A 57,671-nucleotide genomic window follows, 5' to 3' on the forward strand; every position below is an offset into this window, starting at 1 on the left:
GGGAGGGGGGTCGGTGCGGCCCTGATGCGGGCCATCGAAACCACCTTCGCCGAAGCAGCCTGTTACCGACTCTTCACCGGCGAGAGGAGCGAGAGCAACATCCGCCTGTACCAAAAACTGGGGTACCGGATCTTCGAGAGGAAGCAGGTCCCCGGCAGCTTCGCCATCGTCTTCATGGAAAAACCGCCGGAGCGCCTCCCCTAGTGCTCGCTACTAAAGCCGGGTGAGGTAGGCATCCTTCGTCAGCCACAGCTCTTCGATCCGGTACATGTGCCAGTGATCGTGCATGAGTATGTGTCTGACCAGGATGTAAAGCGAATATGCATCGTATTCCGGATGGGTCCCCGTCCTGCGCCAGGTTCCCTGGTCCAGTCCTTTCAACAGCTCCAACTGCCGCAGCCGGCAGGTGGTGAACTGCTCCAAAGCCGACGCCATTTCCAACCGCGCCGGGGTGTCCGGTTCCTCTTCCCCTTTGCCGGGGAGGTACGGGATGAACTCGGGATGCTCCTCCTTCAGAAAACGGCCGATCCTCTGCAGCAGCATGGGCTGCACCTCGGCCAGATGACTGACATGTTCGGCTATGGTCCAGAAACCTTCACCACGTCTCAGATCCAGTTTCTGCTGCGGAATGGTATCCACCAACTCGGCTAAAATGTTGGGCGTCCTGCTCAGTGAATCGAGAAGATCGGGGATGTCGCGCATCGCTTCCTCCTTGCCTGCCATGGTGTGCCACCGTAGGTCCGTACTGCGGAGGCATCTGCGTAAATTGTTGACTTAGACCTTGAAAGGTACTAGATAGTGTCGGTGTGAGCAACCATGTTATGCATTGAGCCGATGGAGGATGTTGTCATGAAATGGATTTTGGTGCCCGCCGTGTTTGCAGTAGTTGCCGGCCTTGCCGGGGTTGCCTTTGCCAACGGCAAAGATGTCCTGGAGTTTCCCAACGCGAAGGGAACAGTTATCTTCTCACACGCAAAGCACGAGAAACTTGCCGACAGCGATTGCAAAGTCTGTCACGAAAACCAGGTGGGTGCCATCAGGGCCTTCGGCAAGGCCTACGCCCACCGCGTCTGCATCGGTTGTCACGAGCCTGAGGCTGGCAAGATGGAAGGGCCCATCACCTGTGAAGGATGCCACCAGACTCCCTGATCGCACCGCGACCGTCGGCGGGAGTCAAATAAGACCCGATTGATCTTTTTTGTGTTGACTTGGACAGTCCGGGCGGTGTATGAGTAGATAACTTCTATTTCGGGAAAGGAGATCATGGCAATGTGGACCTCTAAGTTTGCTATTCGCCCTGTATCACACTGCAAAGAAGGTTGCAGTATTTAGCCCGTCTCCAGCGAGGCGGGCGTCCCTTAGCCAAAAAGCCCCGGCAGCGATGCCGGGGCTTTTTGTATTTGAGGGATGCTGCCGAAGTTTCAGCAAAGCGAGAAGTAGAAGGTGGCCCCCTTGCCCTGTTCGCCTTCCGCCCAAACCCGGCCTCCGTGCCGCTTGATGATCCTCTCCACCGTCGCGAGACCGATGCCGAAGCCTCCTGACCGCTGCGCCCCGGGCAGACGCCGGAAGGGGACGAATATCTCCTTCGTCTGCGCCATGTCGAAGCCGATGCCGTTGTCACTGACATAGAAAACGGCTTCGCCTTCACGCATGGTGCTGCCGAATTCGATCAGCGTCTCGGTCCGCTCCGTCGTGTACTTCCAGGCGTTGCCGAGCAGGTTTGCCAGGACCGCCCTGAGCAGTTGGCTGTCCCCCCGGGCCGAGAGCCCCGGCGCGATGATGAACCTCGCCTGTCGCTTGGGCTCCGACCGCGCCAGTTCGGCCGCAAGCTCCTCCGCCTCGCGGCTTAGGTCGACCGTTTCCTGCTTCGGTTCCGCATGTGCCATTTCGGCGAACTCAAGCAGGGCATTCACCAGCTTGTTCATCTTCACCGTCCCCTCGAAGGCCTTTTGCAGGAACTCCCGGCAATCTTCATTGAGCATCTTCCCGCAGGTCATGCTGACGGCCTGGCAATACCCGCTGATGAGATTCAAGGGCTGGCGCAGGTCGTGCGCCACCGTGTAGTTGAAGGCCGTCAGGTCGCGGTTGGCATCCTCCAGTTCCTCCGCTCGCACCGAAAGGGCACGGTTCAGTTCTGCGATTTCCTGTTCCAGGATCTTGCGCTGCGTTATATCGTCGACGATGGCAACCATGAAGCTGTCCTTGCCGGAGCGGTCCTGCACCATGGAGACGGTCAGCGAAGCCCACAAGGTTATCTCATTGTGCACGTAACGCTTTTCCAGTGAATACGAGCGCTGTTTTCCTTCCAGCAAGAGCTCGTGGTGCGTCCGACAACCAGGGAGGTCCTCGGGGTGGGTGAAGTCGTAGATCGTGCCGGGTACGCTGCCGGTGTTGCACCCGGCGATGGCGCAGTACTTGTCGTTGATGCGCAGGAAAGAACCGTCCATGGCGACGTGTCCGATGCCGACGGCGGCCTGGTCGAAGGTTGCCTGGAGTCGCTGTTCGCTTATGCGCAGCAGCTCGTTCTGCTCGCTGAAACGGTGCTTCAACTCCCTCACCTTGATGATCCTGTTCAGGGCGGTGAGCAGTTTTGAGAAGTTGACCGGCTTGAAGACGTAGTTGCTAAAACCAAGCTCGATGGCGCGCACGAGGAAGCTGGTGTCGCTGTAGGCGCTGAGCGCGATCAGGTCGACCTCCTGGTCCATGTCCCGTATGTGTCCGGCCATGGTAAGGCCGTCCATCACCGGCATCCTGATGTCAGTGACCACGATCTGCGGACGGTGCTCCTTGAACAGGGTGAGCCCCTCGGCCCCGTCTGCCGCGATGATGATCCTGAGGTGCCGATGTTCCTCGCTCAGCAGGTTGCCGATCAACTCCCTTGCCTCGGCCTCGTCTTCCACGTAAAGGATGCTCGTTACCCGCTCTCTGGCTGTTGGCATGTCACACCTCGATTCTGAATTCGGCGCCGCCATCGGCGTTGCGTGCCGTTAACTTGCCGCCCATGCTCTTCTCTATGATCGCCTTGGACATGAACAGCCCGATCCCCGTCCCCCTGCCGGGTTCCTTGGTGGTGAAATAAGGATCGAAAATCTTCTCCAGAACGTCTGCGGCGATACCTCCCGCGTTGTCCAAGATGGTCACCACACTTTTGTCGCCTTGCCTGTTGATGCCGATGGTAACCCTTGCATCGGGGACTGATTTATCGCGCAGTGCGTCGCGTGCATTGACCAGGATGTTGATCACCACCTGTGCGTATTCGTTGCGGTAGCCCTCCGCAAAAACGGGCTCATCCGGGGTGTGCACTTTTATTTCGATGCCATGCAGGCTTTCCCTCACCATTGACACCGCATTGTTGATTACCTCGCCCACATCGAAGGAGAGCTTGGTCTTGTCCGGGTTTAGGTAGGCAGAGAAGTCTGCGATGGTCTTGGACATGTGTTCGATTAACTCCGTGCCGCGGCGGACGCTTTTTCGCACCACCTCTACCGACAGGGCACCCCGTTCGTAGCTCCTCGCAAGGTTCTGTAGTATGAGTCCGAGTACGTTCAGGGGCTGGCGCCACTGGTGCGATATGTTGACCAGCATCTCTCCCATGGCGGCAAGGCGGCTTTGCTGCATCAACATCTGTTCCCTGACCCTTAGTTCCTCGACCGCCCGTATCCGTTCCTCTGTTTCGCTTCTGAGGTGCTGCAGGGCGCGGTTTAGCTCCTCGGTGCGTTCCTGCACCCGTAACTCCAGGCTGCTCCGTGCCTGGCGCACTTCCTCCTCGGCTTTCTTGCGCTCGGTTATGTCCAGAACGAAAGCGACCCCTTCCTCCGGGGCTTCAGGGAGCGTCGCCGCGCCTATCAGGATTGGGACTCTGGTGCCGTCGCTGCGGAAAAACTCCTTTTCATAGGGGGTGTCCAAGCCCGTGGCACGCAGTTCGCCCAGGGCATACTGATCGAGAGCGTCGAATTCGGGGGGCGTAAGCTCGCTCCACTTTATCGTGCCCGCTTCAAGTTCGGCGCGGCTTCTTCCCAGCACGTTAAGGAAGGCGTCGTTGGCGTCCAGGATGTCACCGTGCATGTTCCAGTAGATCAGGCCGATCATGCCGGAGTCGAAGATCCGGCGCAGGCGGGCTTCCGCCTTCTTCGGCTCGGTGATGTCGAGGGTGGTACCGAGCACGCGTGTAGGCGCTCCGGTTGCGTCGAATAAAACCCGTCCTCTGGCCATGAGCCAACGTTCCTTGCCGTCCTCAATGCCGATGGTCCGGTATTCGGCCCGGTAGAAACCGTCGCTCCCCGGCTGCAGCGCCCTTTTGAGCGCTTCCTGGGCCTCCTCGCGGTCTTCCGGGTGCAGCGCTGAGATGAACAATTGGTAGCTTTCCGTTGCGTCAGGTGCCAGACCGAAGTTCGCCTTTGCCTGTGCGGACCAGGTGAGTTTTCCAGTTTGTGGCTCAAATTCAAAGGTGCCCATCCCCGTGGAGCTGATCGCCATCTGCAGGGTCGCCTCGTTGTAGCGCAGCCTCTCCTCGCTTCGCGCCAGTTCCTCCGAACGCTTGGCGAGTTCCTGGCTCTTTTCCTGCTCCTTGCGCGCCAGGCGGACGTAATCCGACAGCAGTCCGAACAACATGATGAGAGCTCCGATGACCACTATGTTCCTGCCGAGATAGAAGGGAAGGGTGAACCAGGCAGCACCCAGCGCGTTCATCGCTACCGATGAGGTGACGGCCAATTGAGACAGCGCGGTATAGGCAAACAGGTTGTCGCCGGAGCCAAGATAGCTCCACGTCGCCACAGCGGCGCTGACCAGCAGCAACAACGATATGCACAACAGCAAGACGATCTCGCTGCCCGTGAACCTCCCTGAGGTGATGAGCACCGGGAGCTTCGTGTCCAGCTTAACGAGGGTGAGGCCGGCCAGGAGGGCCGTTGCTACCGCCGTCAGGGTACCAAGCCACGAGCTCCACCTCTCGCGCGGGGCCCTCGTGAATGGCGCGGCTGTTACGCACGTTGCCAGTGTGGTCATCTGCACGTTGACAAGCCAGGGGGACAGGGTCGGTACCGCCTCGATGATCCCCATATTGCCGGGTAGGGTCGGGAAAACGAGGAGCCGGAAGATGGTGAAGATGGAGTAGGAAAGATAGGCCACTCCGATCCAGAAGGGGGCCGGGTATTTGAGCACCTGATGCCGCCCGATGGCCAGGAAGGCGACACAGAAGGAGCAGAGGGCTACGAAGGTATGGACGGTGGGCAGATACCACGGGACCACCCAATATTTGGTGGCAGGCGAGGCGAAGTACACCACGGTATTGACCAGACCGAGGAAGATGGCCACTGCGACAATGACTGAATAGAGGGGCCGGTCCGGCCTGTTGAAGAGACGGCTCCGAGAGGTCACAGTTACCCGCCTGTTGGTAAAGAGAGCTGCGCCGGGTGGACTGGCATACGGCACGCCCGATCGTATTTAAATTAAAACCAGTCAATTATAGCGGTGCTGGAGAGAGAGGCAATGCGTCGTCAGAACCAACTTCCAACTAATTGGGGCGGCACTGGGGAGGGGAAAGAGGGCGGCATGAAGAAGCGGGATTGCTTGCGGCAAGCATCCCGCTCATGGTTGCAGAGGGGTTCTTACTTAACCTTGACGGGCGATGTCGCCATCAATGCCGATCCCTCGGTGGGGTCGCGCTCAGCGGTGTGTTGCGCCCACCGCTCGTGCACCGGCGCCGTAAAGGCCACGTCGGCCCCTTCAGCTGGGTCTCGACCCGGGGTGAAATCCTCGGTGACGCTTTGACGCATACTTGTTACTGTTCCTGCGTTGGAAGATGATGCTCCTTCCCGGGCCAGGTGCTGGCCCCCTATCGATCCCTGGTGCTGGCGGTCCAGATCCGCCTCAGGGGTGGCGTGTCTTAGTTGCTGATGACCGTCTCTTTTCATGATCGACCTCCTCGGGCTACCTCCTGCTCACCAGTCATGTCATCTCATTCCTTGATTTTACGCCTATTTATCCGGCGGTTGGGTAATATACTGCTGCGCCTTCCCAGCTACGAAAGGAACCACGGGTTACCGCTGGGAGGGAATGCGTGCGTGCAGCATGATGATGGAAGGCACCGTCCGGGCGGGAGAGTGGAGTAGAGGGGGGGAGCTGTAGAGGAGCTCGTCGAGGAGATGAGGAAAGTGCCGGGGTAATCGTGAACGCGGCGAAGTTCCGGCTGTCCCCGCAGGGGAGAACGAAAAACGGGGTTAGGCTTTCGCCTAACCCCGTCATCTGTGATGGTGGAGCTGATCAGGATCGAACTGACGACCTCTTGAATGCCATTCAAGCGCTCTCCCAACTGAGCTACAGCCCCATCAGCTCTCGCGGTTTGAAGGAAGAAAAAAGAGGTTAGGCTAAAGCCCAACCTCTTGATCTTTTGGTGCCGAAGACTGGAATCGAACCAGCACACCCTTGCGAGTACTAGAACCTGAATCTAGCGCGTCTACCAATTCCGCCACTCCGGCTTGCGAGAGACCTACTTATAGCAAAGGAGGCTTTTCCGTGCAAGAAAAAAATGACTTGAATGATTAACTTTTTTCGCCGGAGTCATAAATATTCGAAAAATCGCCGGATGCAAAAAGGGGGCTTGGAGCCCCCCTTCGGGATGCTGCTGTCGGAGCGTTACAGGCTACTCCCTGACGTAAGTGTCCATGTCCGATTCGTCCACCATCGCCATCACTCTCGCGTATTCAGCCTCGATGGTGAGGAAATGGTTGTGGGTCTCGTTGGCGTTCCAGAGGAAGATTTCCTTGATGTCGGGGTCCGTGATCCTACCCGCCGTCTCGCGCAGGGCGTTCTCCAGGTGGGTCTCTTTCTCCATGGCGTACTCAAGCGCCTTCTGCTCGGTGAAATCAGAGCCGACCGCCTTTTGAATGGAGGTGATCCAGAGAGCCTCGTTCTGCGGCGGCGAGGTGATGAACTCCTCGAAGGAACCGAGGTCGTTGCCCTTGTAGGCCTTGAAGAACTGGGCTGCGTGTTCCTTCTCTTCACGCGCCAACTGCTCGAACAGCCGCTTGGCTTCCTTGTCCTTCATATTCTGTGCGCCGATCTGGTAGAAGTTCATTGCGTTCTTTTCAGTTTGAATCGCTTGTTTCAGGGCATCTTGCGTGTCTTTCATTCACACCTCCTGTTTCCTTGAATATCATTAAAGTCGTCGGTGTAAACATTATATGGGGTGTTGTTTGGTTGTCAACCTGACCAGTTTTACTTCTCAATGTCAGTGGGGAAGGTGACTGCCAGTGAATTAGTGAGATGAGCTAAGTGTAATACGTGGGGGGATCAAACGTGCAGGTTGGTGGCTGGTACGCGCTGTAACAGGGACTTGCTGCTTGTGACAGTTCTGAAGATGTGACGAGAAGTAGAAACAAAAAACGCCCCGGCTGGAAAGCTGGAGCGTTGTGTTTGTGTGGTGCCGAAGACGAGACTCGAACTCGTACAGGCTATCGCCCGCCACCCCCTCAAGATGGTGTGTCTACCAATTCCACCACTTCGGCAAGAAGAACTCATTTTTTAGCATCTGTTGAGGTCGAAGTCAAGCTTTAACCGATGGTAAAGGACGATTGTTACTTGACCAGAAGGGAACAACTACAAACTCGAAGAACTGGATACTGCATGTCATGCAACGCATTCACCGCTCAGCGAATGCATTTGCCGGAGGATCGAACGCATCCGCCGCTCAGCGAATGCATTTGCCGGATGACGGAACGCATCCGCCGCTCAGCGAATGCATTTGCCGGATGACGGAACGCATCCGCCGCTAAGCGAATGCATTTGCCGGATGACGGAACGTATCCGTCGCTCAGCGAATGCATTTGTCGGATGACGGAACGTATCCGCTGCTCAGTGAATGCATTTGCCGGATGACGGAACGCATCCGCCGCTCAGCGAATGCATTTGCCGGATGACGGAACGTATCCGTCGCTCAGCGAATGCATTTGTCGGATGACGGAACGTATCCGCCGCTCAGCGAATGCATTTGCCGGATGACGGAACGCATCCGCCGCTCAGCGAATGCATTTGCCGGATGACGGAATGCATCCGCCGCTCAGCGAATGCATTTGTCGGATGACGGAACGTATCCGCCGCTCAGCGAATGCATTTGCCGGAGGACGGAACGCATCCGCCGCTCAGCGAATGCATTTGTCGCGGTTGGGATGCATCTGCCGGTTAGGGCAAAATTACAAGGCTGTTATCCTGGCGAACTGCGAAAACGGACTGGGCAGGTGGAGTAGGGGAGAGGGATGGTGGCAAATCTGGAATGAAAAAAGGGTTACGGTGTTGACCGTAACCCTTGGTTTCTTTTGGTGCCGAAGACGAGACTCGAACTCGTACAGGCTATCGCCCGCCACCCCCTCAAGATGGTGTGTCTACCAATTCCACCACTTCGGCAAGAAGAGCTAAGTTTGTAACATTACTCGGCAGAGATGTCAACAGCTAATCTCTAATTAATTACTTTGCCGGAGCGGGTGCTGCAGGAGCAGCCGGTGCAGCGGGAGCAGGTGCCGCAGGTGCTACCGCGTTGCCGGGTGCCGCGGGTTTGACCGGTTGCTGCAACGGCATGCCGCCCATCGGTGCCGGCTTGACCTTGGGGGCCTTGGACATGATGGAGGAGCCGCCGCCTTTGCCCGACACGAAGGCCAGGGAGAGGGAGGTCAGCATGAAGATGACCGCTGCGTACGTGGTCAGTTTACTCATGAAGGTGTTGCCGCCGCCCGCGCCGAACACGGACTGGCTGCCGCTGGCGCCGAAGGATGCGCCCATCTCAGCCCCTTTGCCGGACTGCAGCAAGACAACAACGATGAGGGCGAAACAGACGATGACGTGCAGGGTTACCAGTAAAAAAGTCATTGAAAAACTAACCTCCAAGAGTGTTCGAGAGACTGCCAAAGAGACTGTTTAGCATATTTGCAAAAAATAACCAAGTGTTTATTCGCCAAAACGGACGATCGAGGCGAAAGAGGCTCCCTTGAGACTTGCACCTCCCACGAGGGCGCCGTCTATGTCAGTGCAGGACATGAGCCCTTTGACATTGTCAGGCTTGACCGAACCGCCATAGAGTATTCTCACCTTGTCGGCGGCAGCTTGGCCGAACATCTTGGCGACCACGCCGCGGATGAAGGCATGTGCTTCCTGCGCCTGCTCGTCGGTGGCCACCTTTCCGGTCCCGATGGCCCAGACCGGTTCGTAGGCGATGATCACCGGCGCGAACTGGGGTTCGGTGAGTCCTTCCAGGCCGCCCCGCACCTGGCGCTCAAGGACCTTGAACGTGTCGCCCGCTTCGCGCGCCTCCAGCGTCTCCCCGATGCAGAATATGGGGACCAGGGCCCCCTTGAGAGCCGCCTTGATCTTCTTGTTCACCGTCTGGTCGGTTTCGCCGAAGTACTGCCTGCGCTCGGAGTGCCCGATAATGACGTGGCTTGCGCCCGCGTCAAGCAGCATGCGCGGCGATACTTCGCCGGTGAAGGCGCCTTCCTCCTCCCAGAAGACATCCTGGGCGGCGAGGCTGATGCTGGTGCCGGCAAGCGCGGAGGGGAGGGAGGGGAGAACGGTGAACACCGGCGCCACCACCACTTCAACGTTGTCCACCCCTGCGACCAGTGGTGCCAGTTCCTCGATCAGTGCCAGCGCCTCGTCCTTTGTCTTATACAGTTTCCAGTTGCCTGCGATGACCGGCTTGCGCATTGGTTCCTCCAACAATGGTAGTGTCTGCAATGGTGGTCCGACCAGTCTGGCTGGTCGGACTCGTTGGACTGACTTGATCGGCCTACTTGTGCCCCTTGTCTTCCAGCACCTTGATGCCCGGCAGCTTCTTCCCTTCGAGCAGTTCGAGGAAGGCGCCGCCGCCTGTGGAGATATAGCTTATCTTGGCGTACTCGCCGGCACGGTGCACCGCGACGTCGGTGTCGCCGCCGCCGACGATGGTGAGCGCATAGGAGTTGGCGACCGCGGAGACCATGGCGAAGGTGCCGCGGGAGAAGGCATCCATCTCGAAAACGCCCATCGGTCCGTTCCAGACGATGGTCTTCGCGTTATGCAGCGCCTCGGTGAAGAGGGCCACGGTGGCGGGGCCGATGTCCAGCGCCATCCACCCTTCGGGGATCTCCTGGATCGGACAGACCTTGGTCTCGGCTGCGGGGTTGAACTGGTCGGCGACCACGCAGTCGACCGGGAGGTAGAACTTGACCCCCTGGGCGCGCGCCTTCTCGTAGGTCTTCATCGCGGTCTCGATGAGGTTGTCCTCGACCAGGGACTTGCCGACGTTGTACCCCATTCCTTTCAGGAAGGTGAAGGCCATGCCCCCGCCGATGATGATCTTGTCCACCTTGTCGCACAGGTTCTCGAGGACCTCGATCTTCCCGGAAACCTTGGCGCCTCCCAGGATGGAGACCAGCGGGCGGATCGGGTTCTTCATCGCCTTCTCGAAGTAGTTCATCTCGTTTTTCATCAGGAAACCGGCGGCCACGACCGGGAAGAAATCGGTGATTGCCTCGACCGAAGCGTGGGCGCGGTGCGACACGGCGAAGGCGTCGTTCACGTACACCTCGCAGCCGTTGGCCAGTGCCTTGGCGAAGTCAACGTCGTTTTTCTCCTCGCCGGCGTAGAAGCGGACGTTCTCAAGCATGATCACGTCGCCGGGCTGCATGGCGTCGATCATGGCGCGCACCTCGTCACCGATGCAGTCGGAGGCGAGCTTCACCTCTTTGCCAAGGAGCCTGGAGAGGCGCTTGGCTGCGGGCGCCATCGAGTACTTCTCCTTGCGCTCACCCTTGGGGCGTCCAAGGTGCGAGGCCAGGATGATCTTCGCCTTCTGGTCCAGCGCGTAGTTCAGGGTCGGCAGCACGGCGCGGATCCTGGTGTCCTCGGTGATGTTCTGGTTGTCGTCCAAAGGCACGTTGAAGTCGACACGCATGAACAGCTTCTTTCCGGCGAGGCTTTCGATTTCATCGATGTAACGAATTGACATGACTCCTCCTAGACACAATAAAAATAAACGGGGGAAAATCTCCCCCCGCAATTTACCTTCTGTTGACTTGTTCTACAACAGCATTTTCATCAGGCCGACCACCCTGCTGGAGAAGCCCATCTCGTTGTCGTACCAGGAGATGACCTTGACCATGTTGCCGTCGATGACCTTGGTGCAGGACGCGTCGACGATCGAGGAGAGGGTGTTGCCGTTGAAATCGCAGGAGACCAGGGGCTCTTCGCAGAAGCCGAGGATCCCTTTGAGCGGCCCTTCAGCAGCTGCCTTCAGCGCGGCGTTCACCTGCTGAGCGTCGGTCGGCTTGGAGAGGGTGGCAACCAGGTCGACCACGGAGACGTTCGGGGTCGGGACGCGGATGGCCATGCCGTCCAGTTTCCCCTTCAGGGCCGGGAGCACCAGGGATACCGCCTTGGCGGCGCCGGTGGTGGTCGGGATCATGGAGAGGGCGGCCGCACGTGCGCGGCGCAGGTCCTTGTGTGGCAGGTCCAGGATGTTCTGGTCGTTGGTGTAGGAATGAACCGTGGTGACGAGCCCCTTCTCGATGCCGAAGCTGTCCTGCAGGACCTTGGCGACCGGCGCCAGGCAGTTGGTGGTGCAGGAGGCGTTGGAGACGATGTGGTGCTTGTTCTTGTCGTACTCTTTGTCGTTGACGCCGAGAACCACCGTGAGATCAGGATCGGTGGCGGGGGCGGAGATGATGACCTTCTTTGCTCCCGCGGTGAGGTGCTGGGCCGCCTTGTCACGAGCGGTGAAGAGGCCGGTCGACTCGAGGACGATGTCAATCTTGAGGTCTTTCCAGGGGAGCTCCGCAGGGTTTCTCACGGCGAGGACCTTGATGGCCTTTCCGTTGACGATGAGCTGGTCCCCGTCTACGGATACTTCACCGGGAAATTTCCCATGAACGGAGTCATACTTTAACAGGTGCGCCAGCGTTTTAGCATCGGTGAGGTCATTGATTGCAACAAATTCGAAATCTTGCGACTGTGCAGCAGCTCTGAGTACACAACGTCCTATACGGCCGAATCCATTAACAGCTACTCTTAAAGCCATGTCCCCCTCCTGTTAATTAAGTATTCCTTCACAATTGGGATACTAACAGCCGAACCAGTGCCCGTCAAGATTTTATTCAAGCTTTTTCCCGTATGGTCGATAGCGACAATGGGGACGAGCGGCGACGCTTTCGACGCTGGTTCGCGTGGTTGGGCCGGAAATTTTATCGGTGAATAAATCCACATAATAATTGACTTTTTGTCGGCGTATAAATTATGCTGGCGTGGCCCATGATGCGCATTTCTTTCATCCACGCCGTTGCTGGAATAGACCATAGATGAAAATGACACTGGAAAAACGCATCTTACTGTTCTCCTTCCTGATCCTCTTCCTCACCATCTTCATTGGTTCCGGTATGGACATAATGGCGTTGCGCAAGGACCAGGTGAACGCGCTGAACCTGCGTTCCAAGGGACTTGCCGTCGCTCTCAAATCCAACATCGAGAAGGTCATCAACCTCGGTCTGGAATTGAAGGACATGACCGGTGTGTCCGAGAAGTGCCGCGAGATCATCGAGGGGAACCCCGACATCGCCTACTGCGTGGTCACTGAACTAAACGGCAGGGTGCTCTTCGCCAGCGACCCGCGCTTCATGTCGCTTCCCGTCCAGCAGTCCCAGAAGGAAGAGGCGCGGGTAGGGGAGGAGCCGGTCTACAAGCGCCGTATCGCCATGACCGTGGACGGCTCCAGTAACTCCTACTACGACAGCGCCGTCATGGTCATGAGCCCCTACGGCAAGCCGGTCGCCCAGGCGCACGTCGGCTTCAGCGAGCAGGTCGTCTTCGACAAGATGAAGGGAATGGTGCTGAAGACCCTGTTCCTCCTGGCGTTCTCCCTGGTCACCTCCTTCACGCTCATCATGCTCTTCATGAAGCGCTACGTGATGCAGCCCATCTCCCTGCTGCTCAAGGGGGTGAAGCAGATATCCGAGGGTGCCTTCGACACCCATATCGGGGAGGTGCAGGTCTACGAGTTCAACGAGCTCGCCCGCAACGTCAACATCATGTCCCAGTTCCTGAAGAACAGGGACGCCGAGATCAAGAAGAACTACCAGGACATGGAGCGGACCTTCGACGAGCTGCAGGCCTCCTACCGCAAGCTGGAAAAACTCTCCACCGACCTGGAGCGCTCCGAGGAGCTTTACAAATCGCTGATGGAGGACGCAAGCGACGCCATCGTGGTGATCGGGGCCGACGAGTCCATCCGCATGGTCAACAAGATGGCCGAGGAGTTCTTCGGTTACGACGCGAAGGAGCTGGTGGGGCTGCCGCTCACCAAGATGCTCCTGCTCCTCAACATCAGCAACATCCCGAAGGTGCACCGGATCTTCCGGGAGGCCGCCGAAGGGGCGCACATCGCCGAGGAGATGCAGCTTTGCCGCAAGGAAGGGGGCGCCATGGTCGCCATGCTGCACGCCTCCAATATAAAGAGCGGCGCGGAGACGCTGGTGCAGGCGATCTTCCGTGACGTGACCCGCGAGCGCGAGATCATCCTCAACCTGGAGAAGAGCTCCGCGGACCTGGCGCGCCTGAACCGGATGAAGGATTCCTTCCTCGGGCTCGCCTCCCATGAGCTGAAGACACCGCTCACCGTGATCATGGGGTACTCCGAGCTGATCACCACCGACCTTGCCGACAAGGTGGACAAGACGGTCCTGGAGATGGTGGTCAACATCGCCAACGCCGCTTCGCGCCTGGACAACATCATCAAGGACATGGTCGACGTCTCCATGATCGACGAGAAGCGGCTGCAGCTGAAAGTCGAGGACATCCAGCTGAACCGCCTCATCGAGGCGAGCGTAAACGAACTGCGCTTCTTCTTCTCCATGAGAAAGCAGGACGTGGTGCTCAACCTGGACGAGTCGCTTCCCACCATCCGCGGCGACGCGCTCCGTCTCATGCAGCTTCTCTCCAACATCTTGGGCAACGCCATCAAGTTCACCCCGGACGGCGGCCGCATCACGGTCAGCAGTTCCGCCAAGTATCTCCTGCGCGGCCCCTCGGGGAGCGGGGAAGGGCGGGAACACCACCTGTTCCTGGAGATCACCGTGACCGACACCGGGATCGGCATCGACCGCGAGGACCAGCTGCGTGTCTTCGACAAGTTCTACGAGGTGGGGAATATCCAGGAACATTCCAGCGGCAAGGTCGCCTTCAAGGCCAAGGGGGCGGGCCTCGGCCTCTCCATCGCCAAGGGGATCGTCGACATGCACGGCGGCGAGATCTGGGTCGAATCCACCGGCTACAACGCGGAGCGCTTCCCCGGCTCCACCTTCCACATCCTGCTCCCCGTGTCCCCCGGCCTGAACGAGGGAAGCACCGACTACAGCAGGCTTTTGCGTTAACCAAATCTCAGCAACTTCATCTTGAATCTACCAGCCAGTTCCTGTATAAAAATAAGGTTTTTCTGCCGTTCATGAGCTCCCGCTTCGGGGCCGGATTGCGCTAGTTTGGAGGGGAAAATGAGGCTCAGCCTCTTGGCAAGTGGCAGCAAGGGGAATTCCCTGTTTCTGGAAACCGATTCCTGCCGTTTGCTGATCGATGCCGGCCTCTCCGGTCGGGAGACCACCAACCGGCTTGCCTCCATCGGCGTCGATGCCGCCACGCTGGACGGCATCCTGGTCACCCACGAGCACACCGACCACATCCGCAGCGTTGGCACGCTGGCCCGGCGCCTGAAGATCCCGGTACTTGGTTCCAGCCGGATGCTGCAGGCGGCGCACCACGTGATCGGCAAGGCTGAGACGGTCGAGTTCGAAGCCGGCGCCTCCTTCGTTTTCAAGGGGGTTTCGATCGATCCCTTCCCGGTGACGCACGATGCCTGCGACCCGGTCGGCTTCCGGATCGAAAGCGGCGAGGGATGCATCGGTTTCGCCACCGACCTCGGGATCGCCACCCGGCTCACGCAGGAAAAGCTCAAGGGGTGCCGCGCGCTGGTGCTGGAATTCAACCATGACGAGCAGATGCTGCAGGACGGACCGTACCCCTGGCACCTCAAGCAGCGCATCCGCTCCCGCCACGGGCACCTCTCCAACGCGGAGGGGGCGAATCTTCTGGAGGAGCTTCTGCATGGCGATCTTCAGGGGGTCTTTCTCTCCCATCTCTCCGAGGTGAACAACGATCCGGCGCTGGCGCTTGCCGCCGCGCGCGGACTTTTGAGCCGTCAGAACCAGTGCGGTCCCGATCTCTTTCTCGGGTGCCAGCACCAGGTAAGCGGCGTATTCTCTGCGTGACACTCGCACCCCCTGGTAAAGGGGACAGGCTACTTTTCGGTGCTCCGTTTATAAAAGGGGACAGGCTACTTTTCGTGGCCTCCCTGGTAAAGGGACAGGCACCTGGCGGAGCCAGTCCTCTTTAGAGGGGATGCACCTGTTTTTGCCATAAAAAAATCAGACAATTCAGCAAGGGGGAAGAATTCGTGATCGAACGTTACAGCCGTCCTGAAATGACCCGCATCTGGGAGCCCGAAAACCGCTATGCCAAGTGGCTCGAGATAGAGATCTACGCCTGCGAGGCCCACGCCGAGATGGGGCGTATCCCGAAAGAGGCGGTCTCCCGCATCAGGGCCAAGGCGAGCTTCGACGTGGCGCGCATCGACGAGATCGAGCGCACCGTAAAGCACGACGTCATCGCATTCCTCACCTCCGTTGCCGACTACATCGGTGACGATTCCCGCTTTGTCCACCTGGGCCTTACTTCCTCCGACATCCTCGACACCTCCTTCGCCATGCTCCTCAAGGAAGCGGGCGAACTGATCCTCTCCGACATCAAGCGCCTCATGGCCGTGATCAAGACCCGCGCCTTCGAGCACAAGATGACCCCGCAGATGGGGCGTTCGCACGGCATCCACGCCGAGCCGGTCACCTTCGGCCTCAAGATGGCGCTCTGGTACGACGAGATGGCCCGGAACCTTAAACGGATGGAGTCGGCCCTGGAGACCATCTCCTACGGCAAGATCTCCGGCGCCGTCGGCACCTTCGCCAACATCGACCCGCAGGTCGAGGAGTACGTCTGCAAGAAGGCGGGGCTGAAGCCCGCTCCCTGCTCCACCCAGGTGCTGCAGCGCGACCGCCACGCCGAGTACTTCACCACCCTTGCCATCATCGCCTCCTCCATCGAGAAGTTCGCAGTGGAAATCAGGCACCTGCAGAGGACCGAGGTGCTCGAGGCCGAGGAATTCTTCAGCAAGGGGCAGAAGGGCTCTTCCGCCATGCCGCACAAGAGGAACCCGGTCCTTTCCGAGAACCTGACCGGCCTCGCCCGCCTTATGCGCGGCTACGCCCTTTCCGCGATCGAGAACGTGCCGCTGTGGCACGAGCGTGACATCTCCCACTCCTCCGTTGAGCGCATCATCGGGCCGGACGCGACCGTCACCCTGGACTTCATGCTGAACCGCGCCATCGGCCTCATCGAGAACCTGGTGGTCTACCCGGAAAACATGATGCGCAACCTGAACCAGATGCGCGGCCTGATCTTCTCCCAGCGCGTGCTCCTGAAGCTCGCCGAGGCGGGCGCTTCCCGCGAGAAGGCCTACGCCCTGGTGCAGAGAAACGCCATGAAGGTATGGGAAGAAGGGAAGGATTTCCAGACCGAGCTCCTGAACGACGAAGAAGTGGCCTCCTTCCTCCCCGCCGAGGAAATCAAGGAAGCCTTCGATCTGGGTTACCATCTGAAGCACGTCGACACTATTTTCACGAGGGTCTTTGGTGGATAACCTCCTGTACTACCTGAAACCGGACGAGATGGACCCGTTCTATCTGTTCTGGGCCAAGCAGGCGCTGATTTCCGTCTGCATCATCGCCGTTTTCTACCTCCTCTCCAGGCTCTTGCAGGTGCTGATCGCCAAGATCGGCACCCGTCTGTGCGCCGCCACGGAGACGGATCTCGACGACAGGATCCTTGAGCGGGTCTCCGGGCCCGCCATGCTCCTGGTCAACTGCGCGGGCCTGTACCTGGCCATCAAGCGCCTGCCGCTGCACGACAAGGTCGGCATCGCCGCCGCCGGGCTTCTGTTCGTGGTGAACATCACCATCCTCACCGTGATCGCCTACCGGGCGCTGGACGAGCTCCTCAGGGCGTACGGTGCGCGGGTGGCCGGGGCCGAGGTGAGCCGCCAGATCATGCCGCTGGTGGAGAAGCTGTGCACCATCTTCCTGGTGGTCACCGCACTCATCATCACCCTCAAGCATTTCAACTACGACATTCTGTCGCTGGTCACCGCCCTGGGCGTCGGATCTCTGGCCATCGGTCTTGCCGCCAAGGACACCCTGGCCAACATGGTGTCGGGCTTCACGCTCATGATCGACCGTCCCTTCCGGATCGGCGATCGCATCCAGCTCGGCACCCAGGTCGGGGACGTCATCGATATCGGTCTCAGGAGCACCAAGATCAAGGGGGCGGACAATACCTTCCTGATCATCCCGAACTCCGAGCTGTGCAACTCGACCCTGGTCAACATGGCCTTCCCGGACGTGCGGGTGAAGGGGCGGGTCAACATCGGCATCGGCTACGAGTGCGACGTGGCGCGCGCCAAGGACCTGATGGTGCAGACCGCCCTCTCGGTGCCGGACGTGCTCAACGAGCCCAAGCCCGAGGCCTTCTTCATGAACTTCGGCGACAGCTCGCTGAACCTCTCGCTCTTCTTCTGGGTCGCCGACTACACCCACACGGTGGCGGCCACCGACCAGATCAACGGCGCCCTGCTGCAGTGCTTCCAGGACAACGGCATCACCATCCCGTACCCGACGCGTACGGTTATCCATGAAAAGGACACCAACAATGCCCCACAGGATTGAGATCACCCTAAAGGATGAGGTTCGCGACCCGCGCGGCGAGCGCATCAAGCGCGAGATCGCGCACTTCCTCCACCTCGAAGTGGCCGACGTGCGCACCATCGACGTCTACACGGTCGACGCGGCACTCTCCGCCGAGGAATTGACCCAGGTTGCCGCCGGCCCCTTCAGCGACCCGGTCATCCAGAACTACTCGATCGACAAGCCCGCTGCCGCCGGTTTCGACTACCTGGTTGAGGTAGGCTTCCGTGCCGGCGTCACCGACAACGTCGGCCGCACCGCTGGCGAGGCGATCAGCTACCTCCTGGGCCGCCCGCTGGCCGCCGGGGAGGGGGTGTACACCTCCGTTCAGTACCTGATCTCCGGGAAGCTGGCCCAGGCCGACGCCGAGAAGATCGCCACCGGCCTTTTGTGCAACACGCTGATCCAGCGCTACCAGATCCTCGACGCGGCGACCTTCAAGGCCCAGGGGGGCGTCGCCCCCTTCGTCCCCAAGGTGCAGGTCGAGGCGAAGGTCGAGGTGAACACTATCAACCTCGAGGTCTCCGACGAGGAACTGATGCGCATCAGCCGCGACGGCGTGCTGGCGCTGACCCTGGACGAGATGAAGATCATCCAGGCGCACTACCGTGACCCGCAGGTGGTCGAGAAGCGCAAGAGCCTCGGCCTTGGCGCCGCGCCCACCGACGTCGAACTGGAAGCCCTGGCCCAGACCTGGTCCGAGCACTGTAAGCACAAGATCTTCTCCGCCGACGTGACCTACGACGACGGCACCGGCAAGACCGAGAAAATCAACTCCCTGTTCAAGAGCTACATCCAGAAGACCACCGCCGACGTGCGCGCTGCGCAAGGGGACAAGGACTACTGCCTCTCCGTCTTCAAGGACAACGCCGGCGTCATCAAGTTTAACGACGACTGGTCCCTGGTGTTCAAGGTCGAGACCCACAACTCCCCGTCCGCCCTCGACCCCTACGGCGGGGCGCTGACCGGCATCGTCGGCGTGAACCGCGATCCGTTCGGCACCGGCAAGGGGGCCAAGCTCATCTTCAACACCGACGTCTTCTGCTTCGCCGACCCGTTCTACGAGAAGGAGCTCCCCAAGCGCCTGCTGCACCCGCGCCGCATCTACGAAGGCGTGGTCGAGGGGGTCGAGCACGGCGGCAACAAGAGCGGCATTCCGACCGTGAACGGCTCGCTGGTGTTTGACGAGCGCTTTGCCGGCAAGCCGCTGGTCTTCTGCGGCACCGCGGGGCTCATGCCCGCCACCATCAAGGGTGAGCCCTCCCACCAGAAGAAGATCGTACCGGGCGACCTGATCGTGATGACCGGCGGCCGCATCGGCAAGGACGGCATCCACGGCGCCACCTTCTCCTCCGAGGAGCTGAACGAGAACTCGCCGGTCTCCGCGGTGCAGATCGGCGACCCGATCACCCAGAAGCGGATGTTCGACTTCCTGATCCGCGCCCGCGACAAGGCGCTCTACCGCTTCATAACCGACAACGGGGCAGGGGGGCTTTCCTCCTCCATTGGTGAGATGTCCGAGGAGTGCGGCGGCTGCCAGCTCGACCTCTCCAAGGCGCCGCTCAAGTACCCGGGGCTGGCTCCCTGGGAGATCCTGATCTCCGAGGCGCAGGAGAGGATGAGCCTCGCCGTGCCCCCCGAGAAGATCGATGAGTTCATGGAGATGGCCAAGCGCTACGGCGTAGAGGCGACCGTGCTCGGCACCTTCACCGATTCCGGCATCTTCCACATGCTCTACGGCGACAAGACCGTGGCTTACCTGCCGCTTTCCTTCATGCACGCGGGGCTGCCGCCGATGCAGATCCCGGCACGCTGGGAAAAGCCGGTGCACGAGGAGCCGAAGCTGGCCCCGGCCGCTGATTACACCACCGACGTCAAGGCGCTTCTCTCCTCCTTGAACATCTGCTCTAAGGAGAGCGTGGTGCGCCGTTACGACCACGAGGTCCAGGGGGGCTCCGTGGTGAAGCCGTTCACCGGCGTCGACAACGACGGCCCGTCGGACGCAGCGGTGGTCCGCCCCATCCTCGATTCCTTCGAGGGGGTCGTGGTCGGCCACGGCATCTGCCCGCGCTACAGCGACATCGACGCCTATGACATGGCGGCCAACGCCATCGACGAAGGCTTGAGGAACTACGTCGCCGTCGGCGGCTCGCTCGACCTCGTCGCCGGTCTGGACAACTTCTGCTGGTGCGACCCGGTCCTCTCCGAAAGGACCCCGGACGGCCCGTACAAGATGGCTCAGCTCGTGCGCGCCAACAAGGCGCTCTACGACTACTGCACCGTCTTCTCCATGCCGCTCATCTCCGGCAAGGACTCGATGAAGAACGACTTCTACGACGGCACCACCAAGATCTCCATCCCGCCGACCCTGCTCTTCTCGGTCATCGGCAAGATGGAGGATGCGCGTCTCGCCGTCACCATGGACGTGAAGCGCGCCGGAGACCAGGTGTATCTCCTGGGCGCCACCGCCAACGAGCTGGGCGCTTCCGAGTACCTGGCGCAGAAGGGCTTCGTGGGCAACAACGTACCGAAGGTCGACGCGCAGGCGGCACTGGCCACCTACCGTGCCTACGGCGCGGCGCTCAAAGCAGGCCTCGTCGCTTCCTGCCACGACCTCTCCGACGGCGGCCTCGCGGTTGCCGCGGCCGAGTCTGCCTTTGCCGGCGGCTTCGGCATGGACCTGGATCTCTCCCAGGTGGCCTACAAGGGTGACGCCGCAGAGAAGAGCGACATCGTACTTCTCTTCTCCGAGTCCGCGTCCCGTCTGCTGGTCACGGTGGGCGCCGGGAAGGAGGCGGAGTTCGAGAAGGCCATGGCGGGGACGAGCTTCGCCAGGATCGGCGCGGTGACCGCCGAGCCGGTTCTGAAGGTGAAGGGGCTTTCCGGGAGTGTGGTGGTAAACGCGCAGAACGCCGAGCTGAAGGCCGCCTGGCAGGAGCCGCTGAAGGATCTGTAACCGGCCCAATTCCCTCTCCACCCCATACCTCGTCCGGAAGCGTACCCTCGCCCTCCGGGAGAGGGTGGCCGAAGGCCGGGTGAGGGAGATGGCACGAAGTGAGGACAACGCAGCTGTCGATGCCCTCACCCCGGCCCTTTCCCAGGGGGAGAGGGAGGATGTGGACAGGCGGCAGCTTGTATCGCGAATCTTTTATATGCAGAAAAAGAGCGGGTTGTGCAATAATGAGAACCGCTGTGCCCGCTACTAACCATCCGATAGAGGACTTTATTGATGACCAAGGCTAAAGCGCTTGTCATAACAGGCAACGGCACCAACTGCGAAACCGAGGCGGCCCACGCCTGCAAGCTGGGCGGCTTCGACGAGGCGCGCATCGCCCATATAGCTGAACTTCTGACCGGTGAGGTGACCCTGGACGACTACCACTTCCTGAACCTTACCGGCGGCTTCCTGGACGGCGACGACCTGGGGAGCGCCAAGGCACAGGCGAACCGCCTGCGTTACGCCGCGGTGGAAGGTAAAGAGGAGCGCCTGGTGGACCAGATCACCCGTTTCATCGCCGACGGCAAGTTGATCCTCGGCGTCTGCAACGGCTTCCAGCTCCTGGTGAAGATGGGAATGCTCCCCGCCCTTGGCGGAAACTACCTGAATCAGACGGTTACGCTGACCTACAATGAAGGCGGCCGTTTCCAGGACCGCTGGTGCTATCTCAAGGTCGACGCCGCTTCCCCGTCCTTGTACACCCGCGGCATCGAGGGGGGCGTCTACCTCCCGGTGCGCCACGGTGAAGGGAAGTTCCTGGTCGATGACGCCGCGACCCTGGAGGCGATCGAGGGGAAGCACCTCTCCTGCCTCAAGTACTCCGACAAGAACTACACGGCACCGACCATGGAGTTCCCCGAGAACCCCAACGGCTCCGTGAACGCCATTGCCGGCATCTGCGACGAGACCGGCAGGATCATGGGGCTCATGCCGCACCCGGAGGCCTTCGTGCACCGCACCCAGCACCCGCGCTGGACCCGCGAGGAACTGCCGGAAGAGGGCGAAGGGCTCATCTTCTTCAAGAACGCGGCGAAGTACGTGAAAGAGAACTTCTAACCGAACTCTCCCCCTCCCGCAAGGGGAGGGGGGATTCATAAAGGATAAGGAGCAGTCGTGGAAGAAATGATGATGCGCAGGCCCGAAGAAGAGTGCGGCATTTTCGGTGTATTCAACCACCCGGAGGCGTCGAACCTCACTTACCTCGGGCTCTACGCCTTGCAGCACAGGGGACAGGAAAGTTGCGGTATCGTCTCCTCCGACGGAAGCAACCTGCACGCGCATAAAAGCATGGGACTCGTGGCCGACGTCTTCGGCAACCCCGACATCTTCAAGACACTGCCCGGCCGTTCCGCCATCGGCCACGTACGTTACTCGACCACCGGTTCCTCGGTGATCAAGAACGTCCAGCCCATCAATGTGGACTACTCCCGCGGCTCCATCGCGGTCGCCCACAACGGCAACATCGTCAACGCCCAGATCATCAAGGACGAGCTGGAGGCGTACGGTTCCATCTTCCAGACCACCATGGACACCGAGATCATCGTCCATCTGCTCGCCACTTCCAAGGCCAACTCGCTGCTCGACCGCCTCACCGACGCGCTGAACCGGATCCAGGGCGCATACTGCCTCCTTTTCCTGACCGAGAGCCGCATGGTGGCGGCGCGCGACCCCAATGGCTTCCGCCCGCTCTGCCTTGGGCGCCAGGGGAGCGCCTACGTGGTCGCCTCCGAGAGCTGCGCACTTGACCTGATCGATGCCGAATTCATCCGCGAGATCGAGCCCGGCGAGGTGATCGTCATAGACAAGAACGGCCTGACCTCCTTCTTTCCGCTCAAGAAGGCCGAGCCGACCCCCTGCATCTTCGAGTTCGTCTACTTCGCCCGTCCCGACTCGCACATCTTCGGCAAGAACGTGTACCAGGTGCGCAAGGAGCAGGGGCGCCAGTTGGCCCGCGAGCACAAGGTCGATGCCGATATCGTCATTCCGATCCCGGACTCCGGCGTCCCGGCGGCGCTCGGCTACGCCGAGGAATCCGGCATCCCGTTCGAGCTCGGTCTGATCCGCAACCACTACGTCGGGCGCACCTTCATCGAGCCGCAGCAGGCCATCCGTCACTTCGGCGTCAAGATCAAACTGAACCCGGTGCGGGAGGTGCTGAAAGGGAAGCGCGTTGTCGTCATCGACGACTCCATCGTGCGCGGCACCACCTCCAGAAAGATCGTGAAGATGATCCGTAACGCCGGAGCCGCCGAGGTGCACGTGCGCATCTCGTCGCCCCCCACAAGCTATCCCTGCTACTACGGCATCGATACCCCCAACCGCAAGGAGCTGATCTCCTCGTCCCATTCCATCGACGAGATCCGCCGCTACATAACCGCTGACTCGCTCGGCTACCTTTCCGAAGAAGGTCTCATGTCTACCGTCGGCGCCGAGAACGCCGGCTTCTGCACCGCCTGCTTTACCGGGGGATACCCGGTTAAATTCCCGCGTCTGATGGATCAGCAAGAGCCCCAGATGGGACTATTTGAAAAGGAGACTGCCGAGAAATGACCGAAAAGGAAAGACTGAAGAAGATCATCATTGAGCTGTCCTACGAGAAGAGGAACGTGACCTTGGCTTCCGGTCGTCAGAGTGATTTCTACTTTGACGGGAAGCAGACCACGCTGCACCCCGAGGGCGGCTACCTGACCGGCAAGCTCTTCTTCGAGGCCATCAAGGACGTGGAAGGGGTCGAAGGGGTAGGGGGGCTCACCCTGGGCGCCGACCCGATCGCCACCGCGACCTCCGTGGTCAGCTTCCTGGAAGGAAAGCCCGTTCCCGGCTTCATCATCCGCAAGGAGCCCAAGGGGCACGGCACCGGCGCCTGGCTGGAAGGGCGCAAGAACCTGAAGCCCGGCGCCAAGGTGGTCATCGTCGAGGACGTGGTAACGAGCGGCGGGTCCTCCCTGAAGGCCATCAAGCGCGCCGAAGAGGAAGGGCTGGTGGTGCTCGGTGTGGTCACCCTGGTTGACCGCGAGGAAGGCGGCCGCGAGAACATCGAGGCAGAAGGGTACTGGCTGAAGTCCATCTTCACGAAAGCCGAGATCCTCGCCTAGTATTTGACCGATACTGTGCGTACCGAAGGCGGCAATGAATCCTATTGCCGCCTTTGTTTTTGAATGGGGCATTACACTCCTCCCCCGGAGGGGGGAGGTCGGGAGTCGGGCTGGTGGTAAAGATCATCTCCCTCCCTGACCCTCCCCCTCCAGGGGAGGGGAGTATGGACTGAGTGGTTTTCATGGAAGAGATTTTGAAACGGAACCGCGAGCTGCTGGCGCGGGTGGACGACTGGTTCGCTCGCTGCATGGCAGCCTACCCGGAGCACATCGCCTGCCGGAGCGGCTGCTCTGGCTGCTGCCGGAGCACCTTCGACATCACCCTCCTGGACGCCTATTACCTGAAACTCGGCTTCGATAGGCTGCCTGAAGCGGTCAGGGTGCCGGTGCTGGCGAAGTGCCGGGAACGGCTTGCGCTGATGCGGCAGGAGTGGCCGGAGTTCGACCACCCCTTCGTGCTGAATTACCGCCCCGAGGAGGAGTGGGAACTGCTCATGCCGGACCTGGACGAGACCCCGTGCGTGCTCTTGGGCGACGACGGCCGCTGCCTGGTCTACGACCACCGCCCCATGACCTGCCGGCTGCACGGCATCCCGCTGGTCGACACGGAAGGTGAGGTGATGCACGACGAGTGGTGCACCATGAACTTCACCGAGGCGGACCCGCTCACCCTTCCCGGGCTGACCGCTCCCTTTGACTCCATACTCCGGGCGGAGGTGGCGCTCTTTCGGGATTTCACCGAGAGGTTCCTGGGGCGCAGGATGAGCGAACTGGACACCTTGATCCCTACGGCTCTGATGATCGACTTCGATGGGTTCGACTGGAAGCGCTGGGCACGGGAGGAGGGCTGAAGCGTCTTTTCCTGCTGTAGGGGCAAATAACCATTTGCCCGTCACAGGTGCGCGGACCGACGCCGATGGTTCGAGAGACAATGGCCGCGATGGAAGGGGCTGAAGCGTCTTTTCCTGCTGTAGGGGCAAATAACCATTTGCCCGTCACAGGTGCGCGGGCCGACGCCGATGCCGCGAGAGACAATGGCCGCGACTGAGGGGGGCGAATGATTATTCGCCCCTACAGTGGACGAAGGTACCGACATATTTTGAAAAGGAATGACTAATGGCTCTGCCTTCCATGATTTACCGCGCGTCGGTGCAACTGTCGGATCTGGACCGCCAGATCTACGCCGACATCCAGACCACCATCGCCCAGCATCCCTCCGAAACCGCGGAGCGGCTGCTGACAAGGCTTTTGGCCTATGCACTGTGCTACGAGGAGGATCTCGCCTTCAGCAAGGGGGTTGGCTCGGGCGATGAGCCTGATCTCTGGAGCAAGGGGCCTGATGGGCGGGTCAAGCTCTGGGTCGAGGTGGGGCAACCGGATCCGGAACGGCTCGCCAAGTCCTGCCGCCACGTCGAGCGCGCCTTCCTGTTCACCTTCGGTGCCAACGTCAGCCGCTGGCTCACCCAGCATCAGCAGAAGCTGGCAGGGGTTAAGAACCTGACGGTCATCGGCATTGATTTCAAATTGCTGGGGCAGCTTTGTGGTAAGCTGGAGCGGGTGATCAACTGGTCCATAACTGTCACAGAGGGGAACATTTACTTGACCTTTGACGGCCAGACCATTGAGACAAGCCTCGATCACATCTGTGGCCCTCCTCGCTAGTCCTTTGGTGAGGAGATGGGAGGATGACACTATGGCTACTTCCAGGCACCTTCTTGTTGCACTGTTCCTGCTGCTCCTCATCCTCTCCGCATCAATTTGCGCCTTTGCCCGGTCCTGCCCGCCGACACCCTGGGACGAGATCGGCCCCTTCTACCGCCCCAATGCGCCAGTGCGCGACAGTATTGGCCAAGGTTACATCCTGAGCGGTACGGTCCGTTCCTCCGCCGATTGCTCCCCCATCCCCAACGCCCGCATCGAATTCTGGCAGGCTGGTCCCGACGGCCGCTACGACGATGCCTATCGCGCCACCGTTTACTCCGACAGGAAAGGGCACTACCGCCTGCAGACCATTGCGGCCGTGCCCTATGCAAACCGTCCGCCGCACATCCACATTCTGGTGGACGTGAAGAATTTCGAGGGGCTGGTTACGCAGCACTATCCCAAACGCCGGGCTAAAGGGGCGCAACTCGACCTGGTGCTGATTCCAGAAAGGGACGATACGGGGAAATCAGGCGGCCGGACCGATGATCTGATGCGGCCCGGCAAGGGGAGTCGGTGAGTCACTCTTTATCGAGCGGTTCCTTGAGCATGGCGGCCAGTTCTCTTGCGTTTCGCGGCGCGGCGCCTCCCATGTCATTGTTGAAGTAGATGTAGACATCCAGACCGCGGCTTAAGTATTTCCTGATCCGCACCGCATCCTTCTCCAACTGCTCGTAATCATAGAACCCGTTGTAACTCCCTTCCATCCCATGCCGCCTGATGTAGACGAAGTCCGCTGTAATCGGCAGCGACTCGATGAAGGTCGGGCGGTCCGCCATGCAGAGCGAGACGTTGCGGCTCTTGCATAGGCTGACCACCTCGTCGGTGAGCCAACTCTCGTTTCTGAACTCCAGCGTGTGCCTGCCGTGGTACGGTGCGACCTGTTCCAGAAAGCGCTCCAGCCTGCGCAGATCCACCTTGAATTGAGGCGGAAACTGCCAAAGCATCACCTGCAGCTTCTCCTGCAACTCGTGCGCAGGTCTGAAGAACCTGACGAGAGAGGTCTCGACGTCGTGCAACCTCTTGATGTGGGTGATATAGCGGCTTCCTTTAACCGCGAACGAAAAGTCCTGCTCACTCTCGTCATGCCAGTGCTTGAAGATTTCCGCCGAGGGGGTCCGGTAGAAGGTGACGTTGAGTTCGACCGTGTTGAAGACTGAGCGGTAATATTCGAACCACCGCTTGGCTGGGAGTTCTGCCGGGTAGAAGTTGCCGCGCCAATGGTTGTAACTGAAACCGCTGCAGCCTAAGTAGAGATCTGCCATGACATCCCTCCTCTTTACCAGGAACGCTGCCAGCGCATGCCAGGGACGATCGCGGCATTGACATCTGTGGCCTCCCTTGGGTGACACCCCGTGTGCGGCACACAGGGTGTGGGCAATGTGACCTGTTGGTGACTGTAAGGTTAAAATTCACAAACTCGCCAAGTATACCCGATGCTGCCGCAGGGGCCACTTTTACCTGCCCTTACCCCATCCGCGAGGGGAGGTGAGCACCGGCAGCGCCCACTAAATCCCATCATAACCATAAAAAAAGGCGGGACCTTTCGGTCCCGCCTTTGGTGTTTCACATGGTGCTGCTTGTTACATCTTGTGGCACTTGTCGCATTCACCGTTGGAGGTGAAGGCGTCCTTGCCGTTGTGGCAGGCACCGCAGGACATACCTTTTTCCATGTCGCCCATGGTGTGGTGCTTCGCGCCGGCCCGCATCGGGAAGATCTTGTTATGGCAGTCAGCGCACTTGTAAGCTTCCAGGTGGAACTCGTGGCTGAACTTCACTTCGCCGCCTTCGTTCTTGAAGATCACGGCACCCGGCTTGTAGCCTTTGTGGCACTTGTTGCAGTCGCCGGCGACGGAGAATGCCTCTTTGCCGTTGTGGCAACCGCCGCAGGACTTACCTTTCTGCATGTCAGTCATGCTGAAGTGCTTGGCGCCGGCCTTGAAGGCGAAGAGCTTGGTGTGGCAGTCTTTGCAGCTGAACGCTTCGAGGTGGAAGTCGTGGCTGAACTTGGCGTCGGTCACCCCTTTGGCCTTCCAGGTGATCTCGCGGGGCTTCATCCCGGCGTGGCACTTGCCGCAGTTGCCGGCAACGGTGAAGGCCCTCTTGCCGTTGTGGCAGGCGCCGCAGGTCTTGCCTTTCTCCATCTGGGCCATTGTGACGCGCCCTTCCTTGCCGGTGATGACCGTGCCGTTGTGGCAGGCTTTGCAGCCGTCGCTGATCTTGGCGAGGTGCGCGGAGTGGCTGAAGGTGGTCTGGCCGAGCCCCTTGATCTTGAATTCGACGTTGCGCGGCTTGCCCTTATGACATTTGACGCAGCTCTTTTCATCGGCTACGCTAAAAGCCTTGATGCCACTGTGGCAGGCGCCACAGGACTTGGTCTTTTCCATCTCAGCCATGGTGTAGTGACGCTTCGCCTTCAGATCGAAGATGGCGTTGTGACAGATCCTGCAATTGTTGTTATATTTCAACAGGTGCACATCGTGACTGAAGACAACGGCTTCTCCGTTCTTAAGAGGGAACTTGACGTCCTTGGTCTCCTTGGCGAAAAGCGCAACAGGGAACGCGCAGACGATAAGAACCATAAGCAAGGCGAGACGAAACTGCATGGTACACTCCTTCTGGTTGTTTATTTGCTATCCTTCCTGGCATTAGCCGGGATAATATACACACCGCAAAGGGCATCGTCAATTCAAAACTATTGATTGTTTTTTATGTTTGGCCGTTTAGGCCATGTTACAGGAGGGAAGATGAAAACGATTTTGCTCTCCCTTTTGATGCTGATTCTCCTCACCCCGACCGTCGCCCGCGCCGCCTTCTACCAGTGGACCGACGCCGACGGGGTGGTCCATTTCACCGACAATCGCAGCCACATCCCGAAGCAGTACCGCGAGAAGGCGCACCGGGTGGATGTCTCCGATACCGCGCCTGCTGTCGTGACTCCCGGCAATGAAGTTGTAACCCGGCCGGCCCCACCAACGACCGTCGAACCTGGCGGGCATGGCGAGAGCTGGTGGCGCGAACGCTACAAGTCGCTGCGAACCGAGCTCAAGGCCCTCCAGGACGAGCGGGCCGGCAAGGAGCAGCAACTGGTTGAACTGCGTCGCAAGCGGACCATCTTCCAGCGCGCCCGCGACCGTGCGGCGATCAACACCATGGAGGCCCAGGTCTCTACCCTCGATGCCAGGATAAGCGAGATGCTGAACCGGATCGCCGCGCTCGAGCTTGCCGCCGCCCAGGCCGGGGTACCCGTAGAGTGGCGTCAGTAGCTTGCTGGCGAATTTTATTAGCGGTTGCGGGGCTAGTTAAGCTGTGCTATAAAAAACTGCCGCTTAACTCAGGGAGAGCCCGGATAACATGAACCAAATCGATAACATAATAGATAACGCCCTCGCCGAGGATATACACACCGGCGATATCACCACGCTCTCTGTCGTAGCCACCCCGCGCCGCATGCGCGCGCGGCTTGTCGCCAAGGAGGAGATGGTCCTATCAGGTATCGACGTGGCCCGTCGTGTCTTCGCCAGGCTCGACGCCGGCATCGTCTTCACCGCGCACTACCAGGATGGCGCCCGCCTGCAAAAGGGTGACATCATCGCCGTGATGGAGGGTAACGCCGCGACTCTTTTGCAGGGAGAAAGGGTATCCCTGAACCTGCTGCAGAGGATGTCCGGCATCGCCACCCAGACCGCCGCCTACGTGAAGGAACTGGAAGGGACCGGCGCCCGCGTCGTCGACACCAGGAAGACCACCCCGGGGCTGCGCGTGCTGGAGAAATACTCTGTGAGGGTAGGGGGGGGCACCAACCACCGTACCGGCCTTTACGACGGGGTCCTCATCAAGGAAAACCATATCGCTGCCGCTGGCGGCATCGCCGAGGCGGTGCGCGCAGCCCGTGCCTACATCCCGCACACCTTGAAGATCGAGGTGGAGACCGAGACGCTGGACGAGGTGCAGCAGGCGCTTGAGGCCGGTGCCGACATCATCATGCTGGACAACATGTCCCTTGAGCAGATGACCGAGGCAGTGGGAATAATAAATAAGAGGGCGCTGGTCGAGGCGTCCGGGGGGGTGAACCTGAAAACGATCAGGTCCATAGCCCTGACCGGTGTGGATATCATATCGGTTGGAGCGCTCACCCACTCGGTACGCGCGACCGACATTTCAATGCTGATGGAGGGCGTTTGAAAGACTCCGGGGTAGACGGCAGGATCATCGAGCTGTTCCGCTCCGGCGACGGGGTGGTTTCCGGCGCCGCGCTGAGCCGCCTCCTGGGGGTGTCGCGAACCGCAGTCTGGAAGCACGTCAAGGGGCTCCGCGCCAGCGGGTACCTGATCGAAGCCGTTCCCTCCAAGGGTTACCGGTTGCTCTCTTCACCCAAAGTTCTCACCCAGTTGGATCTCTCAGCAGGCCTCGCCACCACGAGAATCGGCACCAGCATCATCTGCCTCAAGGAAACCGAGTCCACCAACCAGGTCGCTTTCAGGATGGCCGAAGAAGGTGCTGCCGAAGGGACTGTGGTCATCGCCGATGCCCAGAGCGCCGGTAAGGGGAGGCTCGGTCGCATCTGGCTTTCGCCCCCCGGCGTAAATCTCTACTGTTCCGTGGTTCTGCGTCCCGCCATCGCACCGATGGCCGCCTGCCAGCTCACCTTCTTGTCCGTGGTCGCCGTGGCCCGCACCATCGAGAGTTGCACCGCGTTAACGCCGCAGATCAAGTGGCCTAACGACATCCTGATCAACGGCAAGAAGGTCGCCGGGCTTTTGAACGAGATGAACGCGGAGACCGAGAAGGTCAACTTCGTGGTGCTCGGCATCGGGGTGAACCTCAACCTGGACATGTCGTCGATATCGGAGTCGCTACTGCGCCACCCGGCAACATCCCTTCTGGAGCAGGGGGGCGCCGAGGTGGACCGGCTCGCTTTCACCCGGGCGCTCCTGGTGGAACTGGACCGGCTTTACGACGTGTTCCTGCGCGAGGGGGAGGGTCCGGTGCGGGCCGAATGGCTGGAGCGTTCCGCCATCAAGGGGCGCAACGTCAAGGTGAGCCAGGGGGAGCGGGAATTCGTGGGGATGGTGCAGGGGGTGGACTCCTTCGGTGCCTTACTGGTGCAGTTGTCCGACGGAAAGGTGGAGACCGTCCTCTCCGGCGACGTCGCGCTCATCTAAGACCTGCTCACGCAAAGCCGCAAAGGCGCAGAGAAAAGCAGAGCCTTTTGCGCGTGAGTGATGTTTGATATTTGTTACAGGTATTTGCTTTGCGTCTTTGCGGCTTTGCGTGAGGCGCAGTTTGGAGGTTGGCTTGCTTTTGGTGATCGACGTCGGGAACAGCAACATCGTTCTCGGGATTTACGATGAGGAACGATTGGTTCAAGACTGGCGGGTTTCCACCGACAAGTCCAAGACCATCGACGAGTACGGCATCCTGTTCCACGACCTGTTCCGCCTGTCCGGCATCGTGTTCTCGGACGTGAAGGACATCATTGTCTCCTCGGTGGTGCCGACCCTGACCGGCGTGCTGGAGAAACTGGCCCGCCAGTACTTCAAGATCAACCCCTACGTGGTGGGACCCGGCATCAAAACCGGCATGCCGATCCACTACGACAACCCCAAAGAGGTTGGTGCGGACCGGATCGTCAACGCCATCGCGGGGTTTGAAAAGTACCGCTCGCCGCTCATCATCGTGGACTTCGGCACCGCCACCACCTTCGACTACGTCAACAAGAAGGGGGAGTACTGCGGCGGCGCCATCGCCCCCGGGCTCGCCATCTCCATGGAGGCCCTGTTCCAGAAAGCGAGCAAGCTGCCGCGTGTGGATATCGCCCGCCCCCCCAGCATCATCGCCAAGAACACGGTGAACTCGATGCAGGCCGGGATCTTCTTCGGCTACGTGGGGCTCGTTGACGGCATCGTGCAGCGCATGAAGGCCGAGGGGAAGGAGAACCTCAAGGTGATCGCCACCGGCGGGCTCGCCTCGCTGATTGCGCCGGAATCGAGCACCATCGAGGCGGTGGATGAGTTCCTCACCCTGGAAGGTCTGCGCATCATCTACAAGAGGAACAAGCCCTAAGGGCAGGTGCACCGGGCTCTTCCCAATAATTCCGTTTGTGGAATAGTCCGTTTTAAATCAGGAGTCGGTTCACACGCGCAGATAGCGGGTGAGGGAGGTACGCCAAAATCCATTGAGAGTTCAGCCAGGTAGTTGGTAGTTGTTTGTTTCGTCAGCTTCGCTCAAGTCGGTTTCTCGTTGAAGCGTAGGTCATTCATGATCTTCATTCTAAAGGGAGGGCACTATGGGAAGGTATGAAACGGCAAAACTGCGTAACCTCGGTATTGTAGCTCACGGCGGTGCCGGTAAGACCTCGCTGGCCGAGGCGATCCTGTTCGATACGGGCATGATCGACCGGCTGGGGAGGGTGGACGACGGCAGCTCCACCATGGATTTCGAGCCCGAAGAGATCAAGCGCCGGATCTCGATCACCTCCTCCCTGGACCACTGCGAGTGGAAAGGGCACTCCCTCCACATAGTGGACACCCCGGGATACGGCAACTTCATCGCCGATACCCGCGCCTGCATGAGGACGCTCGACTGCGCCGTTGTGATCCTCTCCGCCATCTCCGGCGTGAAGGTTCAGACCGAGGAGGTCTGGCAGTGGGCCAACGAGTTCGAGGTCCCGCGCATCGCCTTCGTGAACAAGATGGACCGGGAGCGTGCCAGCTTCCTGCGCGCCATCGACGACATGGAGAAGGCCCTGGGGGCGAGGGGGGTCGCGGTGCAGATGCCGCTGGGCGCCGAGGAGAACTTCGAAGGGGTCATCGACCTGGTGCGTATGAAGGCCTACCGCTACCAGAAGGACCTCTCCGGGAAGTTCACCGAGGGGGAGATCCCGGCCGAGTACCTCGACGATGCCAAGCGTCTCAGGGAGATGATGGTCGAGACCGTGGCCGAGGCGTACGACGCGCTGACCGAGAAGTTTCTCGATACCGGTGAACTTTCCGAGGAGGAGATCCTCGACGGCCTCAGGGTCGGCACCATGCGCAGCACCTTCACCGCGGTCTTCTGCGGCTCGGCCGCGATGAACATCGGCGTCGCGCAGCTGTTGGATGGCATCTGCGACTTCCTGCCGTCGCCCCTTGATCGCACCAAGGCGGTCGGGATCGATCCGAAAACCGAGCAGGTCATCGAGCGCGCTCCGTCCGAGAGCGAGCCGTTCTCGGCTCTGGTCTTCAAGACCACCTCCGACCCCTACACCGGCAAGATCACTATCTTCCGGGTGTACTCCGGGGTCCTGAACTCCGACTCGCTGGTCTACAACTCGACCAAGGGGGTCCAGGAGCGCATCGGCCAGATCTTCGAGCTGGAAGGGAAGAAGCAGCACCCGATCAAGCAGGCCGTCGCGGGCGACATCGTGGCCGTAGCGAAACTTAAGGAAACGGTGACCGGCGACACGCTCTGCGACGAGGCGAAACCGATCGTGTACGAACCGGCCCAGCCGCTGCAGCCGGTGATCTCCTACGCCATCGAGCCCAAGACCAAGAATGACGAGGACAAGATCCACAGCGCCCTGCAGCGCATGATCGAAGAGGACCCGACCATCGAGAGCCACCGCGACCCGCAGACCCGCGAGTTCATCATCTCCGGGATGGGGCAGGTGCACCTTGAAGTCGTGGTCGAGAAGTTGAAGCGCAAGTTCGGCGTCGACGTCATCCTGAAGACCCCGAAGGTCCCATATCTCGAGACCATCCGCGGCACCGCCAAGGTGCAGGGGAAATACAAGAAGCAGTCCGGCGGGCGCGGCCAGTACGGCGACTGCTGGATCGAGCTGTCGCCGCTGCCGCGCGGCGAAGGGTACAAGTTCGAGGACAAGATCGTGGGGGGCGTCATCCCGCGCCAGTACATCCCCGCAGTAGACAAGGGGATCCAGGAGGCGGCCAAGGAAGGGTTCCTCGCGGGGAACCCGGTGGTGGACTTCAAGGTGGCGCTCTTCGACGGCTCCTTCCACACCGTCGACTCCTCCGAGATGGCCTTCAAGGTCGCCGGCTCCATGGCGTTCAAGAAGGCGATGGAACAATGCAAGCCGGTACTGCTTGAGCCGATCGTCAACATGAAGATCACCGTCCCGGATGAAAACATGGGCGACGTGATCGGCGATCTCAACTCCAGGCGCGGCAAGGTGGTGGGGGTGGAGCCGAAGGCGAACTCGCAGATCATCAGGAGCGTGGTGCCGATGTCGGAAGTTCTGACCTACTCCAACGACCTGCGCTCCATGACCAGCGACCGCGGCATGTTCACCTCCGAGTTCTCGCACTACGAAGAGGTCCCCAGCCACCTGGCGCAGAAGATCATCGCCGAGGCCCAGGACCCGAAGAACAATAACCACAAAAGCGCCTAACTGAAGCTTTCAGCTTGGCTGCTGCCCGGTCTCCCTTAACGTAGCCTTGGCGAAGGTGGGCGATGTCCACCGTAGCCTCGGCGAAGGTGGGAGCCCGGGCAGGCTTAATTTCGAATGTCATGACCAGGGAGGATGAGCCAGATGGCGAAGCAATTTACACCGGAAGAAGATGAAACCGTGGAACAAAAGAAGAGCTCGCAACAGCGGCTCCTTTTGCTTCTGCTACTGCTCATCGCCCTTTTTGCCTACCTTTACTTTTTCACCGGACTGATCAAGCCGCGTAATGAGGCCTCCGCGCCTCCGCCGCCCGCGCCCGCCCCGGCCGTCGTGAAAAAGCCGCTGCCGCCGCGCCCCCAGGATGCCGCATCTTCCGCCCAGGGCACGGCCGGCAAGCCGGGTGAGGCCAAGCCTGGCGAGGCAAATACCGCCCCTGCCGGCAAGCCGGGGGAAGCGAAACCCGCTCCGGCCGCCAAGCCCGGGGTGCCCGCCGCCGCGGCGGCGAAACCAGGCGCACCGGCACCGGCCGCTCCGGCCGCCAAACCGGCGCCTGCCCCACACCCCGGCAAGCCTGCAGCCGCTGCACCTGCCGCGGCAGCCAAGGAGGCCAAACCGTCCGCCGCGGCGAAGGAAGCCAAACCCGCCCCGGGTAAGGAGACCAAGCCGGCCGCGAAGGAGGCGAAACTCGCGGCAAAGGAAGCCAAACCCGCTGCAGCGGCCAAGGAGACCAAACCCGCCGCTGGCAAGGAAGCAAAATCTGCCGCCGCCAAGGAATCCAAGCCTGCCGCCAAGGAGGTCAAAGAGACCAAGCCCGCCAAGGTAACCAAGGCAACCAAGGCCGCTGCCAAGGCGAAACCGGGCGCGTTCGCCCTGGAACTCGATACCGAGGTTGCCGAAAGCGAAGTCGCCTCCGTGACCGCCAAGCTCAAAAAGGCCGGTGTCGCACCTGTGGTCACCACCAAGACCCACAAGGGTGAGCCGATGCACCGTCTGTTCCTGGCCGATTTCGCAAGCCGCGACGAGGCCGCCGAGGAACTCGGGCGCCTGAAAGGGGTGGCGCCCAACGCCTTCATGCTGAAGGAGGGGGGGCGTTACGCTGTCTACGCCGGCTCCTTCATGAGGGAAGGTAAGGCTGCCGTGGAGCAGGACCGTCTCTACGACAAGGGGGTTCGCCTGGTGCTTAAAAACGCCAACATCCCGGTGACGGTGGTGAAGGTTCGCGGAGGCAGCTTCGCGGATCCGACCAGCGCCGAGAAGGCGGCGGCCAACCTCAAGAAAACCGGACTTTCGGCGAAGGTCGTCAAGGCAGGGAAATAGCCGGGTGTCTACGAAAGTAACCTTCAGGATTTCTGCGGCTGCGGCCCCGTACATCGGGGCCGGCAAGCCCAGGGAGAACCGGCTTCGTGCCGCGTCCGGCGGCGTCGAACTCCCGCCGGGGGACCTGGTGGTGCTTCTGTACTACCTCTGCCACGACTCCGACCAGCAGGTGAAACAGCAGGCGATGGCAACGCTGCGTTCGCTTGACCGGCCGCTGCTGGAGCAGGTCCTGTCCGACCGCGAGCTCCATCCTCAGATCCTGGAGGCCCTGGTGCAACTGCACTGGAAGAGACCCGACGTCGCGCCGCTCCTCTTGGGCCACCCCAACCTGAGCGAGAAGGCCTCGGCCTTTCTCCGGGCGCAGGGCGTTGCCGCCGCCGCGAACGCTCCCCAGCCGGTGGCGCAACACGCTGCGCCCCACAAGGAGCACGACCTGGAAGAGGTGGATGAGGGGGATGAGGCTCCCGGTCCGGACGACGACGAGCCTATCGACGAGGAGGAGTACCAGTCCAAGTACCAGATGTCGCAATCGATGGGGGTTAGCGACAAGATCAAGATGGCTATGACCGGGGACAAGGAGTGGCGCACCATCCTGATCAAGGACAACAACAAGCTCGTCTCGGGTGCCGCGATCAAGAATCCGCGTATGACCGAATCCGAGGTGCTCACCATCGCCAAGTCGCAGATACAAAATGACGAGGTGATCCGGGTCATCTGCGCCAACAAGGAGTGGATCAAGAACGGGCAGATCAGGAAGGCCCTGGTGGAAAACCACAAGACGCCTTTGCCCAACGCGCTCCGCTTCCTGGGGACCCTTGGGGAGAAGGATCTTGCCAACCTCGCCAAAAGCAAGAACATCAGCACGGTTATTGCGACGCAGGCGCGCAAGATTCTGTTGAGCAGGAAGGAAAAAGCGTAATTCAGGGGGATCTCGCATGGCTCTTGTGAACCAGGCAAAACGCGAAATAAACGCGAAGATAGTATTTTTCGGGCCCGGGCAGGCGGGGAAGGGTACCAGCCTCCGGCACGTGTTCAACAAGCTGAAACCGGAATTCCGCGGTGCGTTGAAGGTCATGAGCGTGCAGGGCGCGCGCATGCTGTTCTTCGATTTCACCCCGCCCGGCGACGGCAACGTCGACGGCTTCCGGGTCCGGTTCCACCTCTACACCGTCTCGGGGCCGCAGGTCGATCCCGCCGCGTGGAAGATGGTCCTCAAGGGCGCCGACGGTGTCGTGTTCGTCGCGGACTCAGCGCCGCAGCGGCTAGCCGACAATGAAGCCTCGCTTAAACAGCTCGGGGAGTACTTGAGCGGGTACGGCCAGTCCTTGGGGGGCATCCCTGCGATCCTGCAGTACAACAAGAGCGATCTCCCCGACGCGGCTCCCCTGGACCAGCTGGAACGGCAGCTGAACCCGTCGCGCCTGGTGAGCTTCAAGACCAGCAGCCATACCGGCGATGGGGTCCTGCAGGGGCTCATGGCGCTGGTGAAGAGCGTTTTGACCGGGCTGCGTGCCAAAGGTACCGAGGCCATATCAAGCGGCGAAGGGCTGCAGCACATGGTGGAAAGTCCCGCTCCGGCGGCTCCGGCTCACCGTGCCCCGGACGCTCCCCCGGCTGCGCCCGCTCCCGCGCAGGCCCCTGCCGTGCAGGCAACGGCTGCCCCGGCCATGGCGGCACCCGCGCAAGATGCGCTTTCCCTGGAGATAGCTGGCGACCCGGTGACCGCCGGTGATCTGATCCGCGTTCCGCTCACCATCCGTAGCGGCGACCGGGAGAAGACCGTGGTGCTGACCCTGTCGCTCGGGCTTTCCGAGGAGTAGCCGTTGGGGCCCGAATTCGATGTCCACATGTTGTGCCGCCTGATGCTCGCCTCGTTCCTGGGGGGGCTGATCGGCCTTGAGCGTGAGATCCACGGCCGTCCCGCCGGGTTCCGGACTCACCTGCTGGTCTCTCTCGGGTCGTGCCTTTTCAGCATCACCTCGCTGGAGATCTACCGCATCTTCGGCAATTTCAGCGGTAGCGGCCCGGTCGGCGTCGATCCCGGAAGGGTGGCCGCCCAGGTCGTCACCGGCATCGGTTTTCTTGGCGCCGGCGCCATCATCCGCGAGCGTGCCTCGATTCGCGGCCTTACCACCGCTGCCTGCCTCTGGGTCGCGGCGGCCCTTGGCGTCGCCTGCGGCATCGGCCTGTTCTGGCTGGCCGTTTCTGTGACCCTGGTGGCGCTTGCGAACCTGCTGCTGCTGAAGGAAGTGGAGAAGCGGCTGTCGCGCGACACCTACGTGCTGGTCAAGGTCTGGGGGGAGGACCGCGGCGATTTCATCTCGCGGGTCTACGAGACCATGGGGGCAAGCGGCATCGAACGAATGGACGCCAAGCTGCAAAGGGACATGGAACATGGCGTCATGTTCCTGGAGTTCCAGGTGAAACAACCCAAGACGGCGACCTCGGCAGACCTCCTGGCGCGGCTGAGCTCCATCGAGGGGGTGAAGAGGGTGGGAATCGACTGACCCCGGACCTGTCTTGGTAAAAGGGGAAGGACTACTTTGAAAGGAGAACAGAGCATGGCGGAACTAAAAGGAAGCAAGACCGAGAAGAACCTGCAGGATGCATTCGCCGGCGAGTCGATGGCGCGTAACAAGTACACCTACTATGCGGCGGTTGCCAAGAAGGAAGGTTACGAGCAGATCGCTGCACTGTTCCTCGAAACCGCGGAGAACGAGAAGGAGCATGCCAAGCTGCATTTCAAGGCGCTCTCCGGGCTCGGCGACACCATCACCAACCTCAAGGCCGCTGCGGCTGGCGAGTATGCGGAGTGGATCGACATGTACCCCCGCATGGCCAAGGAGGCCCGTGAAGAAGGCTTTACCGCCATCGCCGCCATGTTCGACGGCATCGCCGCCATCGAGAAGGCTCACCAGGAGCGCTACAAGGCGCTGCTGGCTTCGATAGAAGAGGGGACTGTCTTCAAAGAGGAGCTCCCCACCAGCTGGAAATGCCGCAACTGCGGCCATATCCACGAAGCGACCGACGCGCCGGACATCTGCCCGGTCTGTCACCACCCGAAGGGATACTTCGAGCGCGTGGCCGAAAACTACTAGCTCCATCGCGCGTGGGGGAGGGCTCCTCTCCCACGCGCATCCACGCTTGTCCCACATCTGGCCTGCCTCTACCCCGCGTGCGGTTTCTTGAAATCATCAAAATTCCTTGTATACGGACGAGTTTACATGCTATGATGCGGCGGTTTCTCATTAGCAAAGGAGGCTTGCATGGCAATCATCACAATATCCAGGGAGATGGGTACCGGCGCCTATGCCATTGCCAAGGAACTGGCGAAAAAGCTCAAGTACACCCTCGTTGACCGTGTGAAGATCGAGGAACTGGCCCCCGCATACGGCCTCACCCCCGAGATCCTGGAACGGGTGGACGAGAAGCCCCCGTCATACCGGACCGCCGAGGACCGCCTCCAAGCCGCGCACCTTGCCACCATGGAACTCATCCTGCTGGACTGCGCCAAGAAGGGTAACGTGATCCTTTACGGAAGGGGCGCGCAGGATCTCATCAAAGTATTGACCAACGTGCTGAGGGTCCGCTTCATTGCGCCCTTTGAAGACAGGGTGGAAAAGTTCGCCGAAAGGGAATGGATCGACCCGGATCTGGCCCGCGAGCTGATCAGGAGAAGCGACCACCAGTTGGGCGGCTTCATCCATTTCTACTTCGACCGCGACTGGAACGATCCGCTGGCCTATGACCTCATCTTCAACACCAAGGCTTCCAGTCAGCATGCCATGATAGAAGCAGTCATCGCCGCGTCCAAGGATGCCCGTCTCAAGGAAGGCGAGGAGGAGTCCATGGCGCTGCTCGAAGACCTGATCGTGGCCAAGAGGGTCGAGGCCGAGCTGCTCAAGTCTTCGCTGGCCCGGGCCCTTAAGTTCTGCATCAGCTGTGAGGACGGGGTGGTCACCTTGGCCGGCCACGTGCAGAGCGAGGAGGAGATCGAGGAGGCCATCGAGCTGGCCAAATCTGTCGAAGGTGTGAACGATGTCGAGAGTGAGCTGGATGTGCTCAGCTATAAGCCTGTCAAAGACTAGGGACTAGGGACTAGGGACGGGCAGCGAAAAAAGAGGGGCTGGGCGCTAGGTGCGCGGGGAGAAACCATTTCGGTTTTCCATCCCGAGCCCCCAGCTACCAGCCCCTTTGTTTTGTCAGCCCTTAGCCTCTTTCCCTTTGCACCCGCTTCAAGGCCTCCACGCAGCTATAGGGGATGGCCATGGAGCCCTTGCCGGTGCCCATGCAGATCCCTTCCTCGATGCCGTGGTAATCGGAACCGCCGGTCCAGATAAGCCCTTTTTTCCCGGCAATGGAGACCAGGAAGGCGCTTTCCTGGTCATTGCAGACGTTGTTGAAGGCCTCGACACCGGATAGCCCCATGGCGCAGAGCTGATCGATGATCGTGTTGAGCGTCTCGCGGTCGTTGGTGATGGTGGTGGGGTGGGCCAGTACCGCTACCCCTCCGAGCCTCTGTATGGTTGCCAGGGCGTCTTCCATCGGGAAGTAGCGCTTGGGCACGTCGCACGGGAGCAGGTAGCGCACGAAGGCGTCCTGCATGTCGCGGGCGTACCCCTTGCCCATCAGAACCTGGGCGATGTGCGGGCGTCCCAGCGCACCTCCCGCCAGGGCTGCCGCCTCGGCACTGGATATGGGCGCTCTCCCCTCTGTGGCGAGCTTTTCGTTGATCCGTTCCACGATGGCGTCGCCGCGGGCCTCCCTCCTGTCCCGGAACTCCTTGAGAATCAGATGCAGTTGCGGATCCCTGTGATCGAGCAGGTATCCGAGCAGGTGTACGTCGCGGAAGGAGCCGTAGGCCACTGAAAATTCCACGGCGGGAAGCACCTCCACGCCGGCGGTCGCGCCCGCGGCGAGCGCCTCATCGATGCCGTCCACGGCGTCATGATCGGCCAGCGCGATCGCCTTGAGGCCCAGTCCCTTCGCCATGGCCACCAGTTCGGTCGGGGTGCGCACCCCATCCGAAAACGTGGAGTGCATATGCAGGTCTACCAGTTCTTTCATGTGTCTCCCCAGAATTTGAATCCCGCCATTATAGGGCTTTCTCACGTTTGTGCAACCGTTAAGGGCGCACTTATCAGTTGCCTTGACCGGTACCATCTAGTATAAGGAAGCATTACTTTTCAAAATGAAGCAGAGGTGTGTGTGGCGAAAACAAAGGGTATGGCAGGTGCGGTGTTCGCTCTGTCAACGTTCATCATAGGTGGAATTCTCACCTTTACCGGTCTTGGCCTGATAGCTTTTATGAAGAACCAGGATCTGCTCGGTTGGGGCGAAGGGCGCAGCATCGGCATTCTGCTGGTTTGCGTAGGCCTGCTTGCTTCAATCATGGGGGTGCTGGTGATGCGCGTCATCACCAACAGGCTCTAGATGAAGGATGACCAGATCCACCGGGCCGTTGCGATCCTGACCGAGGCGGTGAAGTCCTGGGTGAGTCCCGCGGTGACCATCGTCGCCACGCAGGACGGGGATCCTTTCAAGGTGCTGGTTTCCTGCATCCTGTCGCTCAGGACCCGCGACCAGACTACGGCTGAGGCATCCGCCCGCCTCTTCGCCCTGGCCGATAATCCCGGGAAAATGGCCTTGCTCGATCTGCAGCGTATCGAGAGCGCCATTTACCCCGTCGGTTTCTACAGGGTCAAGGCGGAACAGATCCTGGATATCTCGCGGATACTGTGTGAGCAGTATCACGGCGCCGTTCCCGACGACCTGGAGACGCTGCTCACCTTCAGGGGAGTGGGGAGAAAAACGGCCAACCTGGTGCTGACACTGGGGTTCGGCAAGCCCGGCATCTGCGTCGACATCCACGTGCACCGGATCTGCAACCGCTGGGGGTACGTTACGACAAAGACCCCTGAGCAGACAGAATTCGCCCTGAGAAAGAAGCTTCCGGCGCAGTACTGGATTATAATCAACGATCTTTTAGTTACTTTCGGGCAGAACCAGTGTACGCCGGTTTCTCCGCGTTGCTCAACATGTCCGCTGTATCTGCTTTGTGACAGGGTGTCAGTTGCCAAATCAAGATAAAACAGTGTTGCACAAACTTGCTCTTTGAGTATAATGGGGCCTTGAGCTTGAACAGCTGAATAAAGATGATATCCGCTGGTGCGTTGCATCAGCCACTCTTGGGGGGATCATGCTTAAAAAGATAGGTTTTGTGGGACTGGGCACCGTCGGTGTTCACATGGCAGCCAACCTTGCCAAGTCGGACTATCAATTAACGGTGTTTGACCAGGACGCAAGTGCGATGGCCGAACTTTCCAAACTCGGCGTGAAGGTCGGCGAATCGCCGATGGCGACTGCCAAGGGGCAGGACCTGGTCATCGTCATCGTGCCGGAGAGCAAGTACCTGGTTTTTGGCGAGAACGGAGTCCTGGAAGGGATCGATCCCGGCACCATTCTGGTCGACATGGGCACACACTGCCTGGAAACCATCGAGCGCATGGCCGAGGAGGCCAAGCAGCGCCGGGTCATGTTCCTGGAGGCGCCGGTCTGGGGGAGCAAGGAGCATGCGGCCAACGGTCTGCTCACCATCCTGGCCGGAGGCGACGAGGCCCTTTTGGGACGCTGCCGTGAACCTTTCTCCTACTTCGGGCTCAATATCATCCACATCGGCAAGATCGGTGATGCGACCCGCATGAAGCTGATCGTGAACCTGCTTCAGGCCGAGATGATGCAGTCGCTTTCCGAAGGGCTCGTGTTCGGCGAGAAGATGGGCTTCAAGCCCGACAAGATCCTCGAGGTGCTCGATTCCGGCGGGGTCGCCTCGCCGCTGTTCCACTCCAAGGGGCGTTCCATTGCGCGTGGCGATTTCAGCCGCAATCTGGCGCTCAAGTATGTCGACTCGCAGATGCGCCGCGTACTGGAGATGGCCGAGAAACTCGGGCTTGATCTCCCTGCGGCCAAGACCGTGGCCGAAATTTACGACCAGGCCGTCAAGGACGGCAGAGGCGAGGAGGATTTCTCCGCCATCGTGAAACTGCTGCGCAAATAAGTTCGCTTCCGGCACTGCTGCCCAAAGAGGCACCCCAAAAGGGTGCCTCTTTTTTGTTTCTCCTCCCTTTTTCTATCTCCCCGCATTCATTACTTCTTCCACGCCTTTTAAAAATGAAAAAAAATTGTGTGTACAAAAATCTTCCTGCTGAAGTAAAAATAGATATTCAATTTTTTAGAGGTCGTCTGATTTCGATTTAGCAAGTGCTAATTGTTGTTTCTACGCTTAAAAAACAATAAGCACATTTCACTGTTACGGTTAACATAGCTAAAGTTTGTATTGTATAAGCCGTGACGTTATTACTACTACAGTAGTAATTGGAGAACTATGGGGAACACGAGAAACAAGAAGCTTATGTTGTTGGGGCTGTCATTGAGCTTTTTGGCCGTGGCCGGATATGGCCTCTATTCCTGGCAACAATCACATGCTGACCATAGCAGGCAAATCAGCTACACCACCTTCATCCAGAAAGTTTCAGCCGGCAACATAGCCAAAGTGAGGATCGTCGGCGACGAGATCACCGCTCATGCCACAAACGGCGAGAAATTCAGCCTCTTTCTCCCGGCGGGCGCCTACCTGGGCGACCTGCTCATCGCCAAAAAGGTCGACTTTTCGTCCACACCTCCTTCCAGCGGACCCAACTGGTTCGAAATCGGTTTCCTGGTCGCCATAGCCGTCTTCCTGTTTGCGGTGCTCAGGCGTTTCACCGGCATTGGTAAAAGCCGGGCCAGGATGGTCGACTACTCGCAATCGGCCGTACGCTTCGGCGACGTCGCCGGCGCCGAAGAAGCCAAGACGGAACTTCTCGATACGGTTGAGTTTCTGAAGGATCCCGAGAAGTTTTCCACCTTGGGCGGCAAGATGCCCACCGGGGTGCTCCTGGTAGGCCCTCCGGGAACCGGCAAAACCCTCATCGCACGGGCGGTCGCGGGTGAGGCCGACGTTCCTTTCTTCTCGATATCCGGGTCCGAATTCGTCGAGATGTACGTCGGCGTGGGCGCCTCCCGGGTGAGAGACCTGTTCGCACAGGCCAAGAAGGCGGCGCCCTGCATCGTTTTCATCGACGAGATCGACGCGGTCGGGCGCAAGCGCGACGCTGCCGCCGGTGGCGGCGCGAGCGACGAGCGCGACCAGACCCTGAACCAGCTGCTGGTCGAGATGGACGGCTTCGAGGTCAACGCGGGGATCGTCCTCCTCGCCGCAACCAATCGTCCCGAAATCCTCGATGCAGCTCTCTTGCGGTCCGGGCGTTTCGACCGCCAGGTCACCGTGGGCTCCCCCGACATCAGGGGGCGTGAAGCGATCCTCAAGGTGCACGCGAAGAACGTCCCGCTGCACGAGGAGGTCGACCTGATGGTGATCGCCCGGGGCACCCCCGGCTTCTCCGGCGCCGACCTGGCCAACGTGGTGAACGAAGCCGCCATCCTCGCTGCGCGCTCCAACAAGGGCTCCGTCGAGATGATAGATTTCGACCTCGCCAAGGACAAGGTGTTGATGGGGGCCGAGAAGAAATCGATGGTCCTGTCGGACAAATTGAAGCTCTCCACCGCATACCACGAGGCCGGGCACGTGCTGGTGGCAAAGCTGACCCCGGGGTGCGACCCGGTTCACAAGGTAACCATCATCCCGAGAGGGCGGGCGATGGGGGTGACGATTCAGATCCCCGAAGAGGACATCTACTGCTACACCAAGGAGATGCTGGTCGCCCACTTGAAGGTGCTCATGGGGGGGCGCGCTGCCGAGGAACTCATCTACAGCACCACCACCACGGGGGCAGGGAACGACCTGGCACGTGCCACCGACACAGCGCGCAAGATGGTCGGCGAGTGGGGTATGTCCCGCGCCTTCGGTCCCGTCGCTTTCGGGCACAACGAGAGCACCGACAACGGCGGGAACGCGAAGAAAGGCTTCAGCGACGTTACTGCCCGGGAGATTGACAATGAAATCCGTTCCATCGTCACTGGTTGCTATTCCGATGTGGTCGCCTTGTTGCGGAACAACATGGATGCCCTGGAAAGGCTGACCCAGGAACTCGTTGCCAAGGAAACCCTCGACGCCGCAGAGATTGATGCCATTCTCGGATTGCCGCTGCCCGTTGAGGAGGCAGGGATGCAGGCTGCCGTCGCCGCATAATCTGGTCCCCGGCAATCCACGACATGACAAGGCCCCTCTGCGCATGGCAGAGGGGCCTTGTCATGTATGTGGCACGGATGCGAGAGGTCTTGCCACATGCGCGAAGGGTCCTGCAACGCCTGTTCGGAGGATGCTCCCGACAAACGCGAAAGGATCCCCGGCAAACGCGAGGGGGATGCCGGCTGGTGTGTGAGGTGTCCCGACCATCTCGGAGGGGGGGGGCTGACAGTTGCGGACGGTTTCCCGACTGTTGCGAGAGGTGTCCCGGCAACTGCGCGAGGCCTTGCAAATCGAAAGCGCGCCTCAATAACTTAACTTGCAGACCGCATAGGTTAAATGCTATGTAGTAACCGGGCTGCGGCCCGCATGAACAGACAGGAGCACCCGATGACCAATAACGACGTCTTCCGCAGATTGCGCTACGCGCTGAACCTCAACAACCAGGCTGTTGTGGAGGCCTTCCGGCTTTCGGACATGAAGATGGGGCAGGCGGACATCACCAGCTTGGTCAAGAAGGATGATGAGGAAGGTTTCCGCGAGTGCAGCGATGAGGTACTGCAGGCGTTCCTGGACGGCCTGATCGCCTTGAAGCGGGGCAAGCGGGAAGGGGGGGATGGCACTACGCCCCCCTCATCCGCTCAACTGACCAACAACGACACCCTCAAGAAGATCCGCATCGCCCTGAGCCTGAAAGAGGACGAGATGCTGGCGATCTTCAAGCTCGCCAAGTTTCCGGTCTCCAAGTCCGAGCTGAGTGCGGTGTTCCGCGCCAAGGGGCAAGATAATTACAAGCCCTGCGGCGACCAGATGCTGCGCAATTTTCTCAAGGGGCTCACCATGAAATATCGGGAAGGTGCCCAGAACTAAAGGCTGAAGGGAGGTTCACCTGGACCGTCACGAAGTCGAAGAGGCCGCCGTCGCGGCCGAAACTGCCAATGCTGAAGCTGCCCCCGGAACCGCCAAGGCTGAAGCTGCCGAAGTCATCGAGCCGGCTGTCATCGCCAGCGGCTTGGCCGCGGTGCGCAAACGCCGCTGGTGTCTCTGGATCGTCCTCATCGTTTACCTTCCCACCATGTACGTGACCCAGAGGATCACCCATTCCTTCAGCGGTTCCATGCCCGTGTTTTTCGCCTGGTTCGCTGTGCTGCTTTGCGTCATGTTCTATTCCGCCACCGCTCGTTGCCCGCGCTGCCGCAATTACTATCACATGCAGGGCATGGCGCTGCTTTACCTGCGCAAGTGCCTGCACTGCCAGCTTCCCCTCAACGCTGACAAGGGTGATTCCTTCTAGGGAGTACCTGCTCCGGTACCCCGGGGCGATTCGTCGTATGCCTTCCGGGCCCTGTCTACCGCTGCAAGCTCCGCTTCGAGTTCGTACAAGAGGTTGTCCGCATCCACTTCGCTCTTGCGCATGAATATTTCCATGTCTCTCACACCCTGCTCGCTCAACTCCCGGGACAGGTGCTCCTCGATGGCCCCGATGTCGAATTCGAAGGCGCGGTAGGCCCGCTGTACCGCTTGCCCCTGTTCCGCGATGGGCTCGAACGCATCTCCCAGCTCCATGCGCGGCAGCCGTGCATTTCGTGACAGCCTCGGGTAGCGACATTCCCCTGCCGAACTTTCAGCCTCCACCAGGTACGAGTTCCCCTGGTAATGCATCCCGTCGGCGTGCTGCACCAGCTTCTCCCCAGCGCCGGTCATGAAGTTCACCTCGTCCCTGAAGGCGCGGTAGGCCCGCGGCAGGTCGGCTTCGTCGGCGAACTTCACGTCATCAAGCGCCTTGCGCGTTTCTCGTGTCTTTAGCTGCGCGTACTGCAGGTCGTCCTGCACCGTCTGCAGCGAGGTGCTGGCCCCCTGCCGCGATCCGCCCCACCACGACGTGCACCCCGTCAATGAAATCCCAATGAGGACCAACGCCAGCCAACCGGGAGAATGAGGCGAATTCAGTTGTCTCATGACAGGCTCCTGTTATGCTAATGCGATTAGCTAATCGTACTTAATGTGCAACCGGTGTCAACGCGACAGGCTGAACAATATCCGCGCCAGTCGTCCGCGCCGCGATTAAAGCAACGTGGCAAAGAGGGCGCTGCAGCAAACTGCGCCTTTTTGGTAAAATGACCGTAGTTGGCGTCTTCGCTAATGAGACGATCGGAGATTCAATTAGAGCTGCGTTTGCCGTCTTCATTGGTGATCAGCAGCGTGGAGGAAATCATGAAAAAGTACCTTCTGGCTTTGATGATGACCTTGGTGGCGCAAGGAGCCGGCGCCGCCGTGGTGGGACACAACGTCGAGTATCACCAGGGCGACACGGTCCTCGAGGGATACCTGGCGTACGACGATTCCATCAAGGAAAAGCGCCCCGGCGTGCTCATTATCCATGAGTGGACCGGAGTGAGCCCATACGAGAAGATGCGCGCTGAGCAACTTGCCAAGCTCGGCTATGTTGCCTTTGCCGCCGACATCTACGGCAAGGGGGTGCGCCCGGCCGGGCCCGAGCAGGCGGCTAAGGAAGCGGCCAAGTACAGGGGTAACGACCGCAGCCTCATCCGCGCGCGTGCCGCGGCAGGACTGCAGAAGCTGGCGGGGTTGCCCCAGGTTGATCCCAAGCGGCTGGCTGTCATGGGGTATTGCTTCGGCGGCACGGCAGCGCTGGAGCTGGCGCGAAGCGGCGCCGACCTCCTGGGTACGGTCAGTTTCCATGGCGGGCTCAGCACTCCCAACCCGGCGGACGCAAGGAACATACGCGGCAAGGTGCTCGCGCTGCACGGCGCGGATGACCCTTACGTGAAACCGGATGAGGTGGCCGCCTTCCAGAAGGAGATGCGTGACGCCAAGGTGGACTGGCAGATGAATTTCTACGGGAACGCGGTGCACAGCTTCAGCAATCCCAAGTCCGGCAATGACAACAGCAAAGGGGCCGCTTACAACGAGAAGGCCGACCGGCGCTCCTTCGAGGCCATGAAGCTCTTCTTCAACGAGATCTTCGCTGCCCGCTGACGGGCACGGCATCGACGTCCACCGCTCCTCCCCCCGGAGGGGGAGGTCGGGAGGGGGAGGTCGGGAGGGGGGAGGTCGGGAGGCTGGACCGCCGGAGGCCCAACAGCGCCTTGTCCACCCGGCGCTGTTGGGGCAGATAATCATTTGCCCCCACCGGCGCCCCTGCCACCGCTGATGACAAGAGCGGCTTTGGTGCGGCAAGAGGGGCGAATGATGATTCGCCCCTACGGTTAGAAGGCGTGCGGACATGGCGGATCCCACCGTAAATCGTCCCACCAACACGGCTTGCAGCGCTACCGGGAGATGCGGGATTTCAGCCGCACCGCGAGCCCTCCGGTTCACAGTCGCCTCCCGGCGGTATCTTCGTGGTGCAAAAGCACGCCGCTTCCCCCACCCCCAACCCCCTCCCGTCAAGGGAGGGGGGCACGATGTTCACCACGTCCCCGACGAAAACGACGTCCTCGATGCCGGCGAACAAGCCGAAGCACCGCCCTCACCCCCGCCCCTCTCCCGGAGGGAGAGGGGAGAGGGGAGAGGGGAGAGGGGCACGCGGCCAAGGGCGAACCGGGGCATCCGGGGAGGGTAGCAGTGCCGCGCCCGCCCAAGGCGGCCCCGTGTTCCCACACGAGCGCATCACCCGGGACGACATCGAACCCTACTGCGAGCTGGTGGCGCCGCGTACGCTCCCTTACCTGGCCGACCGGCCGCTGACCCTGATCACCTGCCGTACCAACATCTACGCCTGCAAGTTCACCAAGCACGCCACCAACCTCCCATCGCCTTGCCGCGCTGAAGCAGGACCCCTGGCCGGAACTTCGAGCTGCGGCAAAAGTTGCCAGGTTAGAGAGCTTGACTTGCCCCCGCGGGCGGCGTTATACCTGTGCAATTCACTTTTCCCGGAGCATCCATGCCCGTTCGCTTCATCCACACCTCCGACGTACATCTCGGCAAGACCTACCGCGGCTCCGGCTGCGACGCCAAGCGCTACCAGGACTTCTTCTCCACCTTCGACGCCATCGTCGCCGATGCCGTGCGCGAACGGGTCGATTTCGTCCTGATCGGCGGCGACCTGTTCCATACCGGCCAGATCCTCCCTAAGACCTTCGCCAAGACCATCGAGATCCTGCAGCCCTTGAAGGACGCCGGCATCCCCTGTCTCGCCGTCGAGGGAAACCACGACTGGATCCACCGCCGCGACAGCGTCTCCTGGATGGAAGCGCTCTCGCAATTGGGCTACATCTCTTTGCTGCGCCCCGCCAGGAGTGCGGACGGCGGCTACCTCTTCGACCCCTTCGATCCCGAACAGGGGAGCGGCGGGCACATCGAGGTCAAGGGAGTCAACATCTACGGTCTCGGCTACATCGGCTCGCAGGCGGGGAACCACGTGCCGCGCATCTGCGACGCCATCGGCACCAGGCGCAACATTTTGCTCTTCCACGTCGGGGTCTGGACCTATTCGCCGGTCGAGATCGGCAACATAAAGCCCGAGGAGGCGCAGCCCCTGGCCGCATGTTTCGATTACGTCGCGCTCGGCCATGGCCATAAGCCCTACATCGTCAATGATGCCGACGGCCGCCCGTACGCGTTCAACCCCGGCTCGCCCGATTGCGTCAATTTCGGGGAAGAGCGCTACGACAAGGGGTATTACCTGGTGACGTTGGCGCCGGACGGCGCGGTCGCTCATGAATTCCGGCGCACCTCGCCGCGCCCGATGCTGGTTGTCACCGCGAACCTTGATGGCGCGGGCAATGCCGCGGATGCCCTGGAGCGGTTCAAAAGCCAGATGGCGGAGAAACTTGCCGCGTGCGGAGATGAGCGGGCCCCGCTCGTGGAGGTGCGTCTGGCGGGGAAGGTCGGCTTCCACCCATTCGAGTTGAGCCGTGACCGTTTGCGCGCGTCCTTGTGCGAGGTCTGCGAGCCGCTGCACCTTGAGATCAAGAACCACCTCTCCCTGGTTTCCGGAGGGGGAGGGGAGGAGAAGGTCAAGAAGAGCCTCGCGGAGATCGAGCGGGACGTGCTGGGCGAGTTGATCGGCGCCAACAGCCACTACCAGGGGCGGGTGGAGGAGCTGACGCGCCTGAGCCTGGCGCTGCGGGACCTGGTGCTCAAGGGAGACGTGGAAGGCGAAGAGCTGCTGAGCCTGCTTTCCTCGGGAGGTGACCAGTGCGCATAGTCTCGGTCCACCTCAAAAACATCAAGTCGCACCGCGACAAGGAACTCGTCTTCTCACCCGGAATCAACGTCCTCTCCGGCGCAAACGGCTCGGGGAAGAGCACCATCTTCGAGGCCATCGGCTATGCCCTGTTCGGCGTCGACGCCAAGGATTTCGTCTCCAACGCCGAACGCTTCCTCACCATCGGGACCAAGCGCGGCGAAATAGCTGTGGTGTTCGAGCCGGCGCCGGGCGAGCTGTACCGGGTGACCCGTACCGTGGGCACCGCAGGCAAATGGCTTCTGGCCAAGGAAATCGGTGGCGACTTCGAGGTCGAGGAGCACGCCAACATGGAGGAGACCGGGGCACGCATCGCGCAGCTGCTCGGGCTCTCCGCCGCTCGTCCGCTGTCGGAGCAGTTCAAGCTGGTGATCGGCCCCTTCCAGAACGACTTCCTCGGCCCCTTCGTGATCAAGCAGCCTGCCAAGCGCCAGGACGCCTTCGACGAGATCCTGGGGATCGACGCTTGGCGGAAGACTCAAGATAAAACGAAGGCTTTGACCAGCACCATTAAGGCAAAGCTTGACGTGCTGCAGGCGGAAGTGGATAGCAAGTCCGAACAGATCGCCGTCCTTCCCGCCAAGGAAGAGGAACTGGCCGTCTTGCGGGCGCAGGGCGAGACCAAGCAGGCCGAACTGGCGACCAAGACCACGGAGCTTGAACACGCAACGGCCCTGCTGACGACGCTGGAGTCGAAAAAGGTGGCGATCCAGTCGGTTCAACAGGACGTGCAGGGGCTGGAGGAGCGTGTCGAGTCCGGCAAGAACTACGTCTCGACCCAGCAACTCCTGGTCGAGCAGTCGCGGCAGGCGGCGGCTGTGGTCGCGGCCTCGACTGCAGGAAAGCAGGGGTACGACGCGGCGGAGGCAAGGCTCAAGGCCCTGCGCGAGCAGCAACAGCAGAAGCACCAGCTGGAAAAGAAACTTGCCGACCTCGAAAAGGAGCAGGGGAGCGTTCAGGCGATGCTGGATGCGGAGAGCCGGGAACTCGAACTCGCCAGGTCTTCGATGGACGAGGAGCGCAAGCGCCTGAAGCGCGACCAGGACGCACTGGCGGCGGCCTTGGCGGAGCAGAAAAGGCTGGAAGCCGATGCGGCCCAGGGGCTGGCCGCGGCGGAGCAGAGTCGCCTTCTTTTCCGCAAACTCCCCATGCACACCATGGAGACTACGCTCCCTTACCTCAACGTCGCACTCAGCCGGATCGAGGACATCGACCGGCAGATCCGGGAACGCGAGAGCGTCCTGGCCGGTTCAGAGCCGCTCAAGACGGAGGCAGGGCAGTTGGCGGCGCGCCAGGTCCGGCTGGAGCAGATCCAGACGCGGCGGTCCGAACTGGCCGGGCGCAGGCATTCCCTGGTCGAGGGGCGCGACAAGATCGGGGCGGGCGCCTGCCCCTTCTTCCAGGAACCCTGTCAGAACCTGCAGGGGGCTGATCCGGCCGGCCTCTTCGAAGCGCGTATCGCCTCCCTCGATGACGAGATAGCCGGACTTGACCGTGAGGCGGCCGACCTGGCGTCCCAGGTGAGTGCCGCGCAACAGGCCGCTCGCGAACTGGCAGGCCTCGAGCAGGTGGCCGTGGAACTGGCCAAGGCGGGGGGGGAGCGGAGTAAACAGGAAGAAGAATTCAGCGCCAACTACGCCCGGATCGCCACGCCCGCACTTCGGGCTCCGCTTGAAGAGTGGCTGGCAACTGCCGGTGTTGCCGATGTTTCCGTGGCTCAATTGCCGTGCGTTGAGCTCGACCTGTCGGCTGCCCCACAGCAGCGTCGCGACGCGCTGGCTCAGGCAACCGATGCCTGGCAGGGCATCATCGCCAAGCTGGAAACGACACTGGAAGAACGCGTGAAACAGGCGGCCGGGCCGGTTCAGGAATCCGCCCGAAAGCTTGCCGAGCTATCCGCACGGGGGGAGGCGCTGGCACAAAAGGAGCGTGAACTTGCCGGCGCACAGGAACGTGCCGCCCGGCGCGAGCAGTCCGTGGCGCGGCACAACGCTCGGTTGGCCGCGTTGCTGACCGAGGTCGGTGCCCGAAAAACCGAGATCGCCGCTTTCGCAGATGTGGAGCGGAGCGTGAAGGACGCGGAGGAAGAACTGGTCCGCTTCCAGCCGGCACGCGACAGCTACATAGCCAACCTGAAATCGGCTGAAGAACTCGGTAAGCACCAGGAGACACTGGAGAAATACCAAAGGGGATTGCAGACACTCGCGTCGACTCTGGCCGCCAGGCAGGCGGAAATGGCAAAGCTTGTGGCCGATTACCGCCCTGAGCAGCATGAAGCCGCGAAGCACGACCGGGAACTGCTGGTGATGGCGGCCACACGGCTTACATCCGAGATCGGCGCCATTGCCGAAGGGGTGTTGCGGCTGGAGGGGGAGACCGCCGCCTTGCGCACGGTTGCCGCCGAGATCGAGCAGAAGCTGGCTGCCATCGAGAAGCTGAAGGAGCAGGCCGAACTGGTCAAGTTTTTGCGTAACCAGGTGTTCAAGAACGTCTCGGCCCAGCTTTCCGAGCGTTTCCGGGAAGAGATCAGCTTCCGCGCCGACCGGATCTACCGCAGCATCTGCGAGTCCGACGAGGAACTCTTCTGGGGCGACAACTACCAGATCGTCCTGAAGGACATGGTGGACGGTACCATCAGGGAGCGCAGCGACGACCAGCTCTCAGGCGGGCAGATGATGAGTGCCGTCGTGGCGCTGCGCCTGGCGCTGCTGCAGACCATCGGTGCCCGCATCGCTTTCTTCGACGAGCCCACCTCCAATCTCGACGCCGAGCGGCGCGAGAACCTGGCCAAGGCCTTCCGTGCCATCGATGTCGGCCAGGAGGAAGTCACCGAACACTGGTACGACCAGCTCTTCCTGGTGAGCCACGACGTGAGCTTCACCGAGATCACCGACCAGACCATCCAGTTAGATTAAGCATCTTCTCCCACTCCCTCGACGGGAGGGGGCAGGGGGCAGGGGGGTGGGTGAACTGGCCACTGGCGCCAAACCTGCCTCGGGCACCTTACCCCACCCCCTTTCCCCCTCCCGCAAGGGGAGGGGGAATAAGGACTTTTGTTCATGAATAACAAGCACCTGGGAGCCTGGTATATCGTCGCGTCGGCGGCGGGATTCGCCACGCTCGGCATCCTCATAAAAAGCGCCTTCGCCGGCGGCGCCAACATCAGCACGGTCCTGGCGGGTCGTTTCCTCCTGGCCGGCATCTTCCTTTACGGCATCCTGCGCGCCCGCGGCGTCAACTGCGGCCTGGACCGCAGGACTGCGCTGCAGCTCATCCTCATGGGTGCGGTCGGCTACGGCGGCATGTCCGGCCTTTACGCCAACGCCATCCACTACCTCCCCGCGTCGCTCACCGGGATGCTCCTTTACACCTATCCCGCCCTGGTTACCGTTCTCGCCCTGGTCGTTGGGGACGAGCGTTTCAACGCACCGAAGGGGATCGCGCTCGTGGTCTGCTCGGTAGGGCTCGTGCTGCTGCTGGGTGCGTCGTTCGAAGGGGCGCGACTGGCTGGCGTCCTTTCCGTCCTTGGAGCCGCGGTCATCTACAGCTGCTACATCATCATCGGCAACCGCATCCTCAAGAACATCGACCCCATGGTTACCTCGCTCTGGGTCTGCACCGCCGCCGGACTTGCCTTTCTCTGCTACGGCGCCGCCAGAGGCGAATTGATCCTTGAGCTTACCCCGCGCGGATGGCTTTCCATCGCCGGTATCGCCGTCTTCCCGACCCTGTTCGGCGTCATGGGCTTCTTCGCCGGCCTGCGCCTGATCGGCGCCACCAACGCCTCCATCATCAGCATGTTGGAACCGCTGATCACCGTGCTCCTGTCCGTCATCCTGCTCGGCGAGAGGATCACCCCTTTGCAGGGCTTCGGCGGCGCCGTGCTCCTGTTCGGCGGCCTCATCCTCCAGCTTTGGGGGCACGAGGCGCGGCACGAGACGGTGACCGAGGTTTAGTGGCGGATTGTTGACCCCGCCCATTGATGATTGCCAATCGGCGGCGCCCTCACCCGGCCTCCGGCCACCCTCTCCCAGAGGGGAGAGGGGGACATGCTGAGGCATCCCATCCCTCTCAATCGCCCGCCATCGTTGACTTTCCGGCACCGATCTGCTAGAGACATAGGGCTTGTAGCTAACCCGGCTTAAAGGACGTCATGGAACAGTTCTTCATCAAGTTGTCCATCATGCTGGTCCCCGCGCTGATGGCAATTACCTGTCACGAGGTATCCCACGGCTACATCGCTGACAAGTTCGGTGATAACACAGCCAGATACCTTGGGCGCCTGACCCTCAACCCGCTCAAACATCTCGATATCGTTGGCACCCTGCTGATCTTCGTGGTTGGTATTGGCTGGGCGAAACCGGTGCCGGTCAATTTCGGCAACCTGCGCCACCCGAAGAGGGACATGATCTGGGTGGCTGCCGCCGGCCCCATCACCAACTTCTGCCTGGCGACCGTTTCGGCCCTGGCCATGCGCGCCTTGATAGCCGGCACCCAGGGCGCCCCCGAAGGGTCCATGCTGGCTGCGTTCGCGGACCCCGTTACCCTGATGCTGGCGTTTTCGGTCTACATCAACCTGCTGCTCGGCGTGTTCAACCTGATCCCCGTTCCTCCCCTGGACGGCGGGCGGGTCGCCGTGGGGCTGCTGCCGTACGGTCCTTCCATGGCCCTCGCCAGGGTGGAGCCCTTCGGCATGATCATCATCGTGGCCCTGGTGTTTTTCACCAATGCCTTCAGCTATATAATTGCGCCCGCCCTCAACTTCGGAGTGCACCTTCTGGCCGGTCCCTACGCGAACCTGGTCTTCGGTGTCACCAAGCTCATGATGAAGGGGTAGGGGAGCAGAATCCAAAAAGGAGTCCGATTCTATGAGCAACAACCGTATCGTTAGCGGCATGAGACCGACCGGAAAGCTGCACCTGGGGCACTACCACGGGGTTCTGTCCAACTGGATGGAACTGCAGCGTAACTTCGAGTGCTTCTTCTTCGCCGCCGACTGGCACTCGCTGACCACCGAGTATGCCAGCACGGACGGTATCCAGGACAGCATCGACGAGATGGTGCTCGACTGGCTCGCTTTCGGTATCGACCCCGAGCAGAGCGTGATCTTCAAGCAGAGCCGGGTGCCGCAGCACGCCGAGCTCAACCTGATCCTCTCCATGATCACCCCGGTCTCCTGGCTGGAGCGCAACCCGACCTACAAGGAGATGCAGGAGAACCTGACCACCAAGGACCTCTCCACGTTCGGCTTCCTCGGGTACCCGGTGCTGATGGCCTCCGACATCATCGTGTACAAGGCTGCACGCGTGCCGGTCGGGCAGGACCAGATCCCGCACCTCGAGATCACCCGCGAGATCGCCCGCCGTTTCAACTACCTCTACGGCGAGGTGTTCCCGGAGCCGGCTGCGCTTCTTACCGAGACCCCGAAGGTGCTGGGGATCGACGGCCGCAAGATGAGCAAGAGCTACGGCAACGCCATCTTCCTCTCCGATGACGCCGAGGAGACCAGGAAGAAGGTCATGTCCATGGTCACCGACACGCTGCGCCCCTTCAAGCGGGACCCGGGCGAGCCCGATCGCTGCGTCGCCTTCACCCTGCATTCCCTCTATGTCGACGCCGACAAGCGCGCCGAGATCGTCGAAGGGTGCCGCAGCGCCCAGCTTGGCTGTGTGGACTGCAAGAAGATCCTCGCGCAGGCCATGGTGGACACCCTGGCGCCGTTCCGCGAGAAGCGCGTGGAATTGGCCGGAAAGCCTGGCCTGGTTGAAGAGGTGCTCGCCGAGGGGAGCCGCAAGGCCGAAGTCGTCGCCAGGCAGACCATGGACGAAGCCAGGGCAGCACTCAAGGTCTAGATCCTTCCCTCACCCCGTCTTCGGCCACCCTCTCTCCCAAGGGGCGAGGGTGGTCCATCCCTTCTCCCTTTGGGAGAAGACGCCCCGAAGGGGCGGATGAGGGCGTTGCCACTACGACACCTGATCCGGTTTAGGAGTTTTTTTGTCGCTCGAAGAAATGCAAAGCAACCTTTTCTCCGAAGCCCTGGAGCAGTCCTACCGGGTGCAGATCGAGGAGTTCGAGGGACCGTTGGACCTCCTGCTCCACCTCATCAAGAAGAACGAGGTGGACATCTACAACATCCCCATCGCGGCCATCACCAGGCAGTACCTCGACTACATGGAGATCATGAAGGAGCTGAACCTGGACATCGCAGGGGAGTTCCTCGTGATGGCGGCGACGCTCTTGCAGATCAAGTCGCGCATGTTGCTTCCGGCGACACCGGAGGAGGACGGGGAGGCCGAGGTGGAGGACCCGCGCGCAGAGCTGGTGCGGCGCCTTCTGGAATACCAGCGCTACCGCGACGCCTCGCAGCTGCTCAACTGCCGCAACCTGCTGGGGCGCGAGGTGTTCGCACGCAAGTTCGATTCCCCCGAACTGGACGAACTGGCGCCGGTTGAGGAACCCGCCGATGTCGAGCTCTTCGAGCTCATCGAGGCTTTCCAGAAGGTGCTGGCCCGCGTATCGGTGGATACGTTCCATGATGTGGTCGCGGACGGCATCTCCATCGCAGACCGCATCGGCGAGGTGCTCTCGGTCCTGCATGCGGAAAAGACCGTCTGCTTCGACTCCCTTTTCAACACCGGCATGACCCGCGACCTCCTCATTGTCACATTTCTCTCCGTGCTGGAGCTGTGCAAGCTGAAGCTGATCAAGGTCGTGCAGACGGACAGCATGGGCTCCATCTGGCTGCACCTCGCGGCCAAAGATGAAGGGGAGGGCGGCGAAGAGGGCGATGAAACGGGGCAGGAGCCAACTGACGAGGACGCAGAGGGAACCCTCCCCCTCTCATGACCGGAGGGGACCGCGGGGGGACGCCGCAAACAGCGGAAATGATGGCATCTTCCCCCACCCCCTGCCCCCTCCCGCAAGGGGAGTGGGAAATTGTAGGGGCGAATAAATATTCGCCCGCTTTCGTTTTTAGATTTACGGAGGGATCTGTTGTCGGGTAAGTCGCTGAAATCAATAGTTGAAAGCATCCTCTTCGTCCACGACCAGCCGCTCACGCTGGACCGGTTGGCCGGCATCCTGGAGGAGTACGAGCGTACCGACCTGCGCGCCGCCCTGGACGAGCTGATCGAGGAGTACGAGACCGCCGGGCGCGGGATCGTACTGATCCAGGTCGCCGGTGGCTACCAGCTCAGAAGCCGCCCCGAGCACGGCGATTACATCCGCAGGCTCAACAAGACCAAGGGGGTCAAGTTCAGCCAGTCCGCCCTGGAAACCCTTGCCATCGTGGCCTATCGCCAGCCCATAACCCGGGCAGAAGTGGAATACCTGCGCGGTGTCGATTCCGGCGGGGTCATGAAAAGCCTCCTGGAAAAGAAGCTGCTGCGCATCATGGGGAAGAAGGACGTTCCCGGCAAGCCGCTCATCTACGGCACCAGCCGCGAGTTCCTGGAACTCTTCGGCCTGAAGGACCTGAACCAGCTCCCCACCCTCAAGGAGATCCACGAACTGGTGCCGCCCGATCCCTTCGCCGACCAGCCGGCGCTCCCGCTGGGGGGCGCTGTTGCCGCTGACTCCTCGGCTGCCGCTGATTCTGTCGAATCCGTTGTTTCCGATGACTCCCTGGACTCCGTTGAAGGGTAGTCGCTGCTGAGTTAGAATATTGCCTGGTGCGCTGTTCATTAGCATTTCCGCAAAAGGAGGCTGGTATGGTACGGCAACCCGCAGTAGCTGGTAAGTTCTACACCGGTGATCCCGACCGGCTCCGCCAGGAGCTCGCAGAGATGATGCCGCAGGGTGAAACGCAGAAGGCGATGGGCGTCATCGCCCCGCACGCCGGGTACGTCTATTCCGGCAAGGCAGCAGGCAAGGTGTACGCCGCGGTCCAGGTGCCAGACACCGTGCTGATCCTGGGAC

The 57,671-nt window shown here is 60.8% G+C and carries 52 protein-coding genes and 4 tRNA genes (2 of these 56 cut by a window edge); 39 read left to right on the top strand and 17 right to left on the bottom strand.

The features are described 5' to 3' along the window. Positions 1-204, top strand: partial view of a GNAT family N-acetyltransferase gene (locus KP001_RS04500; protein ID WP_217288382.1) — the end only. It extends 261 nt beyond the left edge of the window; only the last 204 of its 465 coding nucleotides appear in the window; the start codon falls outside the window, past its left edge; it ends in the stop codon at positions 202-204. A gap of 9 nt (positions 205-213) precedes the next feature. On the opposite strand, the gene KP001_RS04505 is transcribed toward KP001_RS04500, so the two are convergent. Then, a complete protein-coding gene (locus KP001_RS04505; RefSeq protein WP_239027892.1) occupies positions 214-723 on the bottom strand; it encodes a DinB family protein in 510 nt (169 codons plus the stop codon). Positions 724-849: 126 nt separating this feature from the next. Here KP001_RS04505 and KP001_RS04510 point away from each other — a divergent pair, with 126 nt between their 5' ends. Beyond that, positions 850-1,149: a cytochrome c3 family protein gene (locus KP001_RS04510; protein ID WP_217288383.1), complete on the top strand. Its 300-nt coding sequence runs from the start codon at positions 850-852 to the stop codon at positions 1,147-1,149. 272 nt (positions 1,150-1,421) lie between these two features. Here the strand turns inward: KP001_RS04510 and KP001_RS04515 are convergent, their stop codons facing one another. The 12 genes from KP001_RS04515 to gap all read right to left on the bottom strand — a co-directional run bounded on the left by KP001_RS04515 (position 1,422) and on the right by gap (position 12,046). Beyond that, entirely contained in the window at positions 1,422-2,939 is a 1,518-nt protein-coding gene (locus KP001_RS04515) for a sensor histidine kinase (RefSeq protein WP_217288384.1), read from the bottom strand. A 1-nt stretch (position 2,940) separates the two neighbouring features. Next, positions 2,941-5,379 (bottom strand): PAS domain-containing sensor histidine kinase, encoded by a 2,439-nt coding sequence (locus KP001_RS04520; protein ID WP_217288385.1) that lies wholly within the window; start codon positions 5,377-5,379, stop codon positions 2,941-2,943. A 230-nt stretch (positions 5,380-5,609) separates the two neighbouring features. Continuing rightward, positions 5,610-5,915: a hypothetical protein gene (locus KP001_RS04525; RefSeq protein WP_217288386.1), complete on the bottom strand. Its 306-nt coding sequence runs from the start codon at positions 5,913-5,915 to the stop codon at positions 5,610-5,612. Positions 5,916-6,252: 337 nt separating this feature from the next. Beyond that, a tRNA-Ala gene (locus tag KP001_RS04530) sits at positions 6,253-6,328 on the bottom strand. Between the two features lie 64 nt (positions 6,329-6,392). After that, a tRNA-Leu gene (locus KP001_RS04535) sits at positions 6,393-6,479 on the bottom strand. A gap of 164 nt (positions 6,480-6,643) precedes the next feature. After that, positions 6,644-7,132, bottom strand: coding sequence for a ferritin-like domain-containing protein (locus KP001_RS04540; RefSeq protein ID WP_217288387.1), 489 nt, complete (start codon positions 7,130-7,132; stop codon positions 6,644-6,646). Positions 7,133-7,421: 289 nt separating this feature from the next. Further along, positions 7,422-7,508, bottom strand: a tRNA-Leu gene (locus tag KP001_RS04545). A gap of 808 nt (positions 7,509-8,316) precedes the next feature. After that, positions 8,317-8,403 (bottom strand) — tRNA-Leu (locus tag KP001_RS04550). A gap of 60 nt (positions 8,404-8,463) precedes the next feature. Next, positions 8,464-8,862 carry a preprotein translocase subunit SecG gene (secG, locus tag KP001_RS04555; RefSeq protein ID WP_217288388.1) on the bottom strand — a complete coding sequence of 133 codons (399 nt, stop codon included), beginning with the start codon at positions 8,860-8,862 and terminating at the stop codon, positions 8,464-8,466. A 78-nt stretch (positions 8,863-8,940) separates the two neighbouring features. After that, entirely contained in the window at positions 8,941-9,696 is a 756-nt protein-coding gene (gene tpiA / locus KP001_RS04560) for a triose-phosphate isomerase (RefSeq protein WP_217288389.1), read from the bottom strand. An 82-nt stretch (positions 9,697-9,778) separates the two neighbouring features. Beyond that, a complete protein-coding gene (locus tag KP001_RS04565; RefSeq protein WP_217288390.1) occupies positions 9,779-10,978 on the bottom strand; it encodes a phosphoglycerate kinase in 1,200 nt (399 codons plus the stop codon). A 72-nt stretch (positions 10,979-11,050) separates the two neighbouring features. Continuing rightward, positions 11,051-12,046, bottom strand: a complete 996-nt coding sequence (gene gap, locus KP001_RS04570) for a type I glyceraldehyde-3-phosphate dehydrogenase (RefSeq protein ID WP_217288391.1) — start codon at positions 12,044-12,046, stop codon at positions 11,051-11,053. A 277-nt stretch (positions 12,047-12,323) separates the two neighbouring features. Here gap and KP001_RS04575 point away from each other — a divergent pair, with 277 nt between their 5' ends. The 11 genes from KP001_RS04575 to KP001_RS04625 all read left to right on the top strand — a co-directional run bounded on the left by KP001_RS04575 (position 12,324) and on the right by KP001_RS04625 (position 26,172). Continuing rightward, complete coding sequence (locus tag KP001_RS04575; RefSeq protein ID WP_217288392.1) at positions 12,324-14,390, top strand: ATP-binding protein; 2,067 nt, start codon at positions 12,324-12,326, stop codon at positions 14,388-14,390. Between the two features lie 117 nt (positions 14,391-14,507). Then, entirely contained in the window at positions 14,508-15,278 is a 771-nt protein-coding gene (locus tag KP001_RS04580; protein ID WP_217288393.1) for an MBL fold metallo-hydrolase, read from the top strand. Positions 15,279-15,463: 185 nt separating this feature from the next. After that, positions 15,464-16,759 carry an adenylosuccinate lyase gene (gene purB / locus KP001_RS04585; protein WP_217288394.1) on the top strand — a complete coding sequence of 432 codons (1,296 nt, stop codon included), beginning with the start codon at positions 15,464-15,466 and terminating at the stop codon, positions 16,757-16,759. Then, positions 16,752-17,840: a mechanosensitive ion channel family protein gene (locus tag KP001_RS04590; protein WP_217288395.1), complete on the top strand. Its 1,089-nt coding sequence runs from the start codon at positions 16,752-16,754 to the stop codon at positions 17,838-17,840. Before purB ends, KP001_RS04590 begins: the two co-directional genes overlap by 8 nt. Further along, the gene (locus KP001_RS04595; protein ID WP_217288396.1) at positions 17,824-20,814 is read left to right on the top strand and encodes a phosphoribosylformylglycinamidine synthase subunit PurS; all 2,991 of its coding nucleotides are present in this window, start codon (positions 17,824-17,826) and stop codon (positions 20,812-20,814) included. The genes KP001_RS04590 and KP001_RS04595 overlap by 17 nt, the downstream gene beginning before the upstream one ends. 273 nt (positions 20,815-21,087) lie before the next feature. Then, positions 21,088-21,912 (top strand): phosphoribosylformylglycinamidine synthase subunit PurQ, encoded by an 825-nt coding sequence (locus KP001_RS04600; RefSeq protein WP_217288397.1) that lies wholly within the window; start codon positions 21,088-21,090, stop codon positions 21,910-21,912. A 66-nt stretch (positions 21,913-21,978) separates the two neighbouring features. After that, positions 21,979-23,406, top strand: a complete 1,428-nt coding sequence (purF, locus tag KP001_RS04605; RefSeq protein ID WP_217289548.1) for an amidophosphoribosyltransferase — start codon at positions 21,979-21,981, stop codon at positions 23,404-23,406. Beyond that, entirely contained in the window at positions 23,403-23,951 is a 549-nt protein-coding gene (gene pyrE, locus KP001_RS04610) for an orotate phosphoribosyltransferase (protein ID WP_216510725.1), read from the top strand. Before purF ends, pyrE begins: the two co-directional genes overlap by 4 nt. Positions 23,952-24,133: 182 nt before the next feature. Continuing rightward, entirely contained in the window at positions 24,134-24,802 is a 669-nt protein-coding gene (locus KP001_RS04615; protein ID WP_217288398.1) for a YkgJ family cysteine cluster protein, read from the top strand. A 265-nt stretch (positions 24,803-25,067) separates the two neighbouring features. Further along, positions 25,068-25,613, top strand: a complete 546-nt coding sequence (locus tag KP001_RS04620) for a YaeQ family protein (RefSeq protein WP_217288399.1) — start codon at positions 25,068-25,070, stop codon at positions 25,611-25,613. Between the two features lie 31 nt (positions 25,614-25,644). Then, positions 25,645-26,172 carry a dioxygenase family protein gene (locus KP001_RS04625; protein ID WP_217288400.1) on the top strand — a complete coding sequence of 176 codons (528 nt, stop codon included), beginning with the start codon at positions 25,645-25,647 and terminating at the stop codon, positions 26,170-26,172. 1 nt (position 26,173) lies between these two features. Here KP001_RS04625 and KP001_RS04630 read toward each other — a convergent pair whose 3' ends face one another. Together KP001_RS04630 and KP001_RS04635 are read right to left on the bottom strand one after the other, a co-directional pair. Beyond that, positions 26,174-26,917 (bottom strand): DUF72 domain-containing protein, encoded by a 744-nt coding sequence (locus tag KP001_RS04630; RefSeq protein WP_217288401.1) that lies wholly within the window; start codon positions 26,915-26,917, stop codon positions 26,174-26,176. Between the two features lie 318 nt (positions 26,918-27,235). Beyond that, positions 27,236-28,258 (bottom strand): cytochrome c3 family protein, encoded by a 1,023-nt coding sequence (locus tag KP001_RS04635; protein WP_217288402.1) that lies wholly within the window; start codon positions 28,256-28,258, stop codon positions 27,236-27,238. Between the two features lie 141 nt (positions 28,259-28,399). Between KP001_RS04635 and KP001_RS04640 the strand changes: the two genes are divergently transcribed. From KP001_RS04640 to KP001_RS04690, 11 genes are all read left to right on the top strand, one after another. Beyond that, a complete protein-coding gene (locus KP001_RS04640; RefSeq protein WP_217288403.1) occupies positions 28,400-28,918 on the top strand; it encodes a DUF4124 domain-containing protein in 519 nt (172 codons plus the stop codon). Between the two features lie 88 nt (positions 28,919-29,006). Then, positions 29,007-29,837, top strand: a complete 831-nt coding sequence (nadC, locus tag KP001_RS04645; protein WP_217288404.1) for a carboxylating nicotinate-nucleotide diphosphorylase — start codon at positions 29,007-29,009, stop codon at positions 29,835-29,837. Then, complete coding sequence (locus tag KP001_RS04650) at positions 29,834-30,817, top strand: biotin--[acetyl-CoA-carboxylase] ligase (RefSeq protein ID WP_217288405.1); 984 nt, start codon at positions 29,834-29,836, stop codon at positions 30,815-30,817. The genes nadC and KP001_RS04650 overlap by 4 nt, the downstream gene beginning before the upstream one ends. Before the next feature lie 133 nt (positions 30,818-30,950). Then, positions 30,951-31,718 (top strand): type III pantothenate kinase, encoded by a 768-nt coding sequence (locus KP001_RS04655; protein WP_217288406.1) that lies wholly within the window; start codon positions 30,951-30,953, stop codon positions 31,716-31,718. Positions 31,719-31,941: 223 nt separating this feature from the next. Further along, positions 31,942-34,041 carry an elongation factor G gene (gene fusA / locus KP001_RS04660; RefSeq protein ID WP_217288407.1) on the top strand — a complete coding sequence of 700 codons (2,100 nt, stop codon included), beginning with the start codon at positions 31,942-31,944 and terminating at the stop codon, positions 34,039-34,041. Positions 34,042-34,182: 141 nt separating this feature from the next. Next, positions 34,183-35,355: an SPOR domain-containing protein gene (locus tag KP001_RS04665; RefSeq protein ID WP_217288408.1), complete on the top strand. Its 1,173-nt coding sequence runs from the start codon at positions 34,183-34,185 to the stop codon at positions 35,353-35,355. A gap of 4 nt (positions 35,356-35,359) precedes the next feature. Next, a complete protein-coding gene (locus tag KP001_RS04670) occupies positions 35,360-36,274 on the top strand; it encodes a hypothetical protein (RefSeq protein ID WP_217288409.1) in 915 nt (304 codons plus the stop codon). A gap of 16 nt (positions 36,275-36,290) precedes the next feature. Continuing rightward, positions 36,291-37,175, top strand: a complete 885-nt coding sequence (locus KP001_RS04675; RefSeq protein WP_217288410.1) for a GTP-binding protein — start codon at positions 36,291-36,293, stop codon at positions 37,173-37,175. A gap of 3 nt (positions 37,176-37,178) precedes the next feature. Further along, on the top strand, positions 37,179-37,862 hold the full coding sequence (locus KP001_RS04680) for an MgtC/SapB family protein (protein WP_224956712.1): 684 nt from the start codon (positions 37,179-37,181) through the stop codon (positions 37,860-37,862). Positions 37,863-37,916: 54 nt separating this feature from the next. Next, on the top strand, positions 37,917-38,453 hold the full coding sequence (rbr, locus tag KP001_RS04685) for a rubrerythrin (RefSeq protein ID WP_217288411.1): 537 nt from the start codon (positions 37,917-37,919) through the stop codon (positions 38,451-38,453). Positions 38,454-38,621: 168 nt separating this feature from the next. After that, complete coding sequence (locus tag KP001_RS04690; RefSeq protein WP_217288412.1) at positions 38,622-39,443, top strand: cytidylate kinase family protein; 822 nt, start codon at positions 38,622-38,624, stop codon at positions 39,441-39,443. Between the two features lie 121 nt (positions 39,444-39,564). Here the strand turns inward: KP001_RS04690 and KP001_RS04695 are convergent, their stop codons facing one another. Then, positions 39,565-40,422, bottom strand: coding sequence for a PHP domain-containing protein (locus KP001_RS04695; RefSeq protein WP_217288413.1), 858 nt, complete (start codon positions 40,420-40,422; stop codon positions 39,565-39,567). Positions 40,423-40,563: 141 nt separating this feature from the next. Here KP001_RS04695 and KP001_RS04700 point away from each other — a divergent pair, with 141 nt between their 5' ends. The 6 genes from KP001_RS04700 to KP001_RS04725 all read left to right on the top strand — a co-directional run bounded on the left by KP001_RS04700 (position 40,564) and on the right by KP001_RS04725 (position 45,836). Next, complete coding sequence (locus tag KP001_RS04700) at positions 40,564-40,788, top strand: hypothetical protein (protein ID WP_217288414.1); 225 nt, start codon at positions 40,564-40,566, stop codon at positions 40,786-40,788. Next, on the top strand, positions 40,789-41,445 hold the full coding sequence (locus KP001_RS04705; protein WP_217288415.1) for an endonuclease III domain-containing protein: 657 nt from the start codon (positions 40,789-40,791) through the stop codon (positions 41,443-41,445). A 109-nt stretch (positions 41,446-41,554) separates the two neighbouring features. Further along, entirely contained in the window at positions 41,555-42,412 is an 858-nt protein-coding gene (locus KP001_RS04710) for an NAD(P)-dependent oxidoreductase (RefSeq protein ID WP_217288416.1), read from the top strand. Between the two features lie 327 nt (positions 42,413-42,739). Next, entirely contained in the window at positions 42,740-44,545 is a 1,806-nt protein-coding gene (gene ftsH, locus KP001_RS04715) for an ATP-dependent zinc metalloprotease FtsH (protein WP_217288417.1), read from the top strand. Positions 44,546-44,932: 387 nt separating this feature from the next. After that, the gene (locus KP001_RS04720) at positions 44,933-45,412 is read left to right on the top strand and encodes a YehS family protein (RefSeq protein WP_217288418.1); all 480 of its coding nucleotides are present in this window, start codon (positions 44,933-44,935) and stop codon (positions 45,410-45,412) included. Between the two features lie 151 nt (positions 45,413-45,563). Next, on the top strand, positions 45,564-45,836 hold the full coding sequence (locus KP001_RS04725) for a hypothetical protein (RefSeq protein ID WP_239027893.1): 273 nt from the start codon (positions 45,564-45,566) through the stop codon (positions 45,834-45,836). On the opposite strand, the gene KP001_RS04730 is transcribed toward KP001_RS04725, so the two are convergent. After that, positions 45,833-46,501 (bottom strand): hypothetical protein, encoded by a 669-nt coding sequence (locus KP001_RS04730; protein ID WP_217288419.1) that lies wholly within the window; start codon positions 46,499-46,501, stop codon positions 45,833-45,835. The genes KP001_RS04725 and KP001_RS04730 overlap by 4 nt on opposite strands. Positions 46,502-46,756: 255 nt before the next feature. Here KP001_RS04730 and KP001_RS04735 point away from each other — a divergent pair, with 255 nt between their 5' ends. From KP001_RS04735 to amrB, 9 genes are all read left to right on the top strand, one after another. Further along, the gene (locus KP001_RS04735; protein ID WP_217288420.1) at positions 46,757-47,542 is read left to right on the top strand and encodes a dienelactone hydrolase family protein; all 786 of its coding nucleotides are present in this window, start codon (positions 46,757-46,759) and stop codon (positions 47,540-47,542) included. 907 nt (positions 47,543-48,449) lie between these two features. Continuing rightward, positions 48,450-49,715, top strand: a complete 1,266-nt coding sequence (locus KP001_RS04740; RefSeq protein ID WP_217288421.1) for a metallophosphoesterase family protein — start codon at positions 48,450-48,452, stop codon at positions 49,713-49,715. After that, positions 49,706-52,669 (top strand): AAA family ATPase, encoded by a 2,964-nt coding sequence (locus KP001_RS04745; protein WP_217288422.1) that lies wholly within the window; start codon positions 49,706-49,708, stop codon positions 52,667-52,669. The genes KP001_RS04740 and KP001_RS04745 overlap by 10 nt, the downstream gene beginning before the upstream one ends. A 144-nt stretch (positions 52,670-52,813) precedes the next feature. Next, entirely contained in the window at positions 52,814-53,710 is an 897-nt protein-coding gene (locus KP001_RS04750; protein ID WP_217288423.1) for a DMT family transporter, read from the top strand. A 197-nt stretch (positions 53,711-53,907) separates the two neighbouring features. After that, the gene (locus tag KP001_RS04755) at positions 53,908-54,591 is read left to right on the top strand and encodes a site-2 protease family protein (protein ID WP_217288424.1); all 684 of its coding nucleotides are present in this window, start codon (positions 53,908-53,910) and stop codon (positions 54,589-54,591) included. 31 nt (positions 54,592-54,622) lie between these two features. After that, the gene (gene trpS, locus KP001_RS04760; protein WP_217288425.1) at positions 54,623-55,606 is read left to right on the top strand and encodes a tryptophan--tRNA ligase; all 984 of its coding nucleotides are present in this window, start codon (positions 54,623-54,625) and stop codon (positions 55,604-55,606) included. Between the two features lie 142 nt (positions 55,607-55,748). Further along, entirely contained in the window at positions 55,749-56,600 is an 852-nt protein-coding gene (locus KP001_RS04765) for a segregation and condensation protein A (RefSeq protein WP_217288426.1), read from the top strand. Positions 56,601-56,747: 147 nt separating this feature from the next. Beyond that, positions 56,748-57,398, top strand: coding sequence for an SMC-Scp complex subunit ScpB (scpB, locus tag KP001_RS04770; protein WP_239027894.1), 651 nt, complete (start codon positions 56,748-56,750; stop codon positions 57,396-57,398). 65 nt (positions 57,399-57,463) lie between these two features. Then, positions 57,464-57,671, top strand: the 5' end (the start) of a protein-coding gene (gene amrB, locus KP001_RS04775; protein ID WP_217288427.1) for an AmmeMemoRadiSam system protein B. Its footprint extends 593 nt past the window's final position; only the first 208 of its 801 coding nucleotides appear in the window; the start codon lies at positions 57,464-57,466; its stop codon lies beyond the right edge, outside the window.

This window comes from Geomonas subterranea, from assembly GCF_019063845.1.
Lineage (GTDB): Bacteria > Desulfobacterota > Desulfuromonadia > Geobacterales > Geobacteraceae > Geomonas > Geomonas subterranea.

What these genes read in the sequence shown, in the direction of transcription:
- KP001_RS04505 (WP_239027892.1), bottom strand. Translation starts at nt 723, where the DNA reads ATGGCAGGCAAGGAGGAAGCGATGCGCGACATCCCCGATCTTCTCGAT.
- KP001_RS04510 (WP_217288383.1), top strand. Translation starts at nt 850, where the DNA reads ATGAAATGGATTTTGGTGCCCGCCGTGTTTGCAGTAGTTGCCGGCCTT.
- KP001_RS04515 (WP_217288384.1), bottom strand. Translation starts at nt 2,939, where the DNA reads ATGCCAACAGCCAGAGAGCGGGTAACGAGCATCCTTTACGTGGAAGAC.
- KP001_RS04525 (WP_217288386.1), bottom strand. Translation starts at nt 5,915, where the DNA reads ATGAAAAGAGACGGTCATCAGCAACTAAGACACGCCACCCCTGAGGCG.
- KP001_RS04540 (WP_217288387.1), bottom strand. Translation starts at nt 7,132, where the DNA reads ATGAAAGACACGCAAGATGCCCTGAAACAAGCGATTCAAACTGAAAAG.
- secG (WP_217288388.1), bottom strand. Translation starts at nt 8,862, where the DNA reads ATGACTTTTTTACTGGTAACCCTGCACGTCATCGTCTGTTTCGCCCTC.
- tpiA (WP_217288389.1), bottom strand. Translation starts at nt 9,696, where the DNA reads ATGCGCAAGCCGGTCATCGCAGGCAACTGGAAACTGTATAAGACAAAG.
- KP001_RS04565 (WP_217288390.1), bottom strand. Translation starts at nt 10,978, where the DNA reads ATGTCAATTCGTTACATCGATGAAATCGAAAGCCTCGCCGGAAAGAAG.
- gap (WP_217288391.1), bottom strand. Translation starts at nt 12,046, where the DNA reads ATGGCTTTAAGAGTAGCTGTTAATGGATTCGGCCGTATAGGACGTTGT.
- KP001_RS04575 (WP_217288392.1), top strand. Translation starts at nt 12,324, where the DNA reads ATGAAAATGACACTGGAAAAACGCATCTTACTGTTCTCCTTCCTGATC.
- KP001_RS04580 (WP_217288393.1), top strand. Translation starts at nt 14,508, where the DNA reads ATGAGGCTCAGCCTCTTGGCAAGTGGCAGCAAGGGGAATTCCCTGTTT.
- KP001_RS04595 (WP_217288396.1), top strand. Translation starts at nt 17,824, where the DNA reads ATGCCCCACAGGATTGAGATCACCCTAAAGGATGAGGTTCGCGACCCG.
- KP001_RS04600 (WP_217288397.1), top strand. Translation starts at nt 21,088, where the DNA reads ATGACCAAGGCTAAAGCGCTTGTCATAACAGGCAACGGCACCAACTGC.
- purF (WP_217289548.1), top strand. Translation starts at nt 21,979, where the DNA reads ATGATGATGCGCAGGCCCGAAGAAGAGTGCGGCATTTTCGGTGTATTC.
- pyrE (WP_216510725.1), top strand. Translation starts at nt 23,403, where the DNA reads ATGACCGAAAAGGAAAGACTGAAGAAGATCATCATTGAGCTGTCCTAC.
- KP001_RS04615 (WP_217288398.1), top strand. Translation starts at nt 24,134, where the DNA reads ATGGAAGAGATTTTGAAACGGAACCGCGAGCTGCTGGCGCGGGTGGAC.
- KP001_RS04620 (WP_217288399.1), top strand. Translation starts at nt 25,068, where the DNA reads ATGGCTCTGCCTTCCATGATTTACCGCGCGTCGGTGCAACTGTCGGAT.
- KP001_RS04625 (WP_217288400.1), top strand. Translation starts at nt 25,645, where the DNA reads ATGGCTACTTCCAGGCACCTTCTTGTTGCACTGTTCCTGCTGCTCCTC.
- KP001_RS04630 (WP_217288401.1), bottom strand. Translation starts at nt 26,917, where the DNA reads ATGGCAGATCTCTACTTAGGCTGCAGCGGTTTCAGTTACAACCATTGG.
- KP001_RS04635 (WP_217288402.1), bottom strand. Translation starts at nt 28,258, where the DNA reads ATGCAGTTTCGTCTCGCCTTGCTTATGGTTCTTATCGTCTGCGCGTTC.
- KP001_RS04640 (WP_217288403.1), top strand. Translation starts at nt 28,400, where the DNA reads ATGAAAACGATTTTGCTCTCCCTTTTGATGCTGATTCTCCTCACCCCG.
- nadC (WP_217288404.1), top strand. Translation starts at nt 29,007, where the DNA reads ATGAACCAAATCGATAACATAATAGATAACGCCCTCGCCGAGGATATA.
- fusA (WP_217288407.1), top strand. Translation starts at nt 31,942, where the DNA reads ATGGGAAGGTATGAAACGGCAAAACTGCGTAACCTCGGTATTGTAGCT.
- KP001_RS04665 (WP_217288408.1), top strand. Translation starts at nt 34,183, where the DNA reads ATGGCGAAGCAATTTACACCGGAAGAAGATGAAACCGTGGAACAAAAG.
- KP001_RS04675 (WP_217288410.1), top strand. Translation starts at nt 36,291, where the DNA reads ATGGCTCTTGTGAACCAGGCAAAACGCGAAATAAACGCGAAGATAGTA.
- rbr (WP_217288411.1), top strand. Translation starts at nt 37,917, where the DNA reads ATGGCGGAACTAAAAGGAAGCAAGACCGAGAAGAACCTGCAGGATGCA.
- KP001_RS04690 (WP_217288412.1), top strand. Translation starts at nt 38,622, where the DNA reads ATGGCAATCATCACAATATCCAGGGAGATGGGTACCGGCGCCTATGCC.
- KP001_RS04695 (WP_217288413.1), bottom strand. Translation starts at nt 40,422, where the DNA reads ATGAAAGAACTGGTAGACCTGCATATGCACTCCACGTTTTCGGATGGG.
- KP001_RS04705 (WP_217288415.1), top strand. Translation starts at nt 40,789, where the DNA reads ATGAAGGATGACCAGATCCACCGGGCCGTTGCGATCCTGACCGAGGCG.
- KP001_RS04710 (WP_217288416.1), top strand. Translation starts at nt 41,555, where the DNA reads ATGCTTAAAAAGATAGGTTTTGTGGGACTGGGCACCGTCGGTGTTCAC.
- ftsH (WP_217288417.1), top strand. Translation starts at nt 42,740, where the DNA reads ATGGGGAACACGAGAAACAAGAAGCTTATGTTGTTGGGGCTGTCATTG.
- KP001_RS04720 (WP_217288418.1), top strand. Translation starts at nt 44,933, where the DNA reads ATGACCAATAACGACGTCTTCCGCAGATTGCGCTACGCGCTGAACCTC.
- KP001_RS04730 (WP_217288419.1), bottom strand. Translation starts at nt 46,501, where the DNA reads ATGAGACAACTGAATTCGCCTCATTCTCCCGGTTGGCTGGCGTTGGTC.
- KP001_RS04735 (WP_217288420.1), top strand. Translation starts at nt 46,757, where the DNA reads ATGAAAAAGTACCTTCTGGCTTTGATGATGACCTTGGTGGCGCAAGGA.
- KP001_RS04740 (WP_217288421.1), top strand. Translation starts at nt 48,450, where the DNA reads ATGCCCGTTCGCTTCATCCACACCTCCGACGTACATCTCGGCAAGACC.
- KP001_RS04750 (WP_217288423.1), top strand. Translation starts at nt 52,814, where the DNA reads ATGAATAACAAGCACCTGGGAGCCTGGTATATCGTCGCGTCGGCGGCG.
- KP001_RS04755 (WP_217288424.1), top strand. Translation starts at nt 53,908, where the DNA reads ATGGAACAGTTCTTCATCAAGTTGTCCATCATGCTGGTCCCCGCGCTG.
- trpS (WP_217288425.1), top strand. Translation starts at nt 54,623, where the DNA reads ATGAGCAACAACCGTATCGTTAGCGGCATGAGACCGACCGGAAAGCTG.